Genomic DNA, 55908 nt, shown 5'->3' with positions numbered 1-55908 from the left:
CTTCAGGACGTCCAGGATCTGCGCCTGGATGGTCACGTCCAGGGCGGTCGTGGGCTCGTCGGCGATGATCACCTCGGGGTCGTTGGCGATCGCCATGGCGATCATCGCCCGCTGGCGCATGCCGCCGGAGAACTCGTGCGGGAAGGCGTCGGCGCGGCGGTGCGGGTCGGGGATGCCGACCAGGTCCAGCAGTTCGATTGCGCGCTCGCGCGCGGCGGCCTTGTCCAGGTCCCGGTGGATCCGCAGCGCCTCGACGATCTGGTTGCCGACCGAGTAGACCGGGGTCAGGGCGGACAGCGGGTCCTGGAAGACCATGGCGATGTCCTTGCCGCGGATCTTCGTCATCTCCCGGTCGTCCAGCCCCAGCAGCTCACGGCCGTGCAGCTTCACCGAGCCCTTGACGTCCGCGGTCTCCGGCAGCAGGCCGAGGACGGCGAGGGAGGACACGGACTTGCCGGAGCCGGACTCGCCGACGATGCCGAGGACCTCGCCGCGCCGTACGGAGAAGGACACGCCGCGTACGGCGCCGACCGGCCCGGCCTCGCTCGGGAAGGAGACGTGGAGGTCGGTGACCTCGAGGGCGGGGGTCTCGCTCACGACGTGCGTCCTTCCGTGGACGTGCTTTGGGGGGCGCTTTTGGGGGCGCTCTTGGACGTACGGGGGGCGCGGGCCTTGGCGCCGGCGGAGTTGGGGTCGAGGGCGTCCCGCAGCCCGTCGCCGATGAAGGCGATGGACAGGCAGATCAGCACCAGGCAGCCGGCCGGGAAGTAGAACAGCCACGGGAAGGACGGGGCGGCGGGCGTGCCGGTCGCGATGATCGTGCCGAGCGAGACGTCGGGGGCCTGCACGCCGAAGCCGAAGTAGGACAGGCTGCTCTCGCCGATGATCGCGGCGCCGACCTGGATCGTTCCGTCGATGATCAGCATCGAGGCCATCGACGGCAGGATGTGCCGGAAGATGATGACCGGGGCCGGGACCCCCATGTACTTGGCGGCCTTGACGAATTCACGGTCCTTCAGGGTCAGCGTCATGCTGCGCACCACCCGGCCGGTGATCATCCAGCTGAACGCCGCCAGCAGCACCACGAAGAGCAGCCAGGTGGCGCCCTGGAACGCCGGGGAGAGCACGGCGATGATCAGGAAGCTGGGCATCACCAGCAGCAGGTCGACGCCCCACATCAGGGAGCGGTCGGCCCAGCTGCCGAAGTAGCCGGCGCTCGCGCCGACCGCGGCGGCGACGAAGGTGCAGATGAGGCCGGTCAGGATGCCGATGACCAGGGACTTCTGCATACCGCGCGCGGTGAGCGCGAAGAGGTCGGAGCCGGACTGGTCGGTGCCGAACCAGTGGCTCGCCGACGGCGGCTTCTGGAAGGCGGTGAAGTCGAGTTCGGTGTAGTCCCACTTGTAGAAGAACGGCGAGACATAGGCCATGAGGAAGAGCAGAAGCAGCATGACCAGCCCGAACAGGGCCAGGCGGTTGCGGGCGAAGCGGACGGCGGTGAGCCGGGCCCGGCCGTTCGCCCGGCGCCGGGTGGCCGGATCGGCCGGCGGGGTGGGCGCGTGGCCGGGAGGCTGGACGGAGGGGGTGTGGACAGCCATGGATGAAGGCTCCTGGGAACGCGGGATCGGGGCGGCGGAGGGGCGCGGTGGTGCTCAGCGCACCCGTACGCGGGGATCGAGCGCCGCGTAGAGCACATCGGACAGCAGTCCGGCGACCAGGACGATCAGGGCGGTGAACATGCCCACGGCGGCGACCGCGTTGACGTCGTTCGTCCTGATGGAGTCGACGAGCCACTCGCCCATCCCGTGCCAGCCGAAGGTCTTCTCCGTGAAGGTGGCGCCGGTGAAGAGCAGGACGACGTTGTAGACCAGCAGCGGGACCACCGGGAGGACCGCGGTGCGCAGCCCGTGCCTCATCAGCGCGGCCCGCCGCGACAAGCCCTTGGCCCGGGCGGTGCGCAGGAAGTCGCTGCCGAGCACGTCCAGCATGGTGCTGCGCTGGTAGCGGCTGTAGAGCGCGACCTGGATCAGGATCAGGGTCAGGCTGGGCAGCAGCAGGTGCTGGAGCCGGCTGACCAGGATGTCGCCGGTGTCCGTGAGATTCGGATCGTATTCGTTCGTGTACTGGATGAGCTTGAAGCCCACGGCGTCGTTGAGGTCGATCGCCCACAGCTTGAGCGTGACGGCGATGACCGGGATCGGCATGGCCAGGATGAAGAACGAGCCCAGCGTGGCGATCCGGTCCGATGCCCGGTACTGCCGGACGGCCCCCCAGGCGCCGACCAGCACACCGCCGATCGAACCGATGATCGTGGCGATGAGGAGCAGCCGGGTGCTCACGCCGACGCGGCGGGCGAACTGGTCGTTGACGTCACCGCCGGTGACGGTCCGTCCGAGGTCACCGTGGGCCACGTCGTTCGCCCAGTGGGCGAAGCGGACCACGACCGGGGTGTCGGGGTTGAGGTTGTACTCGTCGAGTGTGGCGGTCACCGAGGACGCCGCCACCGTGGGGTTCCGGCCGGCGAAGTTGGCTCTCGGGTTGAGGCTGATTGCCGCGAGGAAGTACGTAAGGGAGGCCGCGATGAGAACCAGCGCCACATGGTTGATCAGTCGGCGCAGCAGGTAACGGCCCACGGCTCACACTCTCAGTCGGTTCGTTTCGAGAAAACAACAAGATTGAACTTTCTTCGCCGGCCGCTTTCCACATAAGCTTGTAGCACGGCCGAAACAATGACGCCCGAGAAGTCTGCGCAGGTAGCGCGTGCTCCGGCTCGACTCGGCGGGTTGAGGGGACTTTCGCAACCGAATTATGGCCGCGTCAACGAGCGCCGGATCGTCGTGATGGATCCTTTATTTTCTTGGTCGAAAGTTAACCCGACTATCGGGATAACCCGCATTGACGGTCCGCCATAAAGGGAAACCCCTCTTTCTCCCCCGCGCCTCCCCTCGGTATGGCGTCGGGCCGGTGAGCCGCTGTGCATTATGTCCGGGTTTGCGATGTCATGGTGAGCCACGTGTCCTTCATGGCGTAGAGCTCCCCGAGGAGGCATCCGATGCGACGGAGCGCGGCGAGGTGGGCCGTCGGCGCGGCTGCGGCCACCCTGGTGGCGACGGGCTGCGGAGGCGGGGGCGAGGACAGTGGCGCGGCGGACGGGGCCGGGGTGTTCAGCGCCTCGTGGACCGATCCGCAGAATCCGCTGGAGCCCGCCAACACCAATGAGGTGCAGGGCGGCAAGGTGCTGGACATGATCTTCCGCGGACTGAAGCAGTACAACCCGAAGACCGCGGCCGCCGAGAACGTCATCGCCGACTCGATCACGACCACGGACCAGCGGACCTTCAAGGTCAGGCTCAAGGACGGCTGGACCTTCAGCAACGGGCAGAAGGTCACCTCCGACTCGTTCATCGACGCCTGGAACTACGCGGCGCTCGTGACGAACAAGCAGATCAACGCGTCCTTCTTCCGCTACGTCGACGGCTATGACAAGGTCCACCCGGCGTCCGGCAACCCCACCGCCAAGGAGCTCTCCGGCCTCACCAGGCAGGACGACCTCAACTTCACGGTCAAGCTCAACCAGAAGTTCTCCACCTGGCCGGACACGCTGGGCTACGCCGCCTTCATGCCCCTGCCCCGGGCCTTCTTCACCGACCACGCCGCCTGGCTGAAGCGGCCCATCGGCAACGGCCCCTACCGGGTGGAGTCCTACACCAAGGGCCAGGGGATGCAGCTGCGGAAGTGGGACGGGTACAAGGGCGGCGACGCGGCCGTCAACGGCGGTGTGGACCTGAAGGTCTACACCGACAACAACACCGCCTACACCGACCTCCAGGCCGGCAACCTCGACCTGGTCGACGACGTTCCCGCCGCCCAGCTGAAGAACGTCAAGGACGACCTCGACGGCCGCTACCTGAACACCCCGGCCGGCATCATCCAGACCATCGCCTTCCCGCTCTACGACAAGGCGTGGTCGGGCCCGAACTCCGAGAAGCTCCGCCAGGGCATCTCCATGGCGATCAACCGCAAGCAGATCACCCGGCAGATCTTCCACAACACACGCATCCCCGCCCGGGACTGGACCTCACCCGTGCTCGGCACCGCCGGCGGCTTCGACGACGCCCTCTGCGGCGACGTCTGCGCGTACGACCCCGCCCGGGCCAGGAAGCTGGTCAAGGAGGGCGGCGGCCTCCCCGGCGGCACCATGAAGATCACCTACAACGCGGACGGCGGCTCCCACAAGGACTGGGTCGACGCGGTCTGCAACAGCATCAACAACGCCCTCGGCGAGGACAGCGCCTGCGTCGGCAACCCGGTCGGCACCTTCGCCGACTTCCGCAACCAGATCGTCAACCAGCAGATGAAGAACCCCTTCCGGGCCGGCTGGCAGATGGACTACCCGCTGATCCAGAACTTCCTGCAGCCGCTCTACTACACCGACGCCTCGTCCAACGACGCGCACTTCAGCAACGCGCAGTTCGACATGCTCGTCGACCAGGCGAACGCCGAGAGCGACCCCGCCAAGGCCGTCGACACCTTCAAGCAGGCCGAGCGGATCCTCCCGCAGCAGGTCCCGGCCATCGCCCTGTGGTACCAGAACGGCAGCGCGGGCTGGTCGGCACGCCTGTCCGGCGTCGCCCTCAACCCCTTCAGCGTCCCGGTCTTCAACCGGATCAAGGTCAGCTGACGCCCCGTGGGACGGTATGTCATCCGCCGCGTGCTGCAGATGATCCCGGTCTTCATCGGCACCACCATGCTGATCTTCCTCATGGTGTTCGCGCTCGGCGACCCGGTCCAGGCCCGGTGCGGGGACCGCGCCTGCGACCCCGCCACGGCCGCGCAGATCCGGCACGACCTGTACCTGGACCACCCCCTGTGGCAGCAGTACCTGCACTACATGGGGCAGATCTTCCGGGGGGACTTCGGCGTCGCGTGGAACGGCCAGCCGGTGACCGAGCTGATGGCCACCGCCTTCCCCGTCACCCTGAGGCTGACGGTCGTCGCCATCCTCTTCGAGATCGTCATCGGCATCACCCTCGGCGTCCTCACCGGGCTGCGCCGCGGCCGCCCCGTCGACACCGCGGCGCTGCTCGGCACCCTGGTGGTCATCTCCGTCCCGACCTTCGTGACCGGGTACGTGCTGCAGTACCTGCTCGGGGTGAAGTGGAACGTCATCGCGCCCTCGGTGTCCTCCCAGGCCCGGATCGACGAGCTGATCGTCCCGGGCCTCGTGCTGGCCCTGACCTCACTCGCGTACGTCACCCGGCTCAGCCGCACCTCCATCGTCGAGAACGCCCGCGCCGACTACGTCCGCACCGCCACGGCCAAGGGCCTTCCGCGCCGCCGGGTGATCGTCCGTCACCTGCTGCGCAACTCCCTGATTCCCGTGGTCACCTTCATCGGCACCGACATCGGGGCGCTGATGGGAGGGGCCATCGTCACCGAGCGCATCTTCAACATCCACGGCGTGGGATACCAGCTCTACCAGGGCATCCTCCGGCTGGACTCGGCCACCGTCGTCGGTTTCGTGACCATCCTGGTCATCGTCTTCCTCGTCGCGAACCTGCTGGTCGACCTCGTGTACGCCGTCCTCGACCCCAGGATCCGCTATGCCTGAGCCGCGCGACCACCCCGACGAGGCCATCGAGCCCTCGGGCGGGACGGGGGCCTCCATGGACCTGGGGCAGGAGGAGGCGCGCACCCTCGACAGGCCCCCGGGCCGGGGAGGGAAACCGGCCGGCCCGGCCGGGTCACCCGCCGCCGACCGGCCGCGCAGCCTGTGGTCGGACGCCTGGCGGGACCTGCGGCGCAACCCGGTCTTCGTGGTCGCCGCGCTGGTGATCGTCTTCCTGGTCGTCATCTCCCTCTGGCCGCAGCTCATCACGGACGGCAACCCGCTCAGCTGCGACCTGGACAACTCCCAGAAGGGCTCCGCGCCCGGCCACCCCTTCGGCTTCGACAACCAGGGCTGCGACGTCTACACCCGGGTCGTCTACGGGGCCCGCGCCTCCGTGACCGTCGGCATCTGCGCCACCGTCGGCGCCGCCCTGCTCGGCGGGCTGCTCGGCGGCCTGGCCGGCTACCACGGCGGCTGGGCCGACGCGGTGCTCTCCCGGGTGAGCGACATCTTCTTCGGCATCCCGATCGTGCTCGGCGGGCTGGTCTTCCTGTCCGTCGTCACCAGCACCACCGTCTGGCCGGTGGTCGGCTTCATCGTGCTGCTCGGCTGGCCGCAGATCGGCCGCATCGCCCGCGGCTCGGTCATCACCGCCAAGCAGAACGACTACGTCCAGGCCGCCCGCGCCCTCGGCGCCGGCAACGCCCGCCTGCTGCTGCGGCACATCGCGCCCAACGCCGTCGCGCCGGTCATCGTCGTCGCGACCATCGCGCTCGGCACGTACATCTCCCTGGAGGCCACCCTGTCCTACCTCGGCGTCGGGCTGAAACCGCCCACCGTCTCCTGGGGCATCGACATCTCCCAGGCCTCCACCCAGATCCGCAACGCCCCGCACATGCTGCTCTGGCCGGCCGGGGCGCTGAGCGTGACGGTGCTCGCCTTCATCATGCTCGGCGACGCGGTGCGCGACGCCCTCGACCCCAAGCTGCGCTGATGGACGACGGAGGAGCGATGGCCACCGCGGCCCGGGACGAGCCGCCCCTGCTCGACGTACGCGACCTGCACGTGGAGTTCCGCACCCGGGACGGCGTCGCCAGGGCCGTGAACGGGGTCTCCTACGCGGTGCGCTCCCACCAGACGCTCGCCGTGCTCGGCGAGTCCGGCTCCGGCAAGTCGGTGACCGCGCAGGCCATCATGGGCATCCTCGACTCGCCGCCCGGGTTCGTCACCCGCGGCGAGATCCTCTTCCGGGGCGAGGACCTGCTGACCATGGGAGCGGAGGAGCGCCGCAGGGTGCGCGGCGCCAGGATGGCGATGATCTTCCAGGACGCGCTGTCCGCGCTGAACCCCGTCCTGACCGTGGGCGACCAGCTCGGTGAGATGTTCCGGGTGCACCGGGGGATGTCCCGCAAGGACGCCCGGGCCAGGGCCGTGGAGCTGATGGACCGGGTGCGGATCCCCGCGGCCCGCGAACGCGTCGGGCAGTATCCGCACCAGTTCTCCGGCGGTATGCGCCAGCGCGTCATGATCGCGATGGCGCTGGCCCTGGAGCCGGAGCTGATCATCGCCGACGAGCCGACCACGGCCCTCGACGTCACCGTGCAGGCCCAGGTCATGGACCTGCTCGCGGAGCTGCAGCGCGAGTACGGCATGGGCCTGATCCTCATCACCCACGACCTCGGCGTCGTCGCCGACGTCGCCGACCACATCGCGGTGATGTACGCCGGGCGCATCGTGGAGACCGCGCCCGTCCACGACATCTACCGGGCCCCGGCGCACCCGTACACCAAGGGCCTGCTGGAGTCGATCCCGCGGCTGGACCACAAGGGCCGGGAGCTCTACGCGATCAAGGGTCTGCCCCCCAACCTGCTGCGCATCCCCACCGGCTGCGCCTTCCACCCGCGCTGCCCGCTGGCCCGGGACGTCTGCGCCACCGACGAGCCGGAGCTGTACCGGATCAGTGCCCGGCGGGGCAGCGCCTGCCACTTCTGGAGGGAGTGCCTCGGTGAGCGGCAGCGGTGAGCCCGTCCTCCAGGTGCGCGGGCTGTACAAGCACTTCCCGCTCACCCAGGGGATCCTCTTCAAGCGGCAGATCGGCGCGGTCAAGGCGGTCGACGGCGTCGACCTCGACCTCCGCAAGGGCGAGACCCTCGGCATCGTCGGCGAGTCCGGCTGCGGCAAGTCCACCGTGGCGCGGCTGCTGGTGCACCTGGAGCACGCCACCCGGGGGCAGATCCTCTACAAGGGGGAGGACATCACCAAACTGTCCGGCCGGGCCCTCAAAGCCGTGCGCCGGAACATCCAGATGGTCTTCCAGGACCCCTACACCTCGCTCAACCCCCGGATGACGGTCGGCGACATCATCGGCGAGCCGTACGAGATCCACCCCGAGGTCGCGCCGAAGGGCGACCGGCGCCGCAGGGTGCGGGAGCTGCTGGACGTCGTCGGCCTCGACCCGGAGTACGCCAACCGCTATCCGCACCAGTTCTCCGGCGGCCAGCGGCAGCGCATCGGCATCGCCCGCGGGCTGGCGCTGCGCCCGGAGGTCATCGTCGCCGACGAGCCGGTGTCCGCCCTGGACGTGTCCGTACAGGCCCAGGTCGTCAACCTGATGGAGCGCCTGCAGGACGAGTTCGACCTGTCGTACCTGTTCATCGCGCACGACCTGTCGATCGTCCGGCACATCTCGGACCGGGTGGCGGTGATGTACCTCGGGCGGATCGTCGAGACCGGCGACGACACGCAGATCTACGAGCACCCCACCCACCCGTACACCCAGGCCCTGCTGTCGGCGGTGCCGGTGCCGGACCCCGAGGCGCGCGAGCACCGCGAACGTGTGCTGCTCTCCGGCGACGTTCCCTCCCCGGCCGACCCGCCCTCCGGCTGCCGCTTCCGCACCCGCTGCTGGAAGGCCCGGGAGCGCTGCACGCTGGAGGTGCCGGAACTGGCGGTGCCCGCGGTCTTCCGGGGAGCGGACACCCCGGCGGCGCACGCCAGCGCGTGCCACTTCGCCGAGGAGAAGACGGTGGTGCCGCCCGAGTCCCCGGGCGAATGAGCCGAAGGGGCGCCGGCCGGGACGCCCCGGAGGCGAACCGGGCCACGACACGACACGGCCCGCGCCCGTACTGCAGGGGTGTGGGCGCGGGCCGGGCTCCGAACGGAGACGTCTGTCGGCCCGGGTCAAAGGGTCTTGTCGGCGGGCGTCTCCTCGATCGCGGCGAGAGCGGGGTCGAGGATGACGTCCTCGCCCCGGGCCGCGGTCGTCGGCTCCTCGGGGAAGTGACACGCGCTCAGGTGTCCCTCCCGGTTCCCCTCGATGCGGACCAGGGGCGGCTCCTCGGTCGCGCACTTGTCCTGCGCCTTCCAGCACCGCGTGCGGAAGCGGCAGCCGGACGGCGGTGAGACGGGCGAGGGCACATCGCCGGCGAGGCGGATCCTCTCGTTCGCCTCCCGCTCGTCCGGGTCCGGCTCGGGGGAGGCGGACAGCAGCGCGTGGGTGTACGGGTGGCGGGGCCTTTCGTAGATGTCCCGGCGGTCGCCGACCTCGACGATCCGCCCGAGGTACATCACCGCCACCCGCTGCGAGAAGTGCCGCACCACGGCGAGGTCGTGGGCGATGAAGAGGAAGGCGATGCCCAGCTCCCGCTGCAATTGCTGCAGCAGGTTGACGACCTGGGCCTGGATCGACACGTCCAGCGCCGACACCGGCTCGTCCGCCACGATGAGCTTGGGTTCCAGCGCCAGTGCCCGGGCCACCCCGATGCGCTGCCGCTGGCCGCCGGAGAACTCGTGGGGGAAGCGGTTGTAGTGCTCGGGGTTGAGGCCCACGGTCTCCAGGAGTTCGCGCACGCGCTTCTCGCGGCCGCCCGGCGGGTTGATGCCGTTGATCTCCAGCGGCGCCGACACGATGTGCCCGACGGTCTGCCGCGGGTTCAGCGAGGCGTACGGGTCCTGGAAGATCATCTGGATCTCGGAGCGGATCGGGGCCAGCTCCTTGCGCGAGGAGTGCGTGATGTCCCGGCCCCGGTAGCTGATCCGTCCCGCGGTGGGCTCCAGCAGCCGGGTCACCAGCCGCCCGGTGGTGGACTTGCCGCAGCCCGACTCGCCGACCAGCCCGAGGCTCTCGCCCTCGGCGATGGCGAAGTCGACGCCGTCCACGGCCCGGACGTCCGCCACATGGCGCTTGACCAGGAAGCCGCCCCGTACGGGGAAGTACTTCCGCAGGCCCGTCACTTCGAGCAGCGTGCTCATGTTCTCCCTCGGCGAGTGGTCCTGCTGCGGCGCGCTCACCGCGCACCGCCGCGCAGCCGCGGCTGGATCTGCCCGGTGAAGATCTCCCGCTTCCGATCCGGGCCCAGGTGGCAGGCGGAGCCGCGCCGCTCGCCCTCGGGGATGCCGGGCCGCTCGGTGGCGCAGCGGGCGCCGCCGACCTCGGCGGTGAAGGCGCAGCGCGGATGGAAGGGACAGCCGGCGGGCGGGTTGAGCAGACTGGGCGGGGTGCCCGCGATGGGCGACAGGGGCAGGTCCACCGGCGCCGACAGACGCGGGATGGACGCCAGGAGCCCCCAGGAGTAGGGGTGTTCCGGCGTCTTCAGGATCTCCCGCACGGTGCCGCGCTCGACGCAGCGTCCCGCGTACATCACCATCACGTCGTCGGCCGTGTTGGCCACCACGCCCAGGTCGTGGGTGATGATGATGATCGCCGTGCCGGTCTCCCGCTGGAGGTCCTTCAGCAGGTCGAGGATCTGCGCCTGCACGGTGACGTCCAGGGCCGTGGTCGGCTCGTCCGCGATGACCAGCTCCGGATCGCAGACCAGCGCCATCGCGATCATCGCGCGCTGCCGCATGCCTCCGGAGAACTGGTGCGGGAAGTCGTCCACCCGCAGCCGCGGCTGCGGGATGCCCACCCGGGCGAGCATCTCGATCGCCCGCTCCCGGGCGGCCTTCTTCGAGGCGCCCATGTGCTTCATGTAGGGCTCGGCGATCTGCCGCCCGACCGAGTAGTACGGGGACAGCGCGGTCAGCGAGTCCTGGAAGATCATCGCCATCTTCCGGCCGCGCAGCCGCTCCAGGGTCCGCTCGGAGGCGCCCGTGAGCTCCTGGCCGTCCAGCACGATCTCGCCGCGGATGGTGGTGTTGCGGGGGTTGTGCAGGCCGAGGACCGCCAGGTTGGTGACCGACTTGCCGGAGCCGGACTCGCCGACGATGCCCAGGGTCCGGCCGCGCTCCAGGTCGAAGGAGAGCCCGTCGACGGCCTTGACGAGCCCGTCCTCGGTGGCGAACTGCACGTACAGGTCGCGTACCGACAGGAACGAGCCGGACGGCTCGCGGTTCTCGGGTCCGGGCGGTCCCGCCTCGGTCTTGGTGAGGATGCTCAACGGTGCTTCTCCTCTGCGTGCCGGCAGGCGTTCCGGCTCACGACAGCCTGATCCGCGGGTCGATGAGGGCGTAGGCGGCGTCGACGACGATGTTGCAGACGACGATGATCGTGGCGCCGATCAGCATCACGGCCATCTCCAGCGGCAGGTCGCTGCGGAGCACGGCCTGCACGGACAGCAGGCCGAGGCCGTGCAGCCCGAAGGTGACCTCGGTGATGATCGCGCCGCCGAGGACGGAACTCAGGTCGATGCCGAAGATGGTGATGATGGAGGCGGCGGCGCCGCGCAGCGCGTAGCGCAGGAACACGTACCGGGAGGACATGCCCTTGGCGCGGGCGGCGCGGATGTGGTCCTCGGACATCTGCTCCACCATCAGCGACCGTGTCTGGCGGCTGTAGTTGGACCAGAAGATCACCGACAGCACCATGCAGGGCAGGATCAGCCCCTGCACCGAACCCCATGGGTCGTGCGACCAGTCGGGGTCGTGGCCGCGGTCGAGCACGTGCCAGCTGCTGGCGAACAGGCCGATGGCGATCGGGCCGAGGAAGTAGATCTGCACGGAGTTGCCGACCAGCGAGATGCCGCTGGCGATCCGGTCGAAGGCCCTGCCCTGCTGCCAGGCCGAGACGAGGCCGAGACCGACGCCGATGACCAGGAAGACGGTCGCACCGCCGATCGCCAGCGACAGCGTGGTCGGGTAGCGGTCGGCGATGGTGTCCCAGACGAGCTGCTGGTCGGCGAAGGAGTAGCCGAAGCACGGCGCCGGGCAGTGGCCGATGGGCATGTCGCGGCCGGCGAAGATGCCGACCATGAAGTGCCAGTACTGGGTCCAGATCGGCAGGTCCAGGCCGAGGTTCTTGCGGATCAGCGCCACGTTCTGCGGGCTGCAGTTCTTGCCGCAGGACAGCAGCGCCGGGTCGGAGGGCAGGAAGAAGAAGAGGAAGTACGTGATGGCGCTGATCAGCAGCAGGATGACCAGCGCGCCCAGCACACGGCGTACCAGGAAACGCAGCATGGGTCAGGCTCTCCGTCGGTTCCGTCGGGGCGCCGGTCCCGGCCCGGGGAGAGGCCGGGACCGGCGTGTCTGCGCTGGGCTACTGCTTGACGAAGATCGTGTTGGGGTTGATGGTCCCGTAGACCTCGTTGTAGGTGACGCCGCCGAGGCCCGAGCCGTGGATGTTGAAGTACTTGTCGAAGATGAACGGGATCTGCGACGTGTCGTTCTTCAGCACGTACTCGGACAGCGTCCGCCACTCGTCGTTCTGCTTCTTGATGTCCGTGATCGCCAGGATGCGGTCGATCTCGGAGTTGACGTGGTCGTCGTTGAGGAACGAGTAGTTGTTGGTGCCGTCGGCGAGGTTGCGGCCGTCCATGGTCGGCGGGACCACGGTCGAGGCGCTGGGCCAGTCCGCGCCCCAGCCGGTGCGGTACAGGTCGTACGGGGTGTCGAGCTTGCCGACGACCGTGTAGTACGAGGTCGGGTCGATGGCCTTGCGCTGGACGTCGAAGCCGGCCTTCTCCAGGGCCTTCTCGATGGTCAGCGACACGTTCTGCCAGCGCGGGGTGTTGGCGTAGGCGTAGGAGAGCTTGACCTTGCCGGTGACGCCGGCCTCCTTGAGCAGCTCCTTGGCCTTCTCGATGTCACCGGTGGGCTTGTCGAGCTTGCCGAAGGGGTCGTACTTCTTCCAGCCGGCGACCGTCGGGCTGAGCAGGGTGGTGCCGAGCTCGCCCTGGGCGCCGCCGCCGAAGGCCTGCTGGACCTGGGTCATCGGGAAGGCGTACATGATCGCCTGGCGGACCTTGGGATCGGTGATCCGCTTGGTGTTGATGTTCATGACCTCGACGTACGGCTGGTACTGGTTCACCGTCCGCGACTTGTACTGCGCGTCCGTCGTCAGCGTCTGCATCTTCGACGGGTCGGAGGAACCGGACAGGTTCACCGCGTACTTGTCGTTGCCGTCCTCGGCCGCGAGCCGGTTGGTCAGGCCCGGCTCGGCGATGCCCAGCTGGAAGTTCCAGCTGTCCGGGTAGGCGTTGCGGATCGGGTCGGTCTTCGGGTCCCAGTTGGTGTTGCGCTCGAAGACCAGCTCCTTGCCCGGCTTGTAGCTGGCGATCTTGTACGGGCCGGTGGAGACGGGGTGGTTGTTGTACTTCTGCTTGTCGTCCTTGGCCTTCGGCACCGGCGAGATGTTCGGCATCGCGGCCGCGTAGGGCGCGTCGGCGTGCGCCTCCAGGAAGTGGAAGACGATGGTCTTGTCGTCCGGCGTGTCGATCTTGTCGGCGGGGATCTCCTTGCCCTCGTAGGGGCCGGTGTACGCCTTGCGGTAGTCGGCGCCGTAGAGCCACTTCTGGATGTACTGCGGGCCCTGTGTCTGGTAGTCGGCGAAGAGCCGCTCGATGCCGTACTTGACGTCCTTGGAGGTGACCGGCGTGCCGTCCTCGAACTTCAGGCCGTCCTTGAGGGTGTAGGTCCAGGTCTTCGCGCCGTCGGAGGACTTGCCGGTGTCGGTGGCGAGGTCGCCGACCAGGATCGTCTTGCCGGTCTTGGCGTCGATCTTGTAGCCGGTGAGCGAGCGGTTGTAGAGCAACTGCACCGACAACTGGTCACTGACGTACTGCTGGCCGGGGTCCAGGTAGTCGAAGCCCGCCTGGTCGAGGTCGTACGCCGTGCCGCCCTTCTTGGCCCCGGGGACCTCCGGGGCGGGGCCCTGGGAATCGGCGGCCGTGCCGATGCCGAAGTTCTGGACGGTGGCCTGCTTGCCCTCGCCGCCTCCGGCGCCGGTCCCCCCGCCGCCACCGCTGCTGCACGCAGCGGACAGTGTCAGAGCCCCCACCGCCAGGAACGCGGAGGCGTAACGCGCCTTGCGAATTCTCATTGATCCCTGCCTGTCAGTGAACCGAACTGCGGATACCGACGTGCCCGGTCTCCCCCCACAGGGGCCCGGCGCGGCGGCTTGGACACCTAGCGCACGGTCTTGGGATCGAGTGCGTCCCGGACCGAATCCCCGAGCAGGTTGAAGGCGACCACGAAGATCACCATCGCGATGCCGGGGAAGAACATGAAGGTGACATCGGACTCGTAGTACGCCGCGGCCTGCTGGAACATCAGCCCCCAGTCCGGGGTGGGCGGCAGGATTCCGACGCCGAGATACGAAAGGCCCGCCTCGGCGGTGACGTTCACGGGGAGCAGCAGCGTCGACTGGACCAGAATGGTGGACCAGATGTTCGGCAGCAGTTCCTTGCGGATGATCCGCGCGGAGGAGGCGCCGCTGATCCGCGCGGCCTCGATGAACTCGCGCTCGCGCAGGCTCAGCACCTGGGCGCGTACCAGCCGGCCCACGCTCATCCAGCCGAGGACGAACTGGACGATGACCAGTGCCGCGATGCGCACATAGGTCGGTTCCTCGTCGCGGGGGGAGACGAACAGGGCCACGATCACCGGCGTGAACGCGATGAAGAAGAGCTGCTGCGGAAAGGACAGCATCAGGTCGGAGAACCGGCCCATGAAGTAGTCGGTGCGCCCGCCGAGATATCCCTGGACGAGGCCGATGAGCACGCCGACGACGACGGAGACCGTGGTCACGGCAAGGGCGATGCCCAGCGAGGTGCGGATTCCGTAGATCAGCAGGGTGAACACATCGCGGCCGAGCTGCGGCTCGAGCCCGAACCAGAAGTCGCCGTCGATGCCGCCGTTCGGCTTGAGCGGGATTCCGTAGCTGTTGAGCAGACCCAGGTCCTGACCGTACAGGTCGTAGGGGTTCTTGCCGTAGAGCTTGGAGATCAGCGGCGCGGCCAGCGCGATGACGATGTAGAAGATCACCACGCCCGCGCAGAGCATTCCCGTGCGATCGCGTCTGAAACGCAGCCAGGCGAGCTGTCCCGGGGATCGCCCGACGAGTTCGGAGGGTTCCTTCCCGGTGCCCTCGACTTCGGCGGGAGCCTCGGCCGGAACGGGTTCCGGCCGGTTCGCGGCCGTGCTCGGACTGGACATGCTCATCTGCCCCCGCACCAAGGAGTTTTGGTGGCGCCTGTGAACGCCCGTGGCTAGCTAGCCGGTATTGGGCAATGGATTTGGCGGCCAGTCAAGGGGGTGAAGCGATCAGAAGGCGAGATCTTGATTAACTTGGGGCAAGGTTTTGGATATTGTCGTGAACGCGTGCTTGACAGCCTCCGGCCGGTATCGGCGAATGCGGAGGTTTCAGGATGAAACTCTTTAACACGCAGGCAACTTGACGGACGCATCACCGATATACGGACGCGTCATGCTCGGCAGCGTACGGCCGTGCGGGTGCCGTGAGCCGGCCGGGGTGATCTCGATCATTCCGGCCGGCTGCCGTGCGCCCGCGTTGAACGGTCGCCCGGCCCGGTCCGTATCCCTGGGGAAGGCCAAGGACAGTGCTGCCGGAAGGGCCGGGGAGGTGGCCGTGCGGCAGGCGTATCGGCTCGGAGGAGTGATCTGTGCCGTCCTGGCGGTCGCCGAGGCGGTCTGGCTGGGTCAGGACCTCACGCAGTTCCGGGTGGACGGCGCCGTCAGGGTGTGGTCGGGGCTGGGCGTGCCGGTCGGCGGGGCACCGCTGGTGACCTCGACCGTGGACCTGCTGCTCCTCGGGCTCTACGCGGCCGCCGCGGTGGCGGCCCTCAGGCCGGGTGGCGTCGGGGTCCTCGGGGCCGCCGCGGTGGTCACCCTGGTGGTGCGCACCCCCGCGGCGTACCTCCTGGCCCCCGCCTCGGGCGGCAGCCCGCCCGGTCTCCAGGGCGCGCTGCTGGTCACCGCGGGCGGGCAGGTCCTCGGGGCGCTCGTGCTGCTCTTCGTCGTACGGCGCACCGGGGAGGACGCGCCCGCCCCGCCGCGGCCCGCGGCGGGCGTGCTGGCGGGCCTGCTGCTGTTCGTCGTCGCGCTCATCACCGGGATCCTGGAGTTCTCCCGGCAGTCCGACCCCGCGGCGGCGCCGCCGCCCGGGTACTTCTGGCGTACCGCCGTGGGCGGCCACCTGGTCGACTCCCAACTGGGCGCGCCCTACGAGTGGCTGGTCTGGGCGACGGCCGGACTGGCCGCGGCCGCGGGCTTCGCCGCGTTCTCCCGGGCCCCGTTCTCCCGGCCGCTGGGCATCGTGGTGACCGGCCTGCTGGTGATGACCGCGGTCCCGGTGATCGGCACCTCGCGGATCGACGCCCCGGGCGCGGACGACTTCGCCGCCGCGTTCACGGTGGGCGCCGCGCTGGTGGTGACCCTGCTGCTCGTGCCGGGCGACCTGGCGGCCGTGGGCGTGCCCTCCGGCGACCCCTTCGCGGAGGCGGAGATCCCGGCGGCGGCCGACAACCTGTCCATGCCGCTGTACGAACAGACCGCCGTGCTCCCCGTCTTCGGCGCCTACGGGCAGGGGCCGCCCGGGCCCTACGGGCAGGCGACCCCCGGGCCCTACGAGCAGGAGCCGCCCGGGCCCTCCGCCGAGCCTCGGGCGGCGTATCTGCAGGACCCGACCTAACCCCGGGCGATGCCGAGGGAGCGCTTCAGGAAATCGACCTGGAGCAGCAGCAGGTTCTCGGCGACCTCCTCCTGCGGCGTCATGTGCGTGACCCCCGAGAGCGGCAGCACCTCGTGCGGGCGGCCGGCCGCCAGCAGCGCGGAGGACAGCCGCAGGGTGTGCGCGGCCACCACGTTGTCGTCGGCGAGGCCGTGGATGATCATCAGCGGCCGTACCTCGTCCGCGGGATCGGCCAGACCGGCCTCGGTGACCAGGGAGTTGGCGGCGTACACCGCGGGCTGCTCCTCGGGGTGGCCGAGGTACCGCTCGGTGTAGTGCGTGTCGTACAGCCGCCAGTCGGTGACCGGCGCGCCCGCCACGGCCGCGTGGAAGACGTCCGGGCGGCGCAGCACCGCCAGCGCCGCCAGGTAGCCGCCGTACGACCAGCCGCGGATGCCCACCCGGGTCAGGTCCAGGGGGTAGCGGCCGGCCAGCGCGTGCAGCGCGTGCACCTGGTCGTCGAGCGTGACGCCCGCGAAGTCGCCGGCGATCGCCTTCTCCCAGGCGGGGGAGTGCCCCGGGGTGCCCCGGCCGTCCGCGACGACCACCGCGAAGCCCTGGTCCGCCAGCCACTGCGCCTGCAGATGGGCGCGCTGCGCGCTCACCACCATCTGGCCGTGCGGACCGCCGTAGGGGTCCATCAGCACCGGCAGCGGTCCGTCGCCGTCCCGGTGGCCCGAGGGGAGCAGCACCGCCGCCGGGATGCCGCGCTCGCCGGCGCCGACGAACACGGGGCGCGCGGTGAGGACGGGGGTCTCGGCGTGCGAGGCGATCTCGGCCACCTGCTCGCCGTCCCGCAGCACCCGGACCGCCGCGGCGGCCGACTCCGGCGACGCGGACGACAGCACCGTGAGCGCGCCGGCGCGCACCGCCGAGTGCACGCCCGGCGCGCCGGTCAGCCGGACCGGGCCCGCGGTGCCTCCGTCGGCGCGGTACACATGGATCTCGCCGATCTCCGGATCCTTGGCGCCGTGCCCCGCGGAGGCCGACAGCAGGATGCCGTCGCCGTCCGTCCCGAGCACCGCCCGTACGTGCAACTCCGGTCCGGTCCAAGGCTGTTCGCCGACGTACAGCGACCGTGAACCGTTCTCGTCGGAGATCCGCACAAGGCGTTCGCCGGGCATCCAGGCGGGCACGCCGGCGAAAAGATCCAGCCAGATTTGATCGCGGTCCCGGTGCACCTCGCGGGTGGCGCCGGTGGTGGTGTCCACCGTCAGGTACAGCTGCTCACGCTGGTCCCGGGCCTGGACCAGCAGCAGCGGCGGACCCGCCGCGGACCAGTGCACCTGGGCGAGGTAGGGGTAGCGCTCGCGGTCCCACTCCACCGGGGTGGCCTCGCCGTCCAGGGTCAGCAGCACCAGCGTGACCTCGGCGTTCGGCGTGCCGGCCGCGGGGTAGGCGACCTCGGCCGGCGGCTGCCCGGGGTTCGCCGGGTCGGCGATCCACCAGCGGCGGACCGGGGACGCGTCCACCCGCGCCGCCAGCACGGAGGCGCTGTCGGGGGCCCACCAGTAGCCGCGGCTGCGGGACATCTCCTCCGCGGCGATGAACTCCGCCAGCCCGTACGTCACATCCGGACCCTCGGGGGCGGCCAGCGTCCGGTCCCCGCCGCCGTCGACGGCCACCACCCGCAGCGCGCCGTCCGCCGCGTAGGCCACCAGGCGGCCGTCCGGCGAGGGGCGCGGGTCCACCACGGGGCCCGGCACGTCGATCTCCCGGGCCGTGCCCGCCCGCAGCTCCGCCGTGAACAGCCGCCCGGACAACGCGAACGCGGCCAGCTCCACCGCGTCGTCGGTCGCGTAGCCGACGATCCCGGCCGAACCCTCCCGGCTGCGCTCCCGGCGTGCCCGCTCCTCCGGGGACAACTCCTCCGCCGCGCCGGACAGCAGGACTCCGGGGTCCGCCGCGACCCGTTCGGTGCCGGACTCCGGGTCCAGCACCCACAGCAGGTGCGCGCGGTCGGTGCCGGAACGGGAGCGCAGGAAGGCGACCCGGCCGCCGTCCGGCGACACGGTGAAGGCGCGCGGGGCGCCGAGCGAGAACCGCTGCGTGCGGGCGTACTGCCGCGGGAACGAGAGCGCTTGCGTCATGGGGGGAGTGTGCCACCGCCCGCGGGTGAGCCCGGCGCACGCCAACCGCGAGATCCGGCCATGCGCCCCCACGTGCTCCCGTGCGACGAGCTATGCGGTGCGCCACAAAGTTATGATCCACTGCCGAGAGTGGGTAACAACCGTTTGGCACATGCTGTCACGACCCTGAAGCCCTGGAGGTGAGCCGCTGTGGCACTTTCGATTTCGGCGGTGCTGCTGCTGCTGATCGTCGTGTTCTTGCTGGTCAGGAAGGCCGGTTTGAAGGCGGGGCATGCGGTGGTCTGCATTCTGCTCGGGTTCTATCTGGCGAGTTCGTCCATCGCGCCGACGATCCGGGATCTCACCAACAATGTGGCGGGCATGATCGGGGACTTCAGGTTCTGAGCCCTGGCTCTCCCCGGCTCCATTCGGTTCCCTCCGGCTCCCCTCGCTCCCTTGGCGAGCCGCAGGACCCGCCTTCCGGGGCGCCGTGGCGCCACGGCGTCCCGCACGCAGCCGTGCCGCGTCGCCGTCGGCCGCCGGCGCTCCGCGGCGTCGTCCACGGCCTCGCGGCCGCACGTACCGGACGGCGCTCCCGCACCAGCGGAGATCCGCAGGACAGGCCCTAGGCTCTCCTCATGACCGCACTGCCCGCCCGCCGACTTCTGCTCGTCCACGCCCATCCCGACGACGAGTCGATCAACAACGGCGCCACCATGGCCAAGTACGCCGCCGAGGGCGCGCTCGTCACCCTGGTGACGTGCACCCTCGGCGAGGAGGGCGAGGTCATCCCGCCCGAGCTGGCGCATCTGGCCGCCGACCGCGACGACACCCTCGGCGCGCACCGGATCGGCGAACTCGCCGACGCCATGGACGAGCTCGGCGTCGCCGACCACCGCTTCCTGGGCGGCCCCGGACGCTTCCGGGACTCCGGGATGATGGGCGCACCGCAGAACGACCGGCCCGACAGCTTCTGGCAGGCGGACCCCGACCTCGCGGCCGCGTACCTCGTGGAGGTGATCCGCGAGACGCGCCCGCAGGTCCTGGTCGCCTACGACCCCGACGGCGGCTACGGCCACCCCGACCACATCCAGGCGCACCGGGTCGCCATGCGCGCCGCCGAACTGGCCGCGGAGCCGGCCTACCGGCGCGATCTCGGCGATCCGCACTCCATCGCCAAGATCTACTGGAACTGCATTCCGCGCGGGGTGGTCGAGGAGGGCTTCGCCCGGCTGCGCGCGGCCGGCAAGGAGATCCCCTTCGAGGGCATCGCGACCGCCGACGACGTCCCCGGCGTGGTGGACGACGCCCTGGTGACCGCCGCCATCGACGAGGAGGCCCGCTATGCCGACCGGAAGGCCGCGGCGATGAAGGCCCACGCCACGCAGATCGCGGTCGACGGCCCGTTCTTCGCGCTCTCCAACGACCTCGGGCAGCCTTTGTTCGGCGCCGAGTTCTACCGTCTGGTCAAGGGCGTTCCCGCACCGGCCGGGAGCCTGGAGAGCGACCTGTTCGCGGGGACCGGCGCATGAGGCGCGCCCTCTACCCCGCGCTCGCCGTCCTGGGCGTGCTGGTCGCCGTCGCGGGGTCCCTGGTACAGGCGGCCTGGTTCCCCGGCGGGTTGCTGCTGGCGCTGGCCGGGAGCGCCGCGCTCTTCCACGGCGGTGCCAGGCTGACCGGGACGCGGCTGGGCGCCGTGGTGCCGGCGGCGGTCTGGCTGATCACCGTGATGCTGCTCAGCTCGGCCCGTCCGGAAGGCGATTTCCTCTTCGCCAACGGACTGAGCCCGTACGTCTACCTGTTGGGCGGAGCCATGGCGGGCGTGATGTCGGCCACGCTAGTGCAACCCCGTCCTCCCGCCGGTGGATCACGTGAGGCACGATAGGCGGCACGTTGCGTCCGTTACGGAACGAGCGTCGCCCGATTTGACGGTTGACGTCGTATAAGCCCCTTTGATCAGGGCGATCTCCATCCGGCGGGCAGGCGGTCCCGACGCGGCGCCCAGTATGGTGGTGCGCGCCGCCGGGCCGCCCGCGGAAGGCCGTGACGGGTGGCGAAGCGAACCGGGAGAGCCTGCTTTGAGTCGTGACACTGACCGTCCGTCCCCCGGCCCTCAGGGCCGGGGCGGAGCCGCGTACCCGTCGGGTACCCCGCCGTACGGGACCCGACCGTTTCCGTCGCTGCACCCGCAGGAGGGCCCGCGGGACGGTGCCGCGGCCGAGGGGGAGGCCGCTGCCGCCCCCGCCGCGGAGGAGCCCAAGACCGAGACCACGCTGACCACCCGGGTGCGCATCAACATCCCCGGGTCCCGGCCGATCCCGCCGGTCGTCGTCCGGACGCCCGTCGAGGGCGGCGCGGAGGGCGAGGCGCCCGCCGGATCCGCTCCGGCCGCCCCGGCGGCCGAGTCGGCCCCGCCGCCCGCCGACTGGACCGCCGGCGGTGGCACCGGGGCCGGTCAGGGTGCCCCGGCGCCCGCTCCGGAGGCCGCCGCTGAGCCGGCGTCCACGCCGAAGGGCGAGAAGCCGGCGAGCGACTGGTTTGCGCCGCGGAAGTCCGGGCCCAGGCCCGAGGCCGCCCCCGCGCCGGCCCTCGCGCCCGCGCCCGCGCCCGCACCGGAGTTCGCGGCCCCTGAGGTCACCCAGCCGATGCAGCTCGGAGACATCCCGGCCCAGCCCGGCCCCCTTGAGCGCCGTCCGGTCCCGGCCCCCGGGCCCGGCGCCGCTCCCGGCGGTCCCCGGCGCGGCGGCATCCCGTACCTCAACGACGGCGCGGTCCACCCGGGCGGTCCGGGTGGTCCCGGTGGGCCCGCGGCCCCTGGAGGCCCCGGAGGCCCCGGCCGTGCCGCGCCCGGCCAGCGCCCGTTCCCCGGCGCACCCGGTACGCCCGGCGCCGGCCCCGCCGGGCCGGGAGCCGGTGCGCCCTTCCCGGGACAGCAGCCGCCGGCCGGACCCACCGCGGGCCCGGTGACCGGCGAGATGCGCGTGCCCCCGGCGGGCCCCGGCGCCGGCCGCCCCCCGTTCCCCACGCCGTTCCCGTCCTCCGCCGCCGACCGGCTGTCCGGCGACACCGTCGTCGGCGGCATCCCGGCCGTGCCCCCGGCGGGACCGTCGGTCAACCGCCCGGGCCCGCCCGGCGGGGAGATGTACCGCTTCGAGCAGGACGAGCCGGCGGCGCCCGCCGGCCGCCCGAGCGCGGCGGAGCCCGAGACCAAGGGCCGCTCCAAGCTCATACTGGTGGGCGTCGGCCTGCTCGGCGTCGTCGGCCTCGCCTATGGCGCGGGACTGCTGATGGACCACTCCGACGTCCCGGCCGGTACGACCGTCTACGGCGTCGAGATCGGCGGCAAGACCAAGGACCAGGCCGTCGCGGCCCTCGACCAGGCGCTCGGCTCGCGCAAGAACGCGTCGCTGACCGTCACCGTCGGCGATGCCCGCAAGACGCTGAAGCCCTCCGCCGCCGGTCTCGTCCTCGACACCGACGCGACCGTCCGCAACGTGGCGCACCGCGACTACAACCCGGTCACCGTCATCGGCTCGCTGTTCGGCGGCTCCCGCGCGGCCGACCCCGTGCTGACCACGGACAACGAGAAGCTCCGGGCCCAGTTGGAGAAGCTCTCCCAGGGCCTGGGCGGCTCCGGCTCCGAGGGCATGGTGAAGTTCGTGAACGGCAAGGCCATGGCGGTCCCCGGCAAGCCGCACCAGGGCGTCGACGTCAACGCGTCCATCGACGCCGTCACCGCCGCCTACGCCACCCAGATCGCCACCGGCAAGGCCGGCACGGTCAGCCTGAAGGCCGCCACCGTCGAGCCCAAGGTGACCCAGGAGGCTCTCGACAAGGCCGTCAAGGGCTTCGGCAAGACGGCCATGTCCGGGTTCGTCACGGTCCGAGCGGGCGCCGCGAACGTCCCGTTCAGCCCGCAGAACTCGCTGTCGAAGATCCTCACCATGGTGCCGGACCAGGACGGCAACCTGACCCCGTACATCGACCGCAAGGTGCTCCAGAGCCTGTACGGCGGCGCCTTCGACGGCATCCTCGTCACCCGCGGCGACGGCAGCAAGACCGCCGTCACCCCGGAGGACGTCGCCTCGGCGATGCTGCCCGCGCTGCAGACCACCGACGCCGCCAAGAAGACGGTCACCATCGAGGGCACCTCCTGACCGCCGGCGGACCCCGCACCGCGTGACGGCCGTGGCCCCGGTATCCGTACCGGGGCCACACCCATGACATCTGTCATCCGCAGGACGGGACGCCCGGCACTGCCGCCCGCGGCACGCCCTCGGCGAGGCTGCTGCCATGACCGCAACAGTGTTCACGCACGTGAGCAAGAGCTTCGGTCAGGTCCGGGCCGTCGAGGACCTGAGCCTGACCCTCCACCCCGGTGAGACCGTCGCCCTGCTCGGCCCCAACGGCGCCGGCAAGTCGACCACCCTGGACCTGCTGCTGGGGCTGCGCACCCCGGACACCGGCAGCGTCGAGGTCTTCGGCACCACACCGCGCCGGGCGATCGCCGAGGGCCGGGTCGGGGCCGTGCTGCAGAGCGGCGGCCTCATGGAGGACGTCACCGTGCGCGAGATCGTACGGCTCGCCTGCGACCTGCATCCGCGGGCCCACCCCGTGGCCGAGGTGATGGCGGCCGCCGGGCTGGAGTCCATCGCCGACCGCAAGGTCAACAAGCTCTCCGGCGGCCAGGAGCAGCGCGTGCGCTTCGCGCTGGCCACGGCCGGGGCGAGCGACCTGCTGATCCTGGACGAGCCGACGACCGGCATGGACGTCTCCGCCCGGCAGGCCTTCTGGGAGGCCGTGCGCGGCCAGGTGGCGCAGGGCCGCACGGTGCTCTTCGCGACCCACTACCTGGAGGAGGCGGACGCCGTCGCCGACCGGGTGCTCGTCCTGCAGGGCGGCCGGCTGCTGGCCGACGGCACCGCCGCCGAGATCAAGGCGCGGGCCGGAGTCCGGCGTATCGTCTTCGACCTGGACGAACCGGCAGACGAACCGGCCCTGCGGGCTCTTCCGCAGGTGACGGACGTGGAGATCACCGGGCGCACGGTGCGCATCCGGTCCACGGACGCCGACGCGACCGTGCACGCGGTCTACGCGGCCGGGCTCTACCCCCGGCACCTGGAGGTCGCCGGGCTCGGCCTGGAGCAGGCGTTCCTGGCGATCACGGAGTCGTCCAAGGAGGAGGTGGCGGCGCGATGAGGACGCTGGCCCGGCTGGAGATCCTGCGCGTCCTGCGCAACCGCAAGTTCATGTTCTTCTCGGTGCTGTACCCCGTGCTGCTCTTCATGATCCTGACGGCGGGCCAGGACACCTCGCTCGTCCCGTACTACATGGTCGCGATGTGCGCCTTCGGCGCCATGACCGCCGTGCTCATGGGCAACTCCGAGCGGATCGCCCGCGAGCGGGACAAGGGCTGGGTCCGCCAGCTGCGGCTGACCGCCCTCCCCGGGCGCGGCTACGTCATGGCCAAGGTCGCCGCGGCCGCCACCGTCAGCCTTCCCTCCATCGTGCTCGTCCTGGCCGCGGGAGCCGCCGTGAAGGGCGTGCGGATGGCCGCCTGGCAGTGGGCCGGCGTGCTGCTCACCAGCTGGGCGGGAAGCTTCGTCTTCGCCGCCCTCGGCGTGGCCATCGGCTACGTCGCCTCGGCGGAGACGGCCCGGCCCATCGCGATGATCGCCTACTTCGGGCTCGCCCTGCTGGGCGGTCTGTGGATGCCGTTCAGCTCCTTCCCGGGCTGGCTGCGCGACATCGCGAACCTGCTGCCGGCCCGCCCGTACGCGGCGCTCGGCCAGGCCGTCGAGCTGGGCCAGGCCCCGCACGCCCGGGACATCGCCGTGCTCGTGGCCTACGGGCTGGTGTTCGCCGGGACAGCCGCTTGGATGTACCGCAAGGACACGTCGGAGGGCTGAGGCCCCGGGCGGGCGCACGGAGAGGAGAGGGAACGTGGCCACCGGAACCAGCCAGTGGCGGGAGACCGCCGCGGCCGACGACACCACGGCCATCGGCCGCGCCCCGGAGAACCGCCGCCAGGCGCTGATCAAGCTGATCTGGGTCGCCATGTGGATGCTCTACCTGGGCGCCCCGGTCAGCGACCTCGCCGAGGGCGACCGCACACCCGCCGCGACCGTCCTGGGCTGGCTCGGGCTCGGCGTCTTCGTCGCCGTCTACCTGGGCATCGTCTTCTTCCGGACCAACGCCGAACACCAGCCGCGCCGGGTCTACGGGCAGCTCCTGCTGCTCGGCGCGCTGGGCCTGCTCATGGCGTTCACCCTCGGCGACTCCTTCCTCGTGCTGTTCGTCTACCTCGCCGTCGGCTGCGGGGCGGTGCTGCCGAGCCGCCAGGCGCGCTGGGCGATCCCGCTGGTCACCGCGGTGCTCGCGGCCGTCGCCGGGCTCACCGGGGCGAGCGAGGGCACGGTCGTCTCGTTGCTCGTGCCCTGCTTCCTCGGCGGCTACGCGATGACGGGGGTGCGCCAGTTGGTGCGGACCACCCGCGAACTGCGCGAGGCCCGCGCGGCGGTCGCCCAGCTCGCCGCCACCGAGGAACGGCTGCGGCTCGCCCGCGACCTGCACGACCTGCTCGGGCACTCGCTGTCGTTGATCACCCTCAAGAGTGAACTCGCCGGACGCATGCTGCCCGGCCGCCCCGAGGCCGCCGCCGCCCAGGTCGCCGACATCGAACGGGTCAGCCGGCAGGCACTCGTCGACGTTCGCGAGGCCGTGAGCGGCTACCGCCGCCCCACCCTCCCCGTCGAGCTGGCCGGCGCCCGAGACGCCCTGCGGGCCGCCGGCATCCGCGCCGAGCTGCCCGCGACGGTCACCGTCCCCCTCGCCCCCGAGGCCGAGGCCGCGCTGGCCTGGGCCCTGCGCGAGGCCGTCACCAACGTCGTCCGGCACAGCGGCGCCACCCGCTGCGCGGTCTCCGTCGCCGAGGAGGACGGCACCGTACGGCTCACCGTCGCCGACGACGGCCGCGGGCCGGGCCCCGGCGGCACGCGGCACGGCAACGGCCTGACCGGTCTGGAGGAGCGCCTGCTGCTCGCCGGCGGCCGCCTGGAGACCGCCGCCGGGAACGGCTTCACCCTCCGCGCCGTCGTACCGGCGGACTACGCTGCCGCCCATGATCCGGGTGCTGCTGGCGGAGGACCAGTCGATGGTGCGCGAGGCCCTGGCCGCGCTGCTGGGGCTTGAGGGCGACATCGAGGTGGTCGCGCAGGTCGCCCGGGGCGAGGACGTCGTCGAGGCGGCCCGCGCCGCCGCCGCGGAGGTGGCCCTCCTCGACATCGAGATGCCCGGCGCGATGACGGGCCTGGACGCCGCCGCGGCGCTCCGGGCGGAGCTGCCCGCGGTGCGCGTCGTCATCGTGACCACGTTCGGACGGCCCGGCTACCTGCGCCGGGCCATGGAGGCCGGCGCCGACGCGTTCCTGGTCAAGGACGCGCCGGCGGCGGAGCTCGCGGAGGCGGTGCGCAGGGTGCTGCGCGGGGAGAAGGTCATCGACCCCGCGCTCGCGGCGGCCGCGCTCTCGGAGGGGGCCGACCCCCTCACCCCGCGCGAGCGGGACGTGCTGCGCGCGGCGGCCGACGGGTCCCTCAACGCGGACATCGCCCGCCGCCTCCACCTCTCCGAGGGGACCGTCCGCAACTACCTCTCCACCGCCATCCAGAAGACCGCTGCCCGCAACCGCGCCGAAGCGGTCCGCATCGCCCTGGAGCGCGGCTGGCTGTAGGTGGGGGTTGCGGAGGGGGAGGGCGGGGGCGTCGGGCCGGTGGGTCGGCTGTCCCGCCGTCTCGCTCCCTTCGGTCGCAGAGATGCGGGCTGCGGATGGGGAGGGTGGCGGCCTGGGGCTGGTCGGCGGTGTGCGGGCCGATGTTCGGTTGAGGTTCAGGCGCCGGAGCGGGGCCGGTTGTTCGCGGGTGCCGGTCTCGGAGCCGTCCGCGGGTAGAGATGGCCGGTGACCACGCCCACCGTGCCTGGGTGGCGCGCCCGCCGTGACCTGCGTCTGCGGGTGATTCCCCGACAGCACCGGGCTCGGCGGGTGGTCTGTCGAGATCGGGCTCTGTTTCGCCGACATAGTCGGTGAAAGCGAGCCCGATGTCCCCCGGCTCAAAGATCGGGCTCTGTTCCGCCGAACATATCGGCGAAAGCGAGCCCGATGTCCCGCCCACCCCACATCAGCACCTCGAATCAGCCGCAGACGCAGGTCACGGCAGGCGCGCCCACTACGAACGGTGGGCGTGGAAGCGGCCATCTCTACGCGCGGACGGCAACGAGACCCCCGCCACCGGAAAGGCACCCCGCTCCGGCGCCTGAACCCCCGCCGCGCACCCACCCGCACACCGCAACGAAGCCCCGAACCGCCACCCTCCCATCCGCAGCCCGCCGCTGTGCGACCGAAGGGAGCGAGACGACGGGACGGCCAAGCCACCGGCCCGACGCCCCCACCCTCAGTTGAGCAGGGCCCGGGCAGCGCGGGCCTGGCGGCGGACGGCCGCGGCGGCGTCCGGCTCCGCGTCGGCGAGTACGTCCGCGTACGCGTCCATCTCGGCCGCGCCGTTCGCGAAGTCCCCCTTCCGCACCAGCAGCTGTGCGTGTTCGTAGCGCAACCGCGCCGGATGGTGCGGCAGCAGCAGCGCCAGCTCGACGGACCACAGCTGCGCGGCCAGGTGTTCCGGCCGGGCGGACGCCCAGGCGCGGATGTTGTTGAGCACGCGCAGCACGATGTCCAGCGGATCGGCCGGGGTGAGCATCGACGGGGACAGGGGGGTCCCCGTCGCGCCCGCCACCAGCAGGCGTACGTCCTCGTCGCCGAGCCTCCGGCCCCCGTTGAAGGGATCGGCCAGCACGAATCCGCCCGCGGGGTCGCCGAAGCCCACCACGAAGTGCCCGGGGAGGGCGACCCCGTGGACCGGGCCGCCCGCGCGCCGTACGACCTCCATCCAGACCACCGACAGCAGGATCGGCAGCCCGCGTCGCCGCCGCAGCACCTCGTGTAGCAGCGAGGACTCCAGCCGCTGGTAGTCGGCGGGGGAGCCGCCGAAGCCGCAGCGCCGGCCGAGGAGCTCGGCTGCGGCGTCGGCCCACTCGGCGGGGCTTTTCAGGCCGTACGGGAGGAGACCCGCGAGGCGGTCGAGTTCGATCTGGGCCGCGTCCATTCCGGCCTCGTCGAGGCCCGGATCGGCCTCCGCGCCGATGAGCAGGCACAGGAGCGCGAGGTCGGGGCGCGGCTCGCGGGCGGACTCGGCGAAGCGCTGCCTGATGGCGTCGTTCATACCCCGGTGCTCACCCTCCCGCGGACTGCGGGCCGCGGCGGTAGTGGTAGGCGTGGTGCGTGGTGAAGCCCATGCGGTCGTAGAGGGCGCGCGCGCCGTCGTTGTCGGTCTCCACCTGCAGGTACGCGCCGGAGGCGCCCTCGTCCAGCGCCTTGCGGGCGAGCGCGGCCATCACGGCCGAGGCCAGTCCGCGGCGCCGGTGGGCGGGGTCCACCTCGACGGCGCCGAAGGAGGCGAACCGGCCGTCGACCACGCAGCGTCCGATCGCCGCGGGCCCGGAGTCCTCCTCGCCGCCGTCTCCCGGCACCGTGGCGAACCACACCGAGGGGCCGCCGGTGAGCACTTTCAGCGCCTCGTCGCCCAGGTCACCCGTGCGGTGGTAGCGGCCGAGCCACGCCGTGTCGACCTCGCGGGAGAGACGTACGGCCTCGACGCCCGGCAGGTCCGCGATCGGGGCGAGGGCGGCCGTGCGCAGCAGCGCGTGGCCCTCCGCCGTCCAGCCGAGACCGCCCAGCGCCTCCGCCAGCGACGCGTCGGAGTCCTCGCCGCCGGTGGTGACCTGGACGTACGCGGGCAGCCCGCGTTGGCCGTACCAGCGGGCGATCCGGGCGGCGGCCTCCGTCAGCGGGACGCCCGGATCACCGAGCGGCAGCACGGAGTTGGCCCGCCGGGTGAACCCGCCGGCCGCCCGCAGCGTCCACGCGCCGAGCCGGGCGGTCTCCTGCGCGGGCCAGCCGCGGGCCGCCGACTCCTGCAGTTCCCGGGCGGTCGCGCGGGGTGCGCGGGCCCCGCGGCGCGCCGGTGCGTCGGGCACGATCTTGCCTGCCACCAGCGACGATTCCGCGATGCGGACGGTCTCTCCGTCCCGACGGGTGACAAGAAGCACCCCTTCGTCCCACGATGTGAGAATCCCTACGGAGTCGGCGAACACCGGCCGCCCGTCGACGATCTCCGTGATCCTCCGCACCGAAACGCGTTTGCCCACGTCAGAAGGGGTTATGCGCACCTCGAGCCGGCCTCCGGCGGTGAAATCCATGCTCATGACCGCCCCTCCTGTTCGTCTGCTGCCCAAGAACGGAGATACTAGGGGCGGGCATCGACGACGCCGCGCTCCCGCGCGAGACAGCCCTACCGAGGAGGAACGACAGCGTGACCTACGTCATCGCGCAGCCTTGTGTCGACGTCAAGGACAAGGCGTGCATCGAGGAGTGCCCCGTCGACTGCATCTACGAGGGCCAGCGGTCCTTGTACATCCACCCGGACGAATGCGTCGACTGCGGAGCCTGTGAGCCGGTCTGCCCGGTGGAGGCCATCTTCTACGAGGATGACACCCCGGAGGAGTGGAAGGACTACTACAAGGCGAACGTCGAGTTCTTCGACGAGCTCGGCTCGCCCGGTGGTGCCTCCAAGCTCGGGCTGATCGAGCGCGACCACCCCTTCATCGCCGCCCTGCCGCCGCAGGGCGAGTGACCCGGAAGTTGTGGGCGGTCCCGCACGGCACACCGCCGTGCGGGACCGCCGTGTTTGAGGCAGTGGCAGGCCCCGCGCCTGCGAGGAACGGAAAGTGAGCACCAGCGTGGCGCAGCCAGTCTCGTCCAGACTCCCCGTCTTCCCGTGGGACCGGCTCGAACCGTACAAGGCCACGGCCGCCGCCCACCCCGGTGGCATCGTCGACCTGTCGGTCGGCACCCCGGTCGATCCGGTCCCGCACATCGTCCAGCGGGCCCTGGCCGGGGCGGCGGACAGCCCCGGATACCCCACCGTGTGGGGGACGCCCGAACTGCGCGCGGCCATCACCGGCTGGGCCGGCCGCCGGCTGGGCGCCGTGGGGCTGACCGACGCGCACGTGCTGCCGGTGGTCGGTTCCAAGGAGCTGGTCGCCTGGCTGCCCACGCAGCTGGGCCTCGGCGCCGGTGACAAGGTGGCCTACCCGCGGCTCGCCTACCCGACGTACGAGGTCGGCGCGCGGGTGGCGGGCGCCGAGCCGGTGGTCTACGACGATCCGACCGGGACCGACCCGGCCGGGCTGAAGCTGCTGTGGCTCAACAGCCCCTCCAATCCCACCGGTCGGGTGCTGTCGAAGGACGAGCTGACCCGCGCCGTCGCCTGGGCGCGCGAGCACGGTGTGCTGGTCTTCAGTGACGAGTGCTACCTGGAGCTCGGCTGGGACGCCGATCCGGTCTCCGTCCTGCACCCGGACGTCTGCGGCGGCTCCTACGAGGGCATCGTGGCCGTCCACTCGCTGTCCAAGCGCTCCAACCTGGCCGGGTACCGCTCGGCCTTCCTGGTGGGCGATCCGGCCGTGCTCGGCGAGCTGCTGCAGATCCGCAAGCACGGCGGCATGATGGCGCCCGCCCCGGTGCAGGCCGCCACGGTCGCCGCGCTCGGGGACGACGCCCATGTCGCCGGCCAGCGCGAGCGCTACGCGCGGCGGCGGGCGGCCCTGCGGGGGGCCTTCGAGGGAGCGGGCTTCCGCATCGAGCACAGCGAGGCGAGCCTCTACCTGTGGGCGACGCGTGACGAGTCCTGCTGGGACACGGTCGCCGACCTCTCCAAGCAGGGCATCCTCGTGGCGCCCGGCGACTTCTACGGTGCGGCGGGGGAGCGGTACGTCCGGATCGCCTTCACGGCGACCGACGAGCGGGTGGCGGCCGCGGTGCGCCGGCTGACCCCCTGAGCTTCGGAGGCCGCCACGGCGGTGCAAAGGGCCCGGGGAGCGCCGCTCCCCGGGCCCTTTCGGTGCGGCTGTGGGGGGTCAGCCGCCGATCGGGAGCCCCTGGAGGGGCAGTTGGCCGGTGGAGGGGAGCCCACCCGGCAGCCCCTGCAGGGGCAGGCCGGAGCCGTCGGCGGCCTTGGTGGTCTTCCCGAGCTCCGTGGCGGTGCCACCGACGGTCTTGGCGGCCTGCGTCGCGGTCTTCTTGACGGTCGGCTGGGCGCTCTTGGTGAGACCGGTCACGGTGCCGGTCGTCGCGGGCACCGCCTCCTGCACGGTCTTCACGGCGCCGGACTTCTTGGCCACGCCGTTCACGGTGCCGGTGAGGTCGGGGGCCTTGTCCACGTTGGTCAGCCCACCCAGGTCGCCGACCTGCGGCAGCTCGGCGGCGGATGCGGCACCGGCACCGGCGCCGATGAGGGGAGCCGCGGCCGCGCCGACCAGCAGGGCGGCCCGGGCGATCCGACGCGCGAGGGGGAGAGACATGGTGCTCCTTTTACGGAGAGACGACGGTTTCGACGTGACATGTCCGCGGGGCGGACGTCGTGACTACCGCGTGAGGGGGCCCGAAGGTTGCGGCCGCCAAGAGTAAAGAGTTGGTAATGCGACCGGATTCCCGGGGCGTTGAAGTGGAGCAATTCGGGCGGAGTCCGAAGTGCCGCCGAAACGTAACAGCCCTTGATCAGAAGCGTTTTTCGCACCCTCGACCGAGGGGATTCCCATCTGATGGTTTTGGCGTATCAATCACCCGCCTGAGGGTGAATGCCCGCACTATTGCGCGACGGTGATCCTGACATCGCCCGGGGCATCGCCGGAAGCGGCGGAATTCGCCGCCGTCCAACCCCGGTCGGAGGCCCCCGCGGACCACTCGCGGTCCCCGAAGGACACCTTCTCCACCTTCAGCTCGTGGGCGTGCGCCACCGCCCACTGCGCCAGTTCCCAACCGCGCCGGCGCCGGTCGCCGCGTGCCTCGTTCCCGGCCGGGGCCGACGGCACGGCCACCGTGCGCCGCGTCGGCCCCGTGCTCCCCGAGCCGTTCTTGGCGTCCTTCCCGGCCCCGTCGCCCGGATCCGCGGGCGCCTCGACGGTCCGCGGCGCCACATCGGCCCCGAACTCCCGCACCAGCCGGGCCCGCACCTTCGCCGGATCGCCCCCGCCGGCCGCCCCCGCGGCCACCCGCGCCGTGCAGGTGAGCGCCCCGGCGTGCCGGCCGGTGAGCGCGCCCGCCAACAGCGCGGCGTCGGCCTCGTGCTTGGCGTACGCCTGTGGAAAGCCGCTCTTCTGCACTTTCTGCGCGGCCACCGTGAGCGGGAGCCGGGAATAGCCGGGGATCTTCACCAGGCCGTCGAAGAATTCGTTGGAGGAGTACACCGGGTCCATGATCTGCGCGGCGGTCCCCCAGCCCTGCGAGGGGCGCTGCTGGAACAGCCCCACCGAGTCGCGGTCGCCGTGGTCGAGATTGCGCAGCGCCGACTCCTGCATCGACGTGGCCAGCGCTATCGTCACCGCCCGCTCCGGCAGGCCGCGCGAGGTCGCCACGGCGGCGATCGTCGAGGCGTTCGCCGCCTGCTGCAGCTCCAGCGTCAGGCTGCCGGCCTCCGTGGTCACCGTGCACTCAGACCGCCGCGGCCCGCCGCCGACACCGGCCAGGTGGTGGGCCGCGTACCCCGCGACCCCCAGCAGCACCAGGCCGGCGGTGGCCAAACGCGCGGCGCGCCCCCGCTTCCGGGGGGCGCGTTCGTCGGGCGTCGACGTCGACGGTGGCTTCGGCACGCGCACACCGTACCGAAGCCTCGCGCCGAGGAGCCGTCTTCGTGCCCCGGTAGGGTCGGCGGCATGGAACGGCCCGTGCTCGATCTCAGTCAGGACGCCGCCGCCGTGACGGCGCAGCTCGTCGACATCCCCTCCGTCAGCCTCGCCGAGAAGCCGTTGGCCGACGCCGTGGAGAGCGCCCTGCGCGCCCTCCCGCACCTCACCGTGGACCGCGACGGGGACGCCGTGGTCGCCCGTACGCGGCTGGGCCGGGCCGAGCGGGTCGTGCTCGCCGGGCACCTGGACACGGTGCCGATCGCCGAGAACGTGCCCTCCCGCCTCGACGCCGACGGCGTCCTGTGGGGCTGCGGCACCTCCGACATGAAGTCCGGGGTCGCCGTGCAACTGCGGCTCGCCGCCACCCTCCCCGAGCCCAACCGCGACCTGACCTTCGTCTTCTACGACGCCGAGGAGATCGCGGCGGAGCACAACGGCCTCAAGCGCCTCGCCGAGAACCACCCGGAGTGGCTCGCGGGCGACTTCGCCGTCCTCCTGGAACCCACCGACGCCAGGGTGGAGGGCGGCTGCCAGGGGACGCTGCGGGTCCGTGTGGAGACCACCGGCCGCCGCGCCCACTCCGCGCGCGGCTGGCTGGGCGACAACGCCATCCACAAGGCCGCGCCGGTCCTGGCCCGGCTCGCCGCGTACGAGCCGCGGAAGGCGGTCATCGACGGCCTCACCTACCGCGAGGGCCTCAACGCCGTCATGATCGAGGGCGGCCACGCCGGCAACGTCATCCCCGACTTCTGCGCGGTGATCGTCAACTTCCGCTTCGCCCCCGACCGTTCCGAGGCCGAGGCGTTCGCCCACGTCCGCGAGGTCTTCGAGGGCTTCGACGTGCGGCTCACCGACAGCGCCCCCGGCGCCCTGCCGGGCCTGTCCCACCCGGCGGCGGCCGCCTTCGTCGAGGCCATCGGCACCGAGCCGGCGCCCAAGGACGCCTGGACGGACGTGGCCCGCTTCTCCGCGCTCGGCGTCCCCGCGGTCAACTACGGTCCCGGCGACCCCAAGCTCGCCCACACCCGGGAGGAGCACGTCGCGGTCGCCGCCGTCCTGGAGGCGGAGGAGAAGCTGCGCGCCTGGCTGGCGTAACGAGCAATTCAGCGGCGCGTTCTTGATCCGCCCGGTGGACGCGGTCGTACCCTGACCGGACGGCAGCGAAAGGAGCGCGACATGGACAGGGACGCGGAGGAGGCGGCCGCCGCCGAGACGGCCGCCGCGGAGGGCCGCCCCACGGGGCGCGGCTGGCCCGAGCGCCACACCGGTCCCGTCGTACGGCGCCGGGGCCAGGTGCAGAAGTCGACGACCGACCAGCGGCTGCTGGACACCCGCGGCCCCTCGGACTGGGTCCACGGCGACCCGTGGCGCGTGATGCGCATCCAGTCGGAGTTCGTCGAGGGCTTCGGCGCCCTCGCCGAACTCGGCAGGGCGGTGAGCGTCTTCGGCTCCGCCCGCACGTCCGAGGGCTCGCCCGAGTATCAGACCGGCGTCCGCATCGGCCGCGCCCTGGCCGAGGCGGGGTTCGCCGTCATCACCGGCGGCGGGCCCGGCGCCATGGAGGCGGCCAACCGCGGCGCCTGCGAGGCCGGCGGGGTCTCCGTCGGCCTGGGCATCGAGCTCCCCTTCGAGCAGGGGCTCAACCCCTACGTCGACATCGGCGTGAACTTCCGCTACTTCTTCGTCCGCAAGACGATGTTCGTGAAGTACGCCTCCGGCTTCATCGTCCTGCCGGGCGGTTTCGGCACCCTCGACGAGCTCTTCGAGGCCCTCACGCTCGTGCAGACCCGCAAGGTCACGCAGTTCCCGATCGTGCTGTTCGGCTCCGCCTACTGGCGCGGCCTGGTCGACTGGGTCCGCGACACCGTCGTGGACGGCGGCAAGGCGTCCCCTGTCGACCTGGAACTGCTCCACGTCACGGACGACGTCGACGAGGCGGTCGCCCTGGTGACGAAGGAGATCGGCGACTGACGGACCGGCGCGGCTACGCCAGCCCCCGCCGGGCGACCGCCGGGGGCCGGTGTCCCGCGATCGAGGCCACCATCTCCAGCACCTGCCGGGTCTCGGCCACCTCGTGGACCCGGTACACCTGCGCGCCCAGCCACGCCGAGACGGCCGTCGTCGCCAGGGTGCCGATCAGCCGCTCCTTGACGGGGCGGTCCAGGGTCTCGCCCACGAAGTCCTTGTTGGACAGCGACACCAGTACCGGCCAGCCGGTCGCCGTCATCTCCGGCAGCCGCCGCGTCGCCTCCAGCGAGTGCCGGGTGTTCTTGCCGAAGTCGTGCCCCGGGTCGATGAGGATCGCCTCCCGCCGCACCCCCAGGGCCGCCGCCCGCTCGGCGAGGCCCACCGTCACCTTCAGGATGTCGGCCATGACGTCCTCGTAGCCCACCCGGTGCGGCCGGGTGCGCGGCCGCGCGCCGCCCGCGTGGGTGCACACCAGCCCCACGCCGTGCTTCGCGGCGACCTCGGCGAGCCGGGGGTCGACCCCGCCCCAGGCGTCGTTGAGCAGGTCCGCACCGGCCTCGCAGACCGCCTCGCCGACCTCGTGGCGCCAGGTGTCGACGCTGATGACGACGTCGGGGTGGCGCCGCCGCACCTCGGCGACGAAGTCGGCGGTCCTGCGGATCTCCTCCTCCGCCGAGACCTCCTCGCCGGGACCGGCCTTCACCCCGCCGATGTCGATGATCGCGGCACCCTCCGCGACCGCGCGCTCGACGCGTTCCAGGGCCGGTTCGTCGGTGAACGTGGCGCCCTGGTCGTAGAACGAGTCCGGCGTCCGGTTCACGATCGCCATGATCACGGGCTCGTGCTCGCCGAATTCCCGTGTGCCCAGCCGCAGCATGTCGCGCCTGCCTCCCTCGAAATGTCGTACGCCGATCGAAGATAGTCGCCGACCGCACACCGCGCGCACGGCGCGACGTGGCACGATCGTGGCGTACACGTCGGGCCGACCCCGGGAGAGGTCTTGTTCTGGTTCTTGCTCATCGCGCTGGTCGCGGTGGTGGCCGCGGTCGCCCTCGCGGTGCTCGGCGACGGCGGGGTGCTCCGTGACGTGGAGCCGGACCGGGTGGACGACCGGCTGCCGCCCGAGCGGCCGGTGGGCCGCGCCGACGTCGAGCGGCTGCGCCTCCCGGTGACCGTGCGCGGCTACCGCATGGTGGACGTCGACGACGTGCTGGAGCGCCTCGGCGCGGAACTGGCGCAGCGCGACGCCCACATCGCCGACCTGGAGGCCGCGCTCGCCGGTGCGCACGCCACCCGGCTCGGCGGCCACTCGCTGGTCAAGAACGCCGAGCAGGCGCCGCGTGCCCCCGAGGACCCGCGTGCTCCCGGGAGCGGGCAGTGAGCGACGGCGGCGTGGTGACCGGGCCGGACGGCCTGGCCCGCTGCCCGTGGGGGCTGTCCACCGACGACTACGTCGCGTACCACGACACCGAGTGGGGCCGCCCCGTGCACGGCGAGGCGGCGCTCTTCGAGCGGCTGTGCCTGGAGGCCTTCCAGTCCGGCCTGTCGTGGATCACGATCCTGCGCCGCCGCGAGGGCTTCCGCAAAGCCTTCGCGGACTTCTCCCCGGAGGCGGTCGCCGCCTTCACCGACGGGGACCGCGAGCGGCTGCTCGCCGACACCGGCATCATCCGCAACCGCGCGAAGATCGACGCCTCCATCGCCAACGCGCACGCCACCCTGGCGCTGCGCGAGGGCTACCAGGGCGGCCTGGACGCCCTGGTCTGGTCCTACGCGCCGGACCCCGCCGGACGCCCGGTGCCGCGTACCGTCGCGGACGTACCGGCCGTCACGGCGGAGTCCACCGCGCTCGCCAAGGACCTGAAGAAGCGGGGATTCCGCTTCGTCGGCCCGACCACCGCCTACGCGCTGATGCAGGCCTGCGGCCTGGTCGACGACCACCTGGCCGACTGCTGCGCCCGGCGCTGAGCGCCCCGACCGCCGGCTCGCCCCGCGTGCCCCGCCCGCCTCGGCTCAGCGGCCGAGGAAGCGGGGCTTCTCCTTCTTCAGGAAGGCGTCGACGGCGATCCGGTGGTCCTCGGAGGCCCCGGCGAGCGTCTGCAGCTCGTCCTCCTTGGCCAGGGTGTCGATCAGCGAGTGCCCCTCGCCGTAGGCCATGGACGCCTTGACCGCCGCGTAGGCGACCGTCGGGCCCTGCGCGAGCCGGCGGCCGACGTCCAGGGCCTCGGCGGCCAGCTCGTCGGCGGGGACCAGGCGGTTGGCGATGCCGAGTTCGTACGCCTCCTGCGCGCCGATCGCGCGCGGGAAGAGCAGCAGGTCGGCGGCGCGGCTGCGGCCCACCAGCCGGGACAGCGTCCAGGAGGCCCCGGAGTCCGCGGTCAGGGCGACGCCCACGAAGGACGTGTTGAAGGCGGCGGTGTCGGCGACCACGCGGTAGTCGCAGGCGAAGGCGAAGCCCGCGCCGGCGCCGGCGGCGACGCCGTTGACCCCGGCGACCACGGGCTTGGGCATGGTGGCGATCGCCGTGACGATCGGGTTGTAGTGCTCGCGCACCGTGGACATCGCGGGACCCCCGCCCTCCTCCTGGAGGAAGGCGACGTGCTCCTTGAGGTCCTGCCCGACGCAGAACGCCTTGCCGTTCGCGGTCAGCAGCACGGCCCGGACGGCCTGGTCGGCGCCCGCGGTCTGCAGGGCGTCGCGCAACGCGACCTTGGTCTCCACATTCAGCGAGTTCATCGCCTCGGGGCGGTTCAAGGTGATGGTGGCGAGCCCGTCGCTCACCTCGTACAGGACGGTGTCGGCCATGTGGTCCCCTTCGTCGCGGCTCACGTTCGGGGGTCAGCATGCCCGAGTTCACCGGGCGCGGACATGTGACGTCCATCAAACGCGCCCGAGAGTGCGATCACCGAAATGGACGGTTTTGCGGGACCGGGTTCTCGAACGGATGGGAACCGATGTTGGTCATCAGGTCACCCGATGCGGGATAATGGCCGAGAACCAATGTGTTCGAGTCCGGTGGCGCCTGGGCCACCGGTTGCGAAGAGCTGGTTTCAGGAAGGGGAACGAGCATGGCGGCCATGAAGCCGCGGACGGGTGATGGCCCGCTCGAGGTGACCAAGGAGGGGCGGAGCATCATCATGCGCGTTCCGCTCGAGGGCGGCGGACGGCTTGTCGTCGAGCTGACTCCGGACGAGGCGGATGCACTCGGCGAGGCTTTGAAGAAGGCCATCGCCTGACAACCGGCCAAACCAAGCCTTGGGCCCCCGGCGGCATGCGCCGGGGGCCCACTTGTTTGTCGTTATACGGCCTCGCCGGAAACGGGTGCATTCCGGGCGGAGGAAATTGTCAGCCGCGCCGTACCGCGCAGAGCAGCCCGTCGTCGGTGGGCAGCAGGACGGGGGCGAGCGCCGCGTTGTCCCGCACGGTGCGCATCAGTTCGCGCAGCCGCATCACCTCGGGCTCGGAGTGGGCGGCGTCCATGGACCGGCCCTGGGCGAAGGCCCCCTCGAAGCAGACCAGCCCGCCGGGACGCAGCAGGCGCAACGATTCGCCCAGATAGTCGGGGTACTCCAGCCGGTCCCCGTCGCAGAACACCAGGTCGTAGCCGCCGTCCGCGAGCCGGGGGAGGACGTCCAGCGCCCGGCCGGGGATGAAGCGGGCCCGGTTGCCGGCGAATCCCGCCTCCCGGTAGGCGGTGCGGGCGTGCTGCTGGCGGTCCGGCTCGGTGTCGACGGTGGTCAGCACGCCGTCGGGGCGCATGCCCTGCAGCAGGTGGATGCCGGAGACCCCGGTCCCGGTGCCGATCTCCACCACCGCCTTGGCGTCGGTCGCGGCGGCCAGCAGTCGCAGCGTGGCACCGGTGCCGGGGGAGACCGGGCGCACGCCTGCCTCACGAGCTCGCCCGCGGGCTCGTATCAGCGCGTCGTCCTCGGCGACGAAGGCGTCCGCGAACGCCCAGCTCGCCTGGCGGTTGCCGGTAATTGCCCTCTCCTGTCCGCGTGACGGTTGCAGCCCGCCCGGCGACTGTATCCGTTGCGGTCGGGAACCCGCAGATGGGACCGCTCGTTGGTACCCGCGACGGACCTGAACGACAGGAGCCGGGAGCGATGAGCTCGGCACTTATCCGGAGCTAACGGGCGAGGTGGCTATGGTAGGGGCTCTACTGGACACCACCAGAGCCGATAGGGGAGGTGCGGCTGCGGCGGGTCACCGCGGAGTGCTCTCACGCTTCCGCAGGGCGGCCGGCGAGCCGAAATCCGTGACCAATACAGCTGACGACCGTCCGCGCACCGACGAGTCCGCGACTGTGGCCGCCAACGCGACCTTCGCCACCGACGGGGACGGCCAGGCGTGGACTCCCCCGTCCTGGGAGGAGATCGTCAGTACGCACAGCGCCCGGGTCTACCGCCTCGCGTACCGCCTCACCGGCAATCAGCACGACGCCGAGGACCTCACCCAGGAGGTCTTCGTCAGGGTCTTCCGCTCGCTGTCGACGTACACCCCCGGCACTTTCGAGGGCTGGTTGCACCGCATCACCACCAACCTCTTCCTCGACATGGTCCGCCGTCGTCAGCGCATCCGCTTCGACGCCCTCGGCGACGACGCCGCCGAGCGGCTGCCGAGCCGCGAGCCGTCCCCGGCGCAGCACTTCGCCGACACCCACTTCGACGCGGACATCCAGCAGGCGCTGGACACCCTCGCCCCGGAGTTCCGCGCGGCCGTGGTGCTCTGTGACATCGAGGGCCTGTCCTACGAGGAGATCGCCGCGACGCTCGGCGTGAAGCTGGGCACCGTGCGCAGCCGCATCCACCGCGGTCGTTCGCATCTGCGCAAGGCGCTGGAGCACCGGGCGCCGGCCGCACGTCCGGGCCGTGCGCCGGTCCTGGCCACCGGCCGGCCGGCCCTGGAGGGCGGGAGCACGTGAGCGGCGGTGTCAGCCGGCACCTCACGTGTGCCGACCAGCACTTGGGTGACCATCTCGCCGCCTTCGTCGACGGCGAGCTGCACGACGACGCCCGCGACCGGGTGCTCGCGCACCTGGCGACCTGCCCCGACTGCAAGGCAGCTGCCGACGAGCAGCGCCGGATGAAGGACGCGATCGCCGCCTCCGCGCCGCCCGCCCTCTCCGCGGGCCTGCTCGCCCGGCTCCAGGAGTTGCCCGGGGGTGACGGAGCCGGCGGAGGAGGGCCCTTCGGCGGGGGCGCCGTGATCGAGACGGCCAGCCTCGGCGGTGAGCGCCTCGGCGGCGGCCTCTTCGGGAAGGCGCGCGAGGAGTTCTCGCTGCCCCTGTCCGCCTCCGCCTCCCGGGGCTTCCGGATCCACGAGACCGGTCGTTCGGATGCGGCCGTCGCACCCGTCGGCCCCGCGCCGTCCGGTGCCGCGGTCCGCGGCCGGCGCCGCTTCGCGTTCGCCGCGGCGGGCGCGGTCTCCATGGCGGCCATCGCCCTCGGTGGCGCCCTGCCGCTGGACGCGGCGGTCGACGGCGCCGGCGGCTCCCCGCTGTCCCGCAGCGGCGGAGGCAGCGGTGCCGCGACGACACCGGTCTCCGGTGAGACCGCCCGCGCGGCCGCCAATGTGTGGAGCTCGGCGACCAGCGACCTGCTGCACCCCGTCTCCCGCGGCATGCACCCGTACGGCTTCGAGGCGGTCGACGAGCGCGGCGCCGCCGCCGGTGCCGTGGTCCGGCCCCTGGGAGTCTCCGGCGAAGGGCCGGTCACCGGCTCGGACGCATCGGTGGTCCCCGGCGTCACCCCCGCGCCCGCCCTCGGGCGGCCGGCGGCCCCGAGTCCCTCCGCGTCCTCCGCCTCCCCGAGCCGGCCGGTTCCGCTCGACTCGGTCGTACCGCTGGTGGGCCACTTCCCCGTGACCCGCTGAGCGGGCGGCTGCGGGCGGCGCCGACTCCTGGTTCAATCCAGGGAGGACAGGTCGTCGTAGGGGAGCACCGTTGGACGAGGGGAAGGCCGAAGGGCCGCAATGGTGGAGCCGGCCGGAGACGGTCGCGCCGGTACCGCCCGAGCCGCAGGACGGGTCCGCCCCGGACGCGGTCCCCGACGCACCCGCCGGGCCGGCCGTCGGAGCGGAGCCCCGCCACGCTCCCGACCCGTACGACACCCCGCCGTACGGGGAACCCGGTCCCTGGGCGCCCGCGCCCCCCGTGCAGCACCCCGCCGGGGCGGTGCCGCCGCACCGGCCCGCAGAGCCGCCCACGGCCCCGCCCGCGCCCGCCGGACCGCTGTCGATCGGCCAGTGGCACCGCTACGACCCCTGGGCGTCCCCGGACGGCTCGGGGAGCCCCCAAGGGCCCGCCCCGCGGTCGGGGAGCCGCCGCGGCCCGCTGGTGGCCGCGCTGGTCGCCGTGACCCTGATCGCCGGGGGCATCGGCGGAGCGCTCGGCGCCTACGTCCACGACAGCGGCGGCGCTCCCGACGTGACCCTGCCGCAGGCCACCGCGGAGGCCGGTACACGCGCGCCGGACAGCATCGCGGGCATCGCCGCCCAGGTCCTGCCGGGCGTCGTCTACATCCACGTCAAGGGCGATGACGGCGAGGGCACCGGCACCGGCTTCGTGCTCGACGACCAGGGCCACATCCTGACCAACAACCACGTGGTGGAGAGCGTCGCCAAGAACGGCACCATCTCGGTGACGTTCAACGGCGGCCAGGTGAAGCCCGCCAAGATCGTCGGCCGCGACACCGGCTACGACCTGGCGGTCATCAAGGTCAGCGGCGTCAGCGGACTGCACCCCCTGACCCTCGGCGACTCCGACGCGGCCCAGGTCGGCGACCCGGTCGTCGCCATCGGGGCCCCGTACGGCCTTGAGGGCACCGTCACCTCCGGCATCATCAGCGCCACCCAGCGGCCGATCACCGCGGGCGGGGAGACCAACAGCAGCGACGTCAGCTACGTCGACGCCATCCAGACCGACGCCCCGATCAACCCCGGGAACTCCGGCGGTCCGCTCGTCGACGCCAAGGGCCTGGTCATCGGGATCAACAGTGCCATCCGCTCGGCGGACAGCGGCTCCGACCCGTTCGGCAACAGCAGTCAGGGCGGCAGCATCGGCCTCGGCTTCGCCATCCCGGTCAACCAGGCCAAGCGGGTGGCAGAGCAGTTGATCAACGACGGCAAGGCCACCCACCCGGTGATCGGCGTCAGCATCAACCTGCAGTACTCGGGCGACGGCGCCCAGGTCAGCCCCGAGGGTGAGGGCGACGGGGACTCGGTGACCCCGAACGGCCCCGGCGCCAAGGCCGGCATCGAGCCGGGCGACGTGATCACCGCGATCGACGGCAAGCGGGTGCACAGCGGCGAGGAGCTGATCGTGCGGATCCGCGCCCACCGCCCCGGCGACACGCTGCAGCTGACCGTGAAGCGGGCCGGCAAGGAGCGCGCCGTGCAGCTGACCCTGGGCTCGGCCGGCGGGGACTGACCGGGCGCGGCGAGGGCGGCCCCCTCGTGGTCCCGTACGGCCGCGTGCCGCCGTGTGCCCGCCCCTTGCCGCCCCGTGCCGCCGCGTGCCCGCCCCGAACGGCCTCCGTGCGGCTTCCGCGGGTGGGCGGGGCATTCGGGATTTACCGGGGCGCGGCCTACTGTTGACCCGGGCCACTCCCGTCCAGGCGCTTGGTGCAGGTACGGTGATATCCGCCGGATTCCGTCCGCCGGCCGAGGACCACGAGGAGCTGCACGGTGTTTTCAGACATAGGCGCGCTGGAGGTCGTCGCGCTCGTGATCCTTGCCGTACTCGTGTTCGGGCCGGACAAGCTGCCCAAGCTCATCAAGGACGTCACGCAGTTCATCCGCAAGGTGCGGGAGTTCTCGGACAGTGCGAAGGCCGACATCCGCAACGAGCTGGGCCCGGAGTTCAAGGACTTCGAGTTCGAGGATCTGCACCCCAAGAACTTCGTCCGGAAGCAGCTGCTGGACAACGACGAGCTGGGCCTGAAGGAGATCCGCAACGGATTCGACTTCAAGGAGGAGATGTCCGCGGTCACCGACGCCGTGCACGGCCGCGACAGCGCCGCCGGCAGCGCGGGCTCGGGCTCCTCGGGTTCGGGCTCCTCGGGTTCCTCCGGCACGCCGGACCGGTTGCGCAAGCGCGACGGCCTGGCGCCGGGCGAGGCCCCGCCGTTCGATTCCGACGCCACCTGATCCGGGGGCCTGCCCCGATCACGCAGCGCGAGTGGCTATTCTCCCTTTGTTTGCCCTTATGGAGGAGGCCCCGCGCGTATGGAGACCACAGCTGATCCGGCGGATCGTACGACCGGCGGCTATCTCAAGGCCGACTTCCCCTGGTACGGGCTGGACGAGGCGTTCACCGGCGACCGCTGGCTCGCCCCCGTCGGGATGAGCGCCGACGGCACGGTGGAGCACGGCTCCACCGGCCACGGGGACGAACCGTCCGTCAAAGTAGAGCCCACCCCCGACAACCGCCGCTTCGTGGTGGTCGTCACGCTCGCCGACCGCCCGGTACGGCGCAGCTCGGACGGCACCGGTGTGCTGGAGGCCACCTCGGTCGCCTCCGCGGCCTGGCTGGCGGGCTCGGGGCTGCTGTCGTGTACCTGGCCCACCCAGATGGAGCGCCATCTGCGGCAGGACTGGCTCGACCAGCAGACCGCCATCGCCTGGGATCTCGCCGACAACCTCGAAGGTCCCGGCTGGTCGGCGCTCACGCTGCCGGTGGACGGCGTTCCCACGCCCTTCCACTACCGGGAGTCGGAGTACGGCTGGGTGATGGCCGGCTCCGCGCGGGGTGTGCACCTGGGGGCCTTCGGACGCGGGATGAGCGCGTACGGCCTCGGCCTGGCCCAGGTGAAGGACATCGCCTCCTACCGGCCGTGACAGACGACTCAGGGGCGCCCCCGGTCCGGGGGCGCCCCTGAGGTGTTCCGGGACCGGTACGCGGCCGGCCCCCGGGTCAGAACTTGTTGCGCGGCGTGATGCCCAGGGACATACCGGCCAGACCGCGCTGCCGCCCGCCGAGCTTGCCGGCGATGGCACGCAGGGCGGAACCCGCCGGGGACTCGGGGTCGGTCAGCACGACCGGGCGGCCGTCGTCGCCGCCCTCGCGCAGCCGCACGTCGATCGGGATCTGGCCGAGCACCGGCACGGTGGCGCCGGTGGTGCGGGTCAGGCCCTCGGCGACCCGCTCGCCGCCGCCGGTGCCGAAGACGTCGACCATCTCGCCGCAGTGCGGGCAGGGCAGCCCGGACATGTTCTCGATCACGCCGACGATCTTCTGGTGGGTCTGCACGGCGATGGTGCCCGCGCGTTCGGCGACCTCGGCCGCCGCCTGCTGCGGCGTGGTCACCACGAGGATCTCGGCGTTCGGGACCAGCTGCGCGACGGAGATCGCGATGTCGCCGGTGCCGGGCGGCAGGTCGAGCAGCAGCACGTCCAGGTCGCCCCAGTACACGTCGGCGAGGAACTGCTGCAGCGCCCGGTGGAGCATCGGGCCGCGCCACACCACCGGGGCGTTGCCCGGGGTGAACATCCCGATGGAGATGACCTTCACGCCGTTGGCCGAGGGCGGCATGATCATGTTCTCGACCTGGGTCGGACGGCCGTCCGCACCCAGCATGCGCGGCACGCTGTGGCCGTAGATGTCGGCGTCGACCACGCCGACCTTCAGACCGTCGGCGGCCATAGCCGCGGCCAGGTTCACCGTCACCGAGGACTTGCCGACGCCGCCCTTGCCGGAGGCGACCGCGTACACCCGGGTCAGCGAACCGGGCTGGGCGAACGGGATCTCCCGCTCCGCCTGCCCGCCGCGCAGCGAGGTGGCCAGCTCACGGCGCTGCTCGTCGCTCATCACGTCCAGCTCGACGGTCACCCCGGTGACCCCGGCGACCTTCGACACCGCGGTGGTCACCAGATTGGTGATGGTGTCCCGCAGCGGGCAGCCCGACACCGTCAGATACACGCCGACCCGCACCGCGCCGTCGTCCGCGATGTCGACCGACTTGACCATGCCCAGGTCCGTGATCGGCTTGTGGATCTCGGGGTCGTTCACCGTCGCGAGCGCGGCGCGCACCGCGTCGGGCGAGGGGGAGGAGCCGTACGCTTCGGTAGCCATGCGTCGATGGTACGTCCCGCACCGTGCCCCCAGGACCCCCGGTGGGCGGGTTCACACGGCGGCGATCACCCCCCGGCGATCACTCGGCCTCGGCCCGCTGCCGCTGGTCGATCTCCTTGAGCAGCTCCTGCAGTTCGGAGCGGATCCAGTCGCGGGTGGCGACCTCGCCGAGTCCCAGCCGCAACGCGGCGACCTCCCGGGTCAGGTACTCGGTGTCGGCGATGCTGCGCTCGTTCGCCTTGCGGTCCTGCTCCAGGTTGACCCGGTCGCGGTCGTCCTGCCGGTTCTGCGCCAGCAGGATCAGCGGGGCGGCGTAGGAGGCCTGCAGCGACAGCATCAGGGTGAGGAAGATGAAGGGGTAGGAGTCCCAGCGCAGATCGCGCGGCGCCAGCGCGTTCCACGCCACCCACGCGATGATCACCACCGTCATCCAGACGATGAAGCGGCCGGTCCCCAGGAAGCGGGCGATCTTCTCCGACAGCCGTCCGAAGGCCTCCGGGTCGTAGGAGGGCAGGAGGCTGATCCGCCGAACACGTGGCTGGTCGAGGCGGATGCGGGGGCGCTCGTCGCTCACTGGTCCGCCTCGTTCAGCTCCGCCTCGTGCAGCTCCGTCTCGTTCAGCTCCGCCTCGTGCAGCTCCGTCTCGCGCCAGTCCTCCGGCAGGAGGTGGTCCAGGACGTCGTCGACGGTGACGGCGCCCAGCAGCGAGCCGCTGTCGTCGACGACCGGCACGGAGACCATGTTGTACGTCGCGAGGAAGCTGGTGACCGCCGGCAGCGGGGTGTCCGGCGCCAGCGGCTGTAGATCGCTGTCGAGGAGCGCGCTGACCAGGGTGAACGGCGGATCGCGCAGCAGGCGCTGGAAGTGCACGGTGCCCAGGTACTTGCCCGTCGGCGTCTCGTCCGGCGGCCGGCAGACGTACACCTGGGCGGCGAGGGCGGGGGACAGGTCCGGGTTGCGGACCCGTGCCAGGGCGTCGGCGACGGTGGCGTCGGGACGCAGCACGATCGGCTCGGTGGTCATCAGCCCGCCCGCCGTGCGCTCCTCGTACGACATCAGCCGCCGCATGTCGGCCGCCTCGTGCGGCTCCATCAGCCCCAGCAGCCGCTCCTGCTCCTCCTCGGGCAGCTCGGCCAGCAGGTCGGCGGCGTCGTCCGGGTCCATCGCCTCGAGCACGTCGGCGGCCCGCTCCTGCTTGAGCTTGCCGAGGATCTCCACCTGGTCGTCGTCCGGCAGCTCCTCCAGGACGTCGGCGAGCCGGTCGTCGTCGAGGGCCGCGGCGACCTCGGCGCGGCGCTTGGGCGACAGATGGTGCAGGACGTTCGCCAGGTCGGCCGGGCGCAGTTGGTCGAAGGTGGCCAGCAGCGCCTCCGCGCCCTGCGCGTGCTCGTCCAGCGAGAAGCCGGTCACCGCGGACCACTCCACGGTCAGTGTCAGGCCGCTGCGCCGCAGCGGGCCGCCCTTGCCGCGACGGACGAAGACCTTGTCGATCTCCCAGTCGCGGCGCGCCGCGAGCCGCACCATGGACACGTCCAGCACGGTCACGTCCTCGCCGGTCTCGACCAGGGTCACCCTTCGGTCGAGCAGTTCGCCGAGGACGAGGGTCTCGGTCGGGCGCTGCTCGAAGCGCTGCATGTTGACGACACCCGTGGTGATCACCTGACCGGACTCCACGCCCGTCACCCGTGTGATCGGCAGGAAGATCCGGCGCCGGCTGACGACCTCCACCACCAGCCCCAGCACACGCGGCGGCCGGCCCCCGACCCGCAGCATCACGACCACGTCCCGGACCCGGCCGACCTGGTCGCCGTTGGGGTCAAAGACCCGCACCCCGGACAGGTGCGAGACGAAGACCCGGGATGTTCCGGCTGGCATGCCGCCAGGCTAACGCCGCCGCGACGGGCCGGGCGCGCGGTAATGCTCCACGGGGGATTCGCACGGCGTTCACAGGGGTTCACCTGGGCAGCGGTACGCTGCGGTAGCTTCGGCCCCGCGTCACCGTGCCGTCCTCGCGACGGGCGCGTTCAACTGCAGGAGGAAGAGAACACGTGATCCCCGGCCGCAGGTCAGCCGTCCTCGTGAGCCTTCTGGGCGCGGTCCTCGCGCTCGCCGGAGTGACAGGGTGCGCGGGTGATCCGGACGCGGGGACCAACGGCGTCGGCAAACTGCCCGCCAAGAGCATCGAGAAGCGGGCCCGTGCCGCCGCCGACACGGCCGACACGGTGCGCTTGTCGGGTACCGTCGTCAGCAAGGGGCGGACCTACCGGCTCGACATGCGGCTGCGCGGCAACGGCGGCCTGGGCGAGGTCACCGCCGAGGGCAGCACCTTCGAGCTGCTGCGGGTCGGCGACGACCTCTACCTCAAGGCGGGCGCGGGCTTCTACGGCGACCAGGTCGGCGCCAAGCTCAAGAACAAGTACGTCAAGGTGCCCGAGGCGGACCCCGCGTACGACCAGTTCAGCGGCTTCACCGACAAGGAGGTGCTGCTGGACGGCCTCTTCGTCCTCCACGGCGCACTCGCCGTCGGCGACCACCGCACGGTCGACGGCGTCCGCACCGTCGCCGTCACCGCGGACGGCGGCAGCGGCGGCACGATCGACGTGTCCCTGGAGGGCAAGCCGTATCCGCTGCGCTACGAGCGCGCGGGCGGCGCGGGCACGCTGACGATGGCCGACTGGGGCAAGGACTTCACACTGCGCGCGCCGGACGAGGACGACGTCGTCGACTACGGCAGGGCCGTCACGCAGTAGGCTCCGGGCTCAGGCCCGCTTGCGGCGCCTGAAGAGCAGCTTCGGCAGGCCGGCGGGGATCGGGTGACGGGTGACGGCGGCCGTCGGGACGGGGGCCGCGGCGCCGCTGCGGTCCGGCATCGCCCCCGGGCGTTCGAGGGGGTCGCCGGCCGGCTCCAGTCGCAGGACGCGGCACTCGCGGGCCCAGCGTCCGGTCATCGTCTCCGCGTCCGGCGCGTTGAGCCGCTTGCCCTTGAGCTCCTCCACGGCGGCCGTCCACGCCTCGCCGTCGGCGGAGAGCTCGGTGACCCGGACCGGGAAGGCGACCAGCCGGCCGCCCTTGTCCTTGCTGCGTACGGTGACCGTGGCGGTGCCGCCGTCGGAGAGCCCGGGCCCGGGCAGCGGCTGCTCGCCGGGGCCGCCGCCGACGACGACCACGGCGCCGTCGACCCACGCGTGCCACAGGGCCTGGCCGTCCACCCACAGCAGGCCGGACTTCTTCACGGCCTCCTCGATCAGGGCCCGGTCCAGCTGCGGCTGCGTCACGGTTTCCGTCATACGCCCCACCCTATGGCGTGGGTCGCGCCGGATGGCGCCCTGGTGCCGCACACATGGTGAGACGACAGGAGCTCTGGGCCCGGACGGGCCTTACGCTAAGCAGGTCACCGTCCCGCCCCGCCCCGAGGAGACCCCGCGTGTCCGCCGCGCCGCCCGCCAGAACCACGCCCGCCGCACCGAAGGCGGACGCCGAGCCCGGCGCAGCGCCGCACGGGAAGGCGCCGCTCGACTTCACGCTGCTGGCGGTCGCGATCGCGGGCGTCTCGCTGTCGGCGCCGCTGATCGCCGCCACCGCCGCGCCCGCGCTGGCCATCGCCTTCTGGCGGAACGCCATGGCCGTCGGGGTGCTGAGCCCCTTCGCCTGGCTCAGGCACCGCGGCGAACTGCTGGGGATGGGCCGCCGGGCGTTCTGGCTGTCGATCGCCTCCGGCCTGGTGCTGGCACTGCACTTCGGGCTGTGGCTGCCGAGCCTGACCATGACCTCGGTCGCGTCCTCGACGGCGCTGGGCACGACCACACCGGTGTGGACCACCCTGATCCTGTTCATGCGCGGCCACCGGCCGCCGCGGATGGTGTGGCTGGGCTCGGCGCTCGCGGTCGCCGGTGTGGTGCTGCTGACCGGCGTCGATCTGTCGCTGTCGCCGCGCGCCCTGGCCGGGGACGCGCTGGCGCTGGGCGGCGGCATCGCGGCGGCGGGCTACGTCCTGCTCGGCGCGGAGGTGCGACGGACCGTCAGCACGACCGCGTACACCTATGTCTGCTACTCCACGACGGCCGTGGCCCTGCTGATCGCCTGCCTGGCCTCGGGCTCGGCGCTGGGCGGTTACGACGGCGGCACCTGGGCGAAGCTCGTCGCCCTGACCGTGGCCGCGCAACTGCTCGGCCACAGCCTGCTCAACCGTGTGGTGCGCGGGCTCGGGGCGTCGACCACGTCCACGGCGATCCTGCTGGAGACGCCGGGCGCCGCCCTGGTGGCGGCGGTCTGGCTGGGCCAGACCCCGCCCGTGGCGGCCTACCCGGCGCTCCTGGTGATCCTCGCCGGACTGGCCCTGGTGATCCTGGCGGACCGCAGGAAGGCCGGTTAGGGCCTGCCCTACAGCCAGCCGTTGCGGCGCAGGATGCGGTGGATGGCGAGGCAGATCCCGCCGATGGCGACCAGCACCATCGGGTAGCCGTACCGCCAGTGCAGCTCGGGCATGTGCTCGAAGTTCATGCCGTACACACCGCAGATCATGGTGGGGACGGCGATGATCGCCGCCCATGAGGTGATCTTGCGCATGTCCTCGTTCTGCGCGACGGCCGCCTGCGCGAGGTTGGCCTGCAGGATGGAGTTGAGCAGGTCGTCGAAACCGACCACCATCTCGTGGACGCGGGCGACGTGGTCGGCGACGTCCCGGAAGTACTTCTGGATCTCCGGGTCGACCACCCGCATCGGCCGCTCGCTGAGCATCTGCATCGGCCGCAGCAGCGGGGAGACCGCCCGCTTGAACTCCAGCACCTCGCGCTTGAGCTGGTAGATGCGCCCGGCGTCGGTGGCGCGGGGGGACTTGCCCTGGGCGGAGAAGACGTCGATCTCCACCTCGTCGATGTCGTCCTGGACGGCCTCGCTCACCGCCAGGTAGTCGTCGACGACCTGGTCGGCGATGGCGTGCAGCACCGCGGAGGGGCCCTTGGCCAGCAGTTCGGGGTCGTCCTCGAGGCGGTGCCGCAGGGCGCGCAGCGAGCCGTGACCGCCGTGCCGGACGGTGATGACGAAGTGCCGGCCGGTGAAGACCATCACCTCGCCGCTCTCCACCACCTCGCTGGTGGCGGTGAGTTCGGCGTGCTCGACGTAGCGGATGGTCTTGAAGACCATGAAGAGCGTGTCGTCGTACCGCTCCAGCTTGGGCCGCTGGTGGGCGTGGACGGCGTCCTCCACGGCCAGCGGGTGCAGCCCGAAGACCTCGGCGATCTCGGAGAACTCCCGCTCCGACGGCTCGTGGAGACCGATCCAGACGAAGCCCTCGCCGCCGCGCACCTTCTCCAGGGCCTCGCGCGGCGGGATGTGGTCGCTGCCGCGGCGGCCGTCCCGGTACACGGCGCAGTCCACGACCGAGCTGGGGGTGGCGGACGAGAGGCGGGAGCGGTCCGGGCCGTAGTCGTATGACGTGCTGCTCTTGCGCAGGGCGGGGCGGACGACTGCGCGCAGGTCGCGGATCATCGACATGGCAAGCTCCTTCACGGACTGGCCGGGCTGAAATGCGGATCAGGGCAGGGTGATCACCGTTGATCACTGCGCAGTTCAGGGAGCTCTTCCGGAAGCGGCTGGGTGGACCCGGGCAGGCCGTGGGAGCGGGCACGCGGCGCCGTCACGCGCTCGTGCTCGCGGAAAATCCGGGATTCCTCGTCGGTTCCGTGATTCTTTGGTTTCACGCCCGGGTGACCGGGTACGGAACGCGGGGGATCAGGAGGGTTGCCGGGCGGAAGAGCTGCCGGTACTGCACGGTCGACTAGGATCCATCGCAGCCCCACCTCCTCCGGCCGATCCCCGCTGGGGGAAAAGCGGCACGCCTCTACCGGCGTAACCGACGGCCCACCATATCAGGCGGCCCCTGCGCGAAGCCGTCGCTTTGCACGTTCCATACGCGCTCTATGCTCACTTCATGGTCGACGTATTGGGGCTTGTCGAGGCGCGACTGCGCATGGCCTTCGGTGATCCGGACGCCCGGGCGGCGGTCACCTTCCTCGGCACCGAGCGGATCGAGGTGCTCCGCTTCCGCGACGGTGAGCTGCTGCGCTACGTCACCCTGGGTCTGTCCCGGGTGCCCATGAACGACCCCGTCGCCGTGGTCGCGGACCCCGTGCGCGGCCCGCGCGCGGAGCTGGTGCTCACCCTGCGCGCCGGGAGCGGCGCCGACACCGACAAGGTGCTGCGGCCGCTCGCCGTGCTGGCCGCCAGCCCGCAGGTCGAGGGTGTCGTCATCGCCCCGGGGAACTCGCTCGACGTGGGTGAACCCCTGTGGCCCGGCGCGGCGTTCTCCGCCGTCCTGGTAGCCGAGCCCGGCGGCCTCGTGGCGGACCTCGAACTCGACGAGCCGATGGACCCGGTGCGCTTCTTCCCCCTCCTCCCGATGACCGTGAACGAGGCCGCCTGGAAGCGGGTGCGGGGCGCCGGGGCGCTTCAGGAGCGCTGGCTGCGGGCGGGGACCGACCTGCGCGACCCGCTGCGCGCCGCGGTCCCGCTGACGGACTGAGCCACGGCGGTTCGTGACGTCCCCTCAGCCGGCCCCGCGCGGGCCGACGTGGGGCCCGGTCGGCCGGGTCGAGGCACCGGCCAGGACGGCCGGCCGGCGCCCGTGTCCCGCCGTCAGGTCGCGATGGGCTCCGCCGGGTACGACGCCGGTGCCGCGTCCCGGACGCCGCACTCCGCGCCCGCGCCGCCGTCGCGGTCCCTGCGCCGCTTCGGTGTCCGGCTGCCGGAACGGCCGGGGCCGAGCCCGTCCGGCGTCCGCGACGCGGGTGTCACGCGCGACCACGCCACGCGGCGAACTCGGACGGGTGATCGTCCTTGACGCGGGCACGCCGCCGGAGGACCGTGGGGCGTTATGAGGGGCGAACCCAGTTGCCCGAAGTGCGGTGGCCGGGTCCGAGCGCCCGGGCTCTTCGCCGACTCCTGGCAGTGCGACGAGCACGGCGCCGTGTATCCGTTGCAACCCGTCGTGCCGCCGAGTGTGGAAGCCCTCGGCGTGGTCGTGAGCCGGTCGCGTGTTCCGGTGTGGATGCCCTGGCCGCTGCCGGTCGGCTGGCTGTTCACCGGTGTCGTGTCCGCGGGTGACGACCGCAGCGGCGGCCGGGCCACGGCGGTGGCCTGCTCGGGGCCGGGGCCGCTCGGCGGACAGGGCGAGATGGTGCTGGTGGCGGAGGAGCTCGGGGTCGGCCTCGGAGCGAGATTCGCCGGGATCCCGGGGCCGGACCCCGGTCCGGCGATGTGCCTCGGCAAACCGCCGGCCGCCAAGGTGATCGCGGCCGGGAGACCGACCGGCCTGTGGCATGTGAACGGGACGCCGCCGGACCGCGCGGTCTTCGCGGGCGAGTCGTTCGGTCTCTGGCTGTGGGCGGTCGTCTGGCCGGAGGAGTCGGGGCTGCTCATGTACGACGAGCTGATACTGACCGATCTGCGCGAGGCCGGTGCCGAAGTCGATCTCGTACCGTGCGGAGCGCTCTCCCCCCGGCTGCTCTCCTGAGATTCACAGGTTCGCCAGGCCGTTATCCTGGTAATCGCAACCCCTGAATCTGTCCGAGCACCGAGCGCCTGGAGTGACCTGCGTGCGAATCGACCTGCACACCCACTCCACGGCCTCGGACGGCACCGACACCCCCGCCGAGCTCGTGCGGGCCGCGGCGGCCGCCGGTCTGGACGTCCTGGCCCTCACCGACCACGACACGGTCGGCGGCTACGCCGAGGCCGAGAAGGCGCTGGCCGAACTCCACGCCTCCGGCGCGGCGGCGCCGGTCCTGGTGACCGGTGCGGAACTCTCCTGCCGCATCGAGGGGGTGGGCCTGCACCTGCTCGCCTACCTCTTCGACCCGCAGGAGCCCGAGCTGTACCGGGAGCGCGAACTCGTGCGCGACGACCGGGTGCCCCGCGCGCAGGCCATGGTCGCCCGGCTCCGCGAGCACGACGTGCCGGTGACCTGGGAACGTGTCGCCGCGATCGCCGGTGACGGTGCCGTCGGCCGCCCGCACATCGCCCAGGCGCTCATCGAGGCGGGGCTGGTGGACAGCATCGCCGAGGCGTTCACCCCGGAGTGGATAGGCCCGGGCGGGCGCGCCTACGTCGAGAAGCACGAACTCGACCCCTTCGAGGCGATCCGGCTCGTCAAGAACGCGGGAGGGGTGACGGTCTTCGCCCACCCCGCCGCCGTCAAGCGCGGCACATGCGTGTCCGAGAGCGTCATCCACGACCTGGCCGCGGCCGGGCTGGACGGCATCGAGGTCGATCACATGGACCACGACGAGCCCACCCGTGCCCGCCTGCGCGTCCTCGCCGCGGAGCTGGGACTGCTCGCCACCGGGTCCAGCGACTACCACGGCACGCGCAAGACCGTCCGGCTCGGCGAGTACACCACCGATCCCGAGGTCTACCGAGAGATCGTCCGCCGCGCCACCGGCGCGGCGCCCGTCACCACCCTGTAATCAACCCCGCAAGGCCCATGGATCTTTTCTCCCTGACCCTGTTCGGGTCGGTCTTCGTCACGCTCTTCGTGATCATGGACCCGCCCGGCATCACCCCGATCTTCCTCGCCCTCACCTCCGGCCGCGCGGCCAAGGTCCAGCGCCGGATGGCCTGGCAGGCCGCCGCCGTCGCACTGGGCGTCATCGCCGTCTTCGGCATCTGCGGCCAGCAGATCCTGGACTACCTGCACGTCTCGGTACCGGCCCTGATGATCGCCGGCGGTCTGCTCCTGCTGCTCATCGCGCTCGACCTGCTCACCGGCAAGGCGGACGAGCCCACCCAGACCAAGGACGTCAACGTCGCGCTGGTGCCGCTCGGCATGCCGCTGCTCGCCGGGCCGGGCGCGATCGTGACGGTGATCCTCGCGGTGCAGCGCGCGCACGGTTTCGGCGAACAGCTGTCGGTGTGGGTCGCCATCGCCGCGATGCACGTGGTGCTCTGGCTGACGATGCGTTACTCGCTGGTGATCATCCGTCTGATCAAGGACGGCGGTGTGCTGCTGGTCACCCGGCTGTCCGGCATGCTGCTCTCGGCGATCGCGGTGCAGCAGATCGCCAACGGCGTCTTCGGTTTCATCCGCGGCGAGGGCTGACGGGGCGTCGGGCGGATCGGGACGCGACAAGGGCCCCGTACCGTTGTGTACGGGGCCCTTCGTGCTCGCGGCGTCCGGCCGTGCGGCCATGCCGTGCTGACGGTGCCTTACTCGGCCGGGCGGATGTAGATGCGCTGGCCGATCGCGGCGGCCTGCTGGACGATCTGATCGACGGAGGCGGCGTCCACGACCGTGCAGTCGACGGCGCGGCCGTCCTGGTCGTTGAGGCGCATGATCTCGAAGCGCATGGTCTTCATGGCTTCTCCCTTCGTCCGGGCACTCCTCCATTGGAGTACGGGGCTGCTTCGCAGCCGTTACCTGCCTGGGTCATTCATGTATCCACAACAGTTGTCCCGACGAAAACCTTCCCTGTCCTAAAGAAAATTTTTCCCACGCATCTACTGGCCGGTAGCCACCGGTACCGGCGGTCCTGGTTCCGGTTGTGTGTGCGGACGGAAGCGCCGGACAATGTGATCTCTATGAACGACGACGCCCTTTCCGCCATCGCCGCCGGCATCGAGCGCACGAACGAGCTCCTGCAGCGGGTGCTCGCCGAGGTCGCCACGACCCCGGCGACCCACGCCGTGTTCGTGGACGCCGGCTATGTGTACGCCGCGGCCGGCCGCCTCGTCGCGGGCACCGAGGACCGGAGGGCCTTCGAACTCGACGCCGAAGGCATCATCGAGGCCTTCATCGACCGGGCGCGCACCCTCTTCCCCGACAGCCGGCTGCTGCGCGTCTACTGGTACGACGGCGCCCGCCGCCGCATCCACACCGCCGAGCAGGAACGCATCGCCGAGCTCCCCGACGTCAAGGTGCGGCTCGGCAACCTCAACGCCAGCCGCCAGCAGAAGGGCGTCGACTCGCTCATCCGCAGCGACCTGGAGTCCCTGGCCCGGCACCGGGCCATCAGCGACGCCGTCCTCATCGGCGGCGACGAGGACCTGGTGTCCGCGGTCGAAGCCGCCCAGGGCTACGGCGCCCGCGTCCACCTGTGGGGCATCGAGGCCGCCGACGGCCGCAACCAGGCCGACCCCCTGCTGTGGGAGGTCGACAGCCAGCGCACGCTCGACCTCGACTTCTGCAAGCCGTACATCACCCGGCGCACGGCCCCCATCTACGGCGACGCCCCGATCCCCACCGGGCCCATCCCGACCCGTGAGGACGTGCACTTCGTCGGAGCCCGGGTCGCCTCGCAGTGGCTGGCCACCCGCGGCCGGGACTCCCTGGCCGAGCTGCTGCCAGGGCATCCCTATCTGCCGCCCGCCTTCGACCAGGAACTGCTCGTCGAGGCGGAGGGCATGCTCAACATCTCGCTGCGCGGCCACGCCGACCTGCGGCGCGTGCTGCGCGACGGCTTCTGGGAGCACCTGCAGGCGCGGCTCTAACCCCAGAAGTCGATCAGCGCCCCGGCGGTGCGGGCCGGCTGCTCGGCGTTGGGGGAGTGCTCGGCCCCCTCGATCACCACACGCCGGGCGGCGAGGCGCTCGGCCATCGCGTCCAGCCACGGGACGGGCCAGGCGTAGTCCACCGCGCCCGAGATCACGAGCTTGGGCAGCGGCACCGCCGCCAGTTCCGCCACCCGGTCCGGTTCCCCGATCAGCTGCCGGCCCGTGGTGATCAGCTGCTCGGGCACCGTGCGCAGCCAGCGGCGGTGCAGGAACTCCTCGGCCTCGCCCGCCGCGTTCGCCGTGCCTTCCAGATCCTCGGCGTCCAGCTCGCGCATCGCCCGCCACACCCCCTCCATGTCCATCGAGGACAGCGCCTCCACCAGCAGCTTCGTACGTGCCTGCTGGGCCGGTTCGATCGCCGCCGGGCCGGAGCTCATCAGGGTGAGCGACGCCCAGGGCAGACCGGCACCGGAGAGCGCCGCCGCGCGGACGACCAGGCCGCCCATGGAGTGGCCGAGCAGATGGACCGGTTCGCCGTCCGCCGTCGCGAGCGCGGAGGTCTGCGCGATGACGTCGGCGGCGAGCTCCGGCTGGGCGTAGGCGCTCTCGTCGCGCGGGCCCGGGGTCTCGTTCTGGCCGCGGCCGTCCACGGCGACGGTGCGGTAGCCGGCCGCCGAGAGCGGTCCGAGCAGGGCGATGAAGTCCTCCTTGCTGCCCGTGAACCCGGGCACCAGCAGGGCCGTCCCGCGCCGCGGCGTGCCGGCCGGCGGGACGGCGTCCAGCACGGCGAAGGCACCGCGGGCCGTCTCCAGGGGGTATGCGGCGGCGTTCTCGGGCAACGTCAGAAACGGCGGTCGGCTCATGCGCCGAGGCTAGCCGTGCCGGGTTGCCGCCACACGACGCGGGTCCCGGCCCGCGGCACCGCCAGGGAGCAGGTGGAGCGCACCGTCGGGCGCCCGGCCACCCTCTCGGTCGACCTGACGGGGGACGGGGAGCAGACCGCCTC

Annotated in this window: 56 protein-coding genes (1 of these 56 only partly in view); 33 read left to right on the top strand and 23 right to left on the bottom strand. The window is 72.0% G+C overall.

The window, feature by feature from the left end; all coding sequences use genetic code 11:
- The 3 genes in view from AB0F62_RS30015 to AB0F62_RS30005 are tightly spaced (at most 54 nt apart) and all read right to left on the bottom strand, a layout consistent with a single transcriptional unit that may run on beyond the window.
- On the bottom strand, window positions 1–597 hold the start of the coding sequence (locus AB0F62_RS30015; protein WP_361806049.1) for an ABC transporter ATP-binding protein. The gene continues 1473 nt to the left of window position 1, outside the view; only the first 597 of its 2070 coding nucleotides appear in the window; it begins with the start codon at window positions 595–597; its stop codon lies off the left edge, out of view.
- Window positions 594–1598, bottom strand: a complete 1005-nt coding sequence (locus tag AB0F62_RS30010; RefSeq protein ID WP_361806046.1) for an ABC transporter permease — start codon at window positions 1596–1598, stop codon at window positions 594–596. Before AB0F62_RS30010 ends, AB0F62_RS30015 begins: the two co-directional genes overlap by 4 nt.
- A gap of 54 nt (window positions 1599–1652) precedes the next feature.
- Window positions 1653–2633, bottom strand: coding sequence for an ABC transporter permease (locus tag AB0F62_RS30005; RefSeq protein WP_361806043.1), 981 nt, complete (start codon window positions 2631–2633; stop codon window positions 1653–1655).
- 419 nt (window positions 2634–3052) lie between these two features.
- Between AB0F62_RS30005 and AB0F62_RS30000 the strand changes: the two genes are divergently transcribed.
- From AB0F62_RS30000 to AB0F62_RS29980, 5 genes are read left to right on the top strand one after another with little or no spacing between them, the layout of a single operon-like run.
- Entirely contained in the window at window positions 3053–4681 is a 1629-nt protein-coding gene (locus AB0F62_RS30000; RefSeq protein ID WP_361806040.1) for an ABC transporter substrate-binding protein, read from the top strand.
- A 6-nt stretch (window positions 4682–4687) separates the two neighbouring features.
- Entirely contained in the window at window positions 4688–5611 is a 924-nt protein-coding gene (locus AB0F62_RS29995) for an ABC transporter permease (protein WP_361806037.1), read from the top strand.
- Window positions 5604–6605, top strand: coding sequence for an ABC transporter permease (locus AB0F62_RS29990; RefSeq protein ID WP_361806034.1), 1002 nt, complete (start codon window positions 5604–5606; stop codon window positions 6603–6605). The genes AB0F62_RS29995 and AB0F62_RS29990 overlap by 8 nt, the downstream gene beginning before the upstream one ends.
- Window positions 6605–7633 (top strand): ABC transporter ATP-binding protein, encoded by a 1029-nt coding sequence (locus AB0F62_RS29985; protein ID WP_361806031.1) that lies wholly within the window; start codon window positions 6605–6607, stop codon window positions 7631–7633. Before AB0F62_RS29990 ends, AB0F62_RS29985 begins: the two co-directional genes overlap by 1 nt.
- A complete protein-coding gene (locus AB0F62_RS29980) occupies window positions 7617–8666 on the top strand; it encodes a dipeptide ABC transporter ATP-binding protein (protein ID WP_361806028.1) in 1050 nt (349 codons plus the stop codon). The genes AB0F62_RS29985 and AB0F62_RS29980 overlap by 17 nt, the downstream gene beginning before the upstream one ends.
- Before the next feature lie 125 nt (window positions 8667–8791).
- Here the strand turns inward: AB0F62_RS29980 and AB0F62_RS29975 are convergent, their stop codons facing one another.
- The 5 genes from AB0F62_RS29975 to AB0F62_RS29955 all read right to left on the bottom strand — a co-directional run bounded on the left by AB0F62_RS29975 (window position 8792) and on the right by AB0F62_RS29955 (window position 14980).
- Entirely contained in the window at window positions 8792–9862 is a 1071-nt protein-coding gene (locus AB0F62_RS29975) for a dipeptide ABC transporter ATP-binding protein (RefSeq protein ID WP_361806025.1), read from the bottom strand.
- 35 nt (window positions 9863–9897) lie between these two features.
- Window positions 9898–10983, bottom strand: coding sequence for an ABC transporter ATP-binding protein (locus AB0F62_RS29970; protein WP_361806070.1), 1086 nt, complete (start codon window positions 10981–10983; stop codon window positions 9898–9900).
- Between the two features lie 43 nt (window positions 10984–11026).
- Entirely contained in the window at window positions 11027–12004 is a 978-nt protein-coding gene (locus tag AB0F62_RS29965; RefSeq protein WP_361806022.1) for an ABC transporter permease, read from the bottom strand.
- Between the two features lie 79 nt (window positions 12005–12083).
- Window positions 12084–13865, bottom strand: a complete 1782-nt coding sequence (locus tag AB0F62_RS29960) for an ABC transporter substrate-binding protein (protein WP_361806019.1) — start codon at window positions 13863–13865, stop codon at window positions 12084–12086.
- 86 nt (window positions 13866–13951) lie between these two features.
- Window positions 13952–14980, bottom strand: coding sequence for an ABC transporter permease (locus AB0F62_RS29955; RefSeq protein ID WP_361806067.1), 1029 nt, complete (start codon window positions 14978–14980; stop codon window positions 13952–13954).
- 433 nt (window positions 14981–15413) lie between these two features.
- Here AB0F62_RS29955 and AB0F62_RS29950 point away from each other — a divergent pair, with 433 nt between their 5' ends.
- Window positions 15414–16475: a hypothetical protein gene (locus AB0F62_RS29950; protein ID WP_361806016.1), complete on the top strand. Its 1062-nt coding sequence runs from the start codon at window positions 15414–15416 to the stop codon at window positions 16473–16475.
- Here the strand turns inward: AB0F62_RS29950 and AB0F62_RS29945 are convergent.
- Window positions 16472–18604 (bottom strand): alpha/beta fold hydrolase, encoded by a 2133-nt coding sequence (locus tag AB0F62_RS29945; protein ID WP_361806014.1) that lies wholly within the window; start codon window positions 18602–18604, stop codon window positions 16472–16474. The two genes, AB0F62_RS29950 and AB0F62_RS29945, sit on opposite strands and share 4 nt — an antisense overlap.
- Window positions 18605–18793: 189 nt before the next feature.
- Here AB0F62_RS29945 and AB0F62_RS29940 point away from each other — a divergent pair, with 189 nt between their 5' ends.
- The 8 genes from AB0F62_RS29940 (at window position 18794) to AB0F62_RS29905 (ending at window position 26312) form a co-directional block, all read left to right on the top strand.
- Window positions 18794–18988, top strand: a complete 195-nt coding sequence (locus tag AB0F62_RS29940; RefSeq protein WP_361806011.1) for a hypothetical protein — start codon at window positions 18794–18796, stop codon at window positions 18986–18988.
- A gap of 233 nt (window positions 18989–19221) precedes the next feature.
- A complete protein-coding gene (gene mshB, locus AB0F62_RS29935) occupies window positions 19222–20115 on the top strand; it encodes an N-acetyl-1-D-myo-inositol-2-amino-2-deoxy-alpha-D-glucopyranoside deacetylase (RefSeq protein WP_361806008.1) in 894 nt (297 codons plus the stop codon).
- Window positions 20112–20468, top strand: coding sequence for a DUF6113 family protein (locus AB0F62_RS29930; protein ID WP_361806005.1), 357 nt, complete (start codon window positions 20112–20114; stop codon window positions 20466–20468). Before mshB ends, AB0F62_RS29930 begins: the two co-directional genes overlap by 4 nt.
- A 193-nt stretch (window positions 20469–20661) precedes the next feature.
- On the top strand, window positions 20662–22740 hold the full coding sequence (locus tag AB0F62_RS29925) for a hypothetical protein (protein WP_361806002.1): 2079 nt from the start codon (window positions 20662–20664) through the stop codon (window positions 22738–22740).
- Window positions 22741–22876: 136 nt separating this feature from the next.
- Window positions 22877–23782, top strand: coding sequence for an ABC transporter ATP-binding protein (locus AB0F62_RS29920; RefSeq protein WP_361805999.1), 906 nt, complete (start codon window positions 22877–22879; stop codon window positions 23780–23782).
- Entirely contained in the window at window positions 23779–24492 is a 714-nt protein-coding gene (locus tag AB0F62_RS29915; RefSeq protein WP_361805996.1) for an ABC transporter permease, read from the top strand. Before AB0F62_RS29920 ends, AB0F62_RS29915 begins: the two co-directional genes overlap by 4 nt.
- 34 nt (window positions 24493–24526) lie before the next feature.
- On the top strand, window positions 24527–25774 hold the full coding sequence (locus AB0F62_RS29910; RefSeq protein WP_361805993.1) for a histidine kinase: 1248 nt from the start codon (window positions 24527–24529) through the stop codon (window positions 25772–25774).
- Complete coding sequence (locus AB0F62_RS29905; RefSeq protein ID WP_361805990.1) at window positions 25704–26312, top strand: response regulator transcription factor; 609 nt, start codon at window positions 25704–25706, stop codon at window positions 26310–26312. Before AB0F62_RS29910 ends, AB0F62_RS29905 begins: the two co-directional genes overlap by 71 nt.
- Window positions 26313–27030: 718 nt before the next feature.
- On the opposite strand, the gene AB0F62_RS29900 is transcribed toward AB0F62_RS29905, so the two are convergent.
- Both AB0F62_RS29900 and AB0F62_RS29895 read right to left on the bottom strand, forming a co-directional pair.
- Entirely contained in the window at window positions 27031–27855 is an 825-nt protein-coding gene (locus tag AB0F62_RS29900) for a transglutaminase-like domain-containing protein (RefSeq protein WP_361805987.1), read from the bottom strand.
- Between the two features lie 10 nt (window positions 27856–27865).
- On the bottom strand, window positions 27866–28891 hold the full coding sequence (locus tag AB0F62_RS29895) for a GNAT family N-acetyltransferase (RefSeq protein ID WP_361806064.1): 1026 nt from the start codon (window positions 28889–28891) through the stop codon (window positions 27866–27868).
- 113 nt (window positions 28892–29004) lie between these two features.
- On the opposite strand from AB0F62_RS29895, the gene fdxA reads away from it, so the two are divergent.
- Complete coding sequence (gene fdxA, locus AB0F62_RS29890) at window positions 29005–29325, top strand: ferredoxin (RefSeq protein ID WP_018561461.1); 321 nt, start codon at window positions 29005–29007, stop codon at window positions 29323–29325.
- 94 nt (window positions 29326–29419) lie between these two features.
- Complete coding sequence (gene dapC / locus AB0F62_RS29885) at window positions 29420–30532, top strand: succinyldiaminopimelate transaminase (protein ID WP_361805984.1); 1113 nt, start codon at window positions 29420–29422, stop codon at window positions 30530–30532.
- 78 nt (window positions 30533–30610) lie between these two features.
- Here the strand turns inward: dapC and AB0F62_RS29880 are convergent, their stop codons facing one another.
- Window positions 30611–31054 (bottom strand): ATP-binding protein, encoded by a 444-nt coding sequence (locus AB0F62_RS29880; protein WP_361805981.1) that lies wholly within the window; start codon window positions 31052–31054, stop codon window positions 30611–30613.
- 285 nt (window positions 31055–31339) lie between these two features.
- Window positions 31340–32341 carry a heavy metal transporter gene (locus tag AB0F62_RS29875; protein ID WP_361805978.1) on the bottom strand — a complete coding sequence of 334 codons (1002 nt, stop codon included), beginning with the start codon at window positions 32339–32341 and terminating at the stop codon, window positions 31340–31342.
- A gap of 63 nt (window positions 32342–32404) precedes the next feature.
- Between AB0F62_RS29875 and dapE the strand changes: the two genes are divergently transcribed.
- On the top strand, window positions 32405–33472 hold the full coding sequence (gene dapE / locus AB0F62_RS29870; RefSeq protein WP_361805975.1) for a succinyl-diaminopimelate desuccinylase: 1068 nt from the start codon (window positions 32405–32407) through the stop codon (window positions 33470–33472).
- An 81-nt stretch (window positions 33473–33553) separates the two neighbouring features.
- Window positions 33554–34348, top strand: coding sequence for a TIGR00730 family Rossman fold protein (locus tag AB0F62_RS29865; protein WP_361805972.1), 795 nt, complete (start codon window positions 33554–33556; stop codon window positions 34346–34348).
- Between the two features lie 13 nt (window positions 34349–34361).
- Here the strand turns inward: AB0F62_RS29865 and folP are convergent, their stop codons facing one another.
- Entirely contained in the window at window positions 34362–35222 is an 861-nt protein-coding gene (folP, locus tag AB0F62_RS29860) for a dihydropteroate synthase (protein ID WP_361805969.1), read from the bottom strand.
- Window positions 35223–35345: 123 nt separating this feature from the next.
- Between folP and AB0F62_RS29855 the strand changes: the two genes are divergently transcribed.
- Together AB0F62_RS29855 and AB0F62_RS29850 are read left to right on the top strand one after the other, a co-directional pair.
- Window positions 35346–35726 (top strand): cell division protein DivIVA, encoded by a 381-nt coding sequence (locus AB0F62_RS29855; protein WP_361805966.1) that lies wholly within the window; start codon window positions 35346–35348, stop codon window positions 35724–35726.
- A complete protein-coding gene (locus tag AB0F62_RS29850; protein WP_361805963.1) occupies window positions 35723–36313 on the top strand; it encodes a DNA-3-methyladenine glycosylase I in 591 nt (196 codons plus the stop codon). The genes AB0F62_RS29855 and AB0F62_RS29850 overlap by 4 nt, the downstream gene beginning before the upstream one ends.
- 45 nt (window positions 36314–36358) lie before the next feature.
- Here the strand turns inward: AB0F62_RS29850 and AB0F62_RS29845 are convergent, their stop codons facing one another.
- Window positions 36359–37150: an enoyl-CoA hydratase-related protein gene (locus AB0F62_RS29845; protein ID WP_361805960.1), complete on the bottom strand. Its 792-nt coding sequence runs from the start codon at window positions 37148–37150 to the stop codon at window positions 36359–36361.
- Window positions 37151–37413: 263 nt separating this feature from the next.
- Between AB0F62_RS29845 and AB0F62_RS29840 the strand changes: the two genes are divergently transcribed.
- Window positions 37414–37581, top strand: coding sequence for a DUF3117 domain-containing protein (locus AB0F62_RS29840; RefSeq protein WP_018561471.1), 168 nt, complete (start codon window positions 37414–37416; stop codon window positions 37579–37581).
- Window positions 37582–37690: 109 nt separating this feature from the next.
- Here the strand turns inward: AB0F62_RS29840 and AB0F62_RS29835 are convergent, their stop codons facing one another.
- A complete protein-coding gene (locus tag AB0F62_RS29835) occupies window positions 37691–38356 on the bottom strand; it encodes an O-methyltransferase (RefSeq protein WP_361806061.1) in 666 nt (221 codons plus the stop codon).
- A 136-nt stretch (window positions 38357–38492) separates the two neighbouring features.
- On the opposite strand from AB0F62_RS29835, the gene sigE reads away from it, so the two are divergent.
- The 5 genes from sigE to AB0F62_RS29810 all read left to right on the top strand — a co-directional run bounded on the left by sigE (window position 38493) and on the right by AB0F62_RS29810 (window position 43183).
- A complete protein-coding gene (gene sigE, locus AB0F62_RS29830; protein WP_361805955.1) occupies window positions 38493–39269 on the top strand; it encodes an RNA polymerase sigma factor SigE in 777 nt (258 codons plus the stop codon).
- Between the two features lie 41 nt (window positions 39270–39310).
- Entirely contained in the window at window positions 39311–40219 is a 909-nt protein-coding gene (locus AB0F62_RS29825; RefSeq protein WP_361805952.1) for a zf-HC2 domain-containing protein, read from the top strand.
- A gap of 70 nt (window positions 40220–40289) precedes the next feature.
- On the top strand, window positions 40290–41774 hold the full coding sequence (locus tag AB0F62_RS29820; RefSeq protein WP_361805949.1) for a trypsin-like peptidase domain-containing protein: 1485 nt from the start codon (window positions 40290–40292) through the stop codon (window positions 41772–41774).
- A gap of 257 nt (window positions 41775–42031) precedes the next feature.
- Entirely contained in the window at window positions 42032–42493 is a 462-nt protein-coding gene (locus tag AB0F62_RS29815) for a sec-independent translocase (RefSeq protein WP_361805946.1), read from the top strand.
- A 78-nt stretch (window positions 42494–42571) separates the two neighbouring features.
- Entirely contained in the window at window positions 42572–43183 is a 612-nt protein-coding gene (locus AB0F62_RS29810) for a hypothetical protein (protein WP_361805943.1), read from the top strand.
- A 76-nt stretch (window positions 43184–43259) separates the two neighbouring features.
- On the opposite strand, the gene AB0F62_RS29805 is transcribed toward AB0F62_RS29810, so the two are convergent.
- The 3 genes from AB0F62_RS29805 to AB0F62_RS29795 all read right to left on the bottom strand — a co-directional run bounded on the left by AB0F62_RS29805 (window position 43260) and on the right by AB0F62_RS29795 (window position 46292).
- Window positions 43260–44417 carry an Mrp/NBP35 family ATP-binding protein gene (locus tag AB0F62_RS29805; RefSeq protein WP_361805940.1) on the bottom strand — a complete coding sequence of 386 codons (1158 nt, stop codon included), beginning with the start codon at window positions 44415–44417 and terminating at the stop codon, window positions 43260–43262.
- 79 nt (window positions 44418–44496) lie between these two features.
- Window positions 44497–44991 (bottom strand): DUF1003 domain-containing protein, encoded by a 495-nt coding sequence (locus tag AB0F62_RS29800; protein ID WP_361805937.1) that lies wholly within the window; start codon window positions 44989–44991, stop codon window positions 44497–44499.
- Window positions 44988–46292, bottom strand: a complete 1305-nt coding sequence (locus tag AB0F62_RS29795) for a CBS domain-containing protein (protein WP_361805934.1) — start codon at window positions 46290–46292, stop codon at window positions 44988–44990. Before AB0F62_RS29795 ends, AB0F62_RS29800 begins: the two co-directional genes overlap by 4 nt.
- 212 nt (window positions 46293–46504) lie before the next feature.
- Here AB0F62_RS29795 and AB0F62_RS29790 point away from each other — a divergent pair, with 212 nt between their 5' ends.
- On the top strand, window positions 46505–47167 hold the full coding sequence (locus AB0F62_RS29790) for a hypothetical protein (RefSeq protein ID WP_361806058.1): 663 nt from the start codon (window positions 46505–46507) through the stop codon (window positions 47165–47167).
- Window positions 47168–47176: 9 nt separating this feature from the next.
- On the opposite strand, the gene AB0F62_RS29785 is transcribed toward AB0F62_RS29790, so the two are convergent.
- A complete protein-coding gene (locus AB0F62_RS29785; protein WP_361805931.1) occupies window positions 47177–47704 on the bottom strand; it encodes a hypothetical protein in 528 nt (175 codons plus the stop codon).
- 236 nt (window positions 47705–47940) lie between these two features.
- Here AB0F62_RS29785 and AB0F62_RS29780 point away from each other — a divergent pair, with 236 nt between their 5' ends.
- Entirely contained in the window at window positions 47941–48789 is an 849-nt protein-coding gene (locus AB0F62_RS29780; RefSeq protein ID WP_361806055.1) for a DMT family transporter, read from the top strand.
- Between the two features lie 8 nt (window positions 48790–48797).
- On the opposite strand, the gene AB0F62_RS29775 is transcribed toward AB0F62_RS29780, so the two are convergent.
- Complete coding sequence (locus AB0F62_RS29775) at window positions 48798–49910, bottom strand: magnesium and cobalt transport protein CorA (RefSeq protein ID WP_361805928.1); 1113 nt, start codon at window positions 49908–49910, stop codon at window positions 48798–48800.
- 436 nt (window positions 49911–50346) lie between these two features.
- Here AB0F62_RS29775 and AB0F62_RS29770 point away from each other — a divergent pair, with 436 nt between their 5' ends.
- From AB0F62_RS29770 to AB0F62_RS29755, 4 genes are all read left to right on the top strand, one after another.
- Window positions 50347–50937 (top strand): suppressor of fused domain protein, encoded by a 591-nt coding sequence (locus AB0F62_RS29770; RefSeq protein WP_361805925.1) that lies wholly within the window; start codon window positions 50347–50349, stop codon window positions 50935–50937.
- Window positions 50938–51288: 351 nt separating this feature from the next.
- A complete protein-coding gene (locus AB0F62_RS29765) occupies window positions 51289–51927 on the top strand; it encodes a DUF6758 family protein (protein WP_361805922.1) in 639 nt (212 codons plus the stop codon).
- An 82-nt stretch (window positions 51928–52009) separates the two neighbouring features.
- Entirely contained in the window at window positions 52010–52879 is an 870-nt protein-coding gene (locus AB0F62_RS29760) for a PHP domain-containing protein (RefSeq protein ID WP_361805919.1), read from the top strand.
- 17 nt (window positions 52880–52896) lie between these two features.
- A complete protein-coding gene (locus tag AB0F62_RS29755; protein ID WP_361805916.1) occupies window positions 52897–53511 on the top strand; it encodes a MarC family protein in 615 nt (204 codons plus the stop codon).
- 107 nt (window positions 53512–53618) lie between these two features.
- On the opposite strand, the gene AB0F62_RS29750 is transcribed toward AB0F62_RS29755, so the two are convergent.
- Entirely contained in the window at window positions 53619–53768 is a 150-nt protein-coding gene (locus AB0F62_RS29750; RefSeq protein ID WP_361806073.1) for a hypothetical protein, read from the bottom strand.
- Between the two features lie 222 nt (window positions 53769–53990).
- On the opposite strand from AB0F62_RS29750, the gene AB0F62_RS29745 reads away from it, so the two are divergent.
- The gene (locus tag AB0F62_RS29745) at window positions 53991–54899 is read left to right on the top strand and encodes an NYN domain-containing protein (protein WP_361805913.1); all 909 of its coding nucleotides are present in this window, start codon (window positions 53991–53993) and stop codon (window positions 54897–54899) included.
- Here the strand turns inward: AB0F62_RS29745 and AB0F62_RS29740 are convergent.
- Window positions 54896–55765, bottom strand: coding sequence for an alpha/beta fold hydrolase (locus AB0F62_RS29740; RefSeq protein ID WP_361805910.1), 870 nt, complete (start codon window positions 55763–55765; stop codon window positions 54896–54898). The genes AB0F62_RS29745 and AB0F62_RS29740 overlap by 4 nt on opposite strands.
- Between the last annotated feature and the right edge of the window lie 143 nt (window positions 55766–55908).

The organism is Streptomyces sp. NPDC026673 (assembly GCF_040638135.1).
Classification (GTDB): domain Bacteria; phylum Actinomycetota; class Actinomycetes; order Streptomycetales; family Streptomycetaceae; genus Actinacidiphila.
Note: the sequence above shows the minus strand (reverse complement) of the source record. Positions and strands in the feature narration are given on the sequence as shown.

Excerpts from the sequence above, each read along its gene's own strand:
- AB0F62_RS29955 (WP_361806067.1), bottom strand. The coding sequence starts at position 14,980 with ATGTCCAGTCCGAGCACGGCCGCGAACCGGCCGGAACCCGTTCCGGCC.
- AB0F62_RS29785 (WP_361805931.1), bottom strand. The coding sequence starts at position 47,704 with ATGACGGAAACCGTGACGCAGCCGCAGCTGGACCGGGCCCTGATCGAG.
- AB0F62_RS29975 (WP_361806025.1), bottom strand. The coding sequence starts at position 9,862 with ATGAGCACGCTGCTCGAAGTGACGGGCCTGCGGAAGTACTTCCCCGTA.
- sigE (WP_361805955.1), top strand. The coding sequence starts at position 38,493 with ATGGTAGGGGCTCTACTGGACACCACCAGAGCCGATAGGGGAGGTGCG.
- AB0F62_RS30000 (WP_361806040.1), top strand. The coding sequence starts at position 3,053 with ATGCGACGGAGCGCGGCGAGGTGGGCCGTCGGCGCGGCTGCGGCCACC.
- AB0F62_RS30010 (WP_361806046.1), bottom strand. The coding sequence starts at position 1,598 with ATGGCTGTCCACACCCCCTCCGTCCAGCCTCCCGGCCACGCGCCCACC.
- AB0F62_RS29915 (WP_361805996.1), top strand. The coding sequence starts at position 23,779 with ATGAGGACGCTGGCCCGGCTGGAGATCCTGCGCGTCCTGCGCAACCGC.
- AB0F62_RS29895 (WP_361806064.1), bottom strand. The coding sequence starts at position 28,891 with ATGGATTTCACCGCCGGAGGCCGGCTCGAGGTGCGCATAACCCCTTCT.
- AB0F62_RS29770 (WP_361805925.1), top strand. The coding sequence starts at position 50,347 with ATGGTCGACGTATTGGGGCTTGTCGAGGCGCGACTGCGCATGGCCTTC.
- AB0F62_RS29960 (WP_361806019.1), bottom strand. The coding sequence starts at position 13,865 with ATGAGAATTCGCAAGGCGCGTTACGCCTCCGCGTTCCTGGCGGTGGGG.
- AB0F62_RS29775 (WP_361805928.1), bottom strand. The coding sequence starts at position 49,910 with ATGTCGATGATCCGCGACCTGCGCGCAGTCGTCCGCCCCGCCCTGCGC.
- AB0F62_RS29990 (WP_361806034.1), top strand. The coding sequence starts at position 5,604 with ATGCCTGAGCCGCGCGACCACCCCGACGAGGCCATCGAGCCCTCGGGC.
- AB0F62_RS29765 (WP_361805922.1), top strand. The coding sequence starts at position 51,289 with ATGAGGGGCGAACCCAGTTGCCCGAAGTGCGGTGGCCGGGTCCGAGCG.
- dapE (WP_361805975.1), top strand. The coding sequence starts at position 32,405 with ATGGAACGGCCCGTGCTCGATCTCAGTCAGGACGCCGCCGCCGTGACG.
- AB0F62_RS29755 (WP_361805916.1), top strand. The coding sequence starts at position 52,897 with ATGGATCTTTTCTCCCTGACCCTGTTCGGGTCGGTCTTCGTCACGCTC.
- AB0F62_RS29840 (WP_018561471.1), top strand. The coding sequence starts at position 37,414 with ATGGCGGCCATGAAGCCGCGGACGGGTGATGGCCCGCTCGAGGTGACC.
- AB0F62_RS29945 (WP_361806014.1), bottom strand. The coding sequence starts at position 18,604 with ATGACGCAAGCGCTCTCGTTCCCGCGGCAGTACGCCCGCACGCAGCGG.
- mshB (WP_361806008.1), top strand. The coding sequence starts at position 19,222 with ATGACCGCACTGCCCGCCCGCCGACTTCTGCTCGTCCACGCCCATCCC.
- AB0F62_RS29985 (WP_361806031.1), top strand. The coding sequence starts at position 6,605 with ATGGACGACGGAGGAGCGATGGCCACCGCGGCCCGGGACGAGCCGCCC.
- AB0F62_RS29880 (WP_361805981.1), bottom strand. The coding sequence starts at position 31,054 with ATGTCTCTCCCCCTCGCGCGTCGGATCGCCCGGGCCGCCCTGCTGGTC.
- AB0F62_RS29965 (WP_361806022.1), bottom strand. The coding sequence starts at position 12,004 with ATGCTGCGTTTCCTGGTACGCCGTGTGCTGGGCGCGCTGGTCATCCTG.
- AB0F62_RS29900 (WP_361805987.1), bottom strand. The coding sequence starts at position 27,855 with ATGAACGACGCCATCAGGCAGCGCTTCGCCGAGTCCGCCCGCGAGCCG.
- AB0F62_RS29930 (WP_361806005.1), top strand. The coding sequence starts at position 20,112 with ATGAGGCGCGCCCTCTACCCCGCGCTCGCCGTCCTGGGCGTGCTGGTC.
- AB0F62_RS29740 (WP_361805910.1), bottom strand. The coding sequence starts at position 55,765 with ATGAGCCGACCGCCGTTTCTGACGTTGCCCGAGAACGCCGCCGCATAC.
- AB0F62_RS29745 (WP_361805913.1), top strand. The coding sequence starts at position 53,991 with ATGAACGACGACGCCCTTTCCGCCATCGCCGCCGGCATCGAGCGCACG.
- AB0F62_RS29845 (WP_361805960.1), bottom strand. The coding sequence starts at position 37,150 with ATGGCCGACACCGTCCTGTACGAGGTGAGCGACGGGCTCGCCACCATC.
- AB0F62_RS29750 (WP_361806073.1), bottom strand. The coding sequence starts at position 53,768 with ATGAAGACCATGCGCTTCGAGATCATGCGCCTCAACGACCAGGACGGC.
- folP (WP_361805969.1), bottom strand. The coding sequence starts at position 35,222 with ATGCTGCGGCTGGGCACACGGGAATTCGGCGAGCACGAGCCCGTGATC.
- AB0F62_RS29805 (WP_361805940.1), bottom strand. The coding sequence starts at position 44,417 with ATGGCTACCGAAGCGTACGGCTCCTCCCCCTCGCCCGACGCGGTGCGC.
- AB0F62_RS29905 (WP_361805990.1), top strand. The coding sequence starts at position 25,704 with ATGATCCGGGTGCTGCTGGCGGAGGACCAGTCGATGGTGCGCGAGGCC.
- AB0F62_RS29865 (WP_361805972.1), top strand. The coding sequence starts at position 33,554 with ATGGACAGGGACGCGGAGGAGGCGGCCGCCGCCGAGACGGCCGCCGCG.
- AB0F62_RS29795 (WP_361805934.1), bottom strand. The coding sequence starts at position 46,292 with ATGCCAGCCGGAACATCCCGGGTCTTCGTCTCGCACCTGTCCGGGGTG.
- AB0F62_RS29810 (WP_361805943.1), top strand. The coding sequence starts at position 42,572 with ATGGAGACCACAGCTGATCCGGCGGATCGTACGACCGGCGGCTATCTC.
- AB0F62_RS29920 (WP_361805999.1), top strand. The coding sequence starts at position 22,877 with ATGACCGCAACAGTGTTCACGCACGTGAGCAAGAGCTTCGGTCAGGTC.